This window comes from Grimontia marina (genome assembly GCF_900060185.1).
GTDB lineage: Bacteria > Pseudomonadota > Gammaproteobacteria > Enterobacterales > Vibrionaceae > Enterovibrio > Enterovibrio marinus.
The window spans coordinates 57672-115193 of the sequence record NZ_FIZY01000013.1 but is presented as its reverse complement, the minus strand read 5'-3'; the positions used below and the strand labels follow the sequence as shown (position 1 = coordinate 115193).

Sequence of the window (57522 nt, the reverse complement as noted above, 5' to 3'; positions counted from 1 at the left end):
GAACTGAGTGCCGTCGACTGAAAGTAAACTTAGGCCAAACCATTTGTCATCGCTATCTTCCTGCTGGGTCCAATGGGCTGCTGTCAGTTTAAAAAGCGCTTCCAAAGGTTGGGCGGTGAGGCGCTTTCTCGCTTGAGGGATAGCACTTGGTGCAACAGAATCCCCTAAGTGGTTGGAAAGCTTGAGGTCTAATTTATCTAAAACTTCCGTGATGGGTTTATCCCGATACAAGCCAATACCGACAATCAACCAAACGACAAGTTCGGCGGGTAACTTACGCCGTCTCATACTGGCTTTGTTGGTCGAATCAAGGGCTTGCTCTATCCATTCGAGCGGGAGTTCTTTTTGGAAGAGGGCCATTGATTCGGGTGCAGCAAACGTATCGACATCAATCAGCCAGTGAGCCAACATAAAAAATACCCTCAGCAATTAGTGTACTGAGGGTATTGTTAACCATCTGTAGGATCGTTCAACTGATCAATGCCTTAACTGATCGGTGTTAGCTCAAAGGCGGGTTGTTTCATCAGTATCCCATCACGCGATTACTTAATCTCAATACGTGGTGAGCGCATGACAACTTCATCGTTCAACTCAATGCCGATACCCGGCTCTTCCGAGACCTCAAAAAAGCCATTCACCGGCTGAGGGTCCTGAATACACAGTTCGCGGTTCCACGACTTAATCGCATATGTATGATGCTCGTGGATCAGGAAGTTAGGAATGGCGGTTTCCAGGTGCAAAGACGCTGCAGTCGCCACAGGGCCACCACAAACGTGCGCCTGAATGCGAACATCAAAGATGTCTGCGTAATCACAGACTTTCTTCGTTTCAGTAAAGCCGCCACACAGGCCGATATCTGGCTGCAGCACGTCAACACTTTGGTCTTCCAGATACGGGCGCACACCCCAACGGTTATACAAACGCTCACCACCGGCAATGGGCACGTTAACGCGGTCAGCCACCTTTTTATGCAGGGAATGGTTGAGGTAGTTCACCGGCTCTTCGTAATACATGCAGTCGAACTCTTCAGCGATCTCACCCAGCTGAATCGCCGTTGTTGCACCCGGCAAGCTGTGGCATTCAAAAATTATATCCACTTCGTCACCTACCGCTTCACGAATGGCTTTCATACGCGCGCGGTACAGCTTCATTTCTGCGCGGGAAATGATTTTGGTGCGCTCGTAGTAGGTGTTCCCATCTTTGTCGTACATGATGGGGTCAACCTTGACCGCATCATAACCTTCGGCAATCGCTTTAAGCGCCGCTTCTGCATACTCTTCCGGCTGAGACAGTGCTTTGAACTCTTTGTCCCAATCAAACTGAAGCTGAGAAGCATAGGTACGCAGCTTGTCATTTACCTTACCACCCAGCAGTTGGTAGACAGGGAGTCCAAGCGCCTTGCCTTTGATATCCCAAAGCGCCGTATCAATCGCACTCATCGCGGCGTAGACAACAGGACCACCACCTAATCCCCAGAAACTCTCTCGCAACATACGCGACCACAACATTTCTGTCTGGAATGGGTCATGACCAATTAAGAATGCCTCGGCCATTTCTTTAATCATGTTTGCGGCTGCGCTATGCCCCAAATCGTAAGCAAGACCTGCCTCACCGACACCACTGATCCCTTCATCAGTGTTGATACGCACAAATACCGGGTTCCAAGGTGGTCTTTCCGGGCAATGAATATCGAAAACTTCGACTGACGTGACTTTCATCCATGTACTCCAAATCGTCTTTTTATTTTGTCTTTATTCCATAAAGCTTGGGTCAAGGCGCCAAGCTTTCCGAAGAAGTGATGGCCAAGCAAGCTGTCCACCCGTCGCCCCAGAATGAACAACATTTGCCTGCGCAAAAATATTATCCTGAATAGGCTGAGGCACAGAAACGGCCTCTTTGCCTGCTGCCTGCAACATTAACTGAACTTCACAAGCACGCTGCATATCGTAAAAACGCATGAAGGCGTCGCCCACGGTTGGGCCTAATGTTAAACCACCATGGTTGACCAACAACATATGATTGGTGTTACCAAGATCTTCCTGCAATCGCTTTCGCTCATCTGCATTTACCGCAAGACCTTCGTAGCCATGATAAGAAAGCGAGGGCAGTGAGAACATCGAATACTGGCTAAGTGGAAGTAAACCCTCTTTTTGACTCGCGACTGCAATGGTTTCATTGGTGTGCAGGTGGATTACACAGTGCGCATCAGAACGTACTTCATGGATCGCACTGTGAATGGTGAAACCGGCAGGGTTAATCGTGAAAGGGGTGTCGTCGAGGATATTTCCATCCAAATCAACTTTTACCAGATTTGACGCGGTGACTTCGTCAAATGCCACACCAAAGGCATTCACCAGATAGGTATCGGTATCAGGAATGCGTAGAGAGAGGTGGGTATAGATAAGGTCATCCCAGCCCATATGGGCGACGAGACGATAGCAAGCCGCTAGGTCGACTCGACGTTGCCATTCAATCTCGCTGATTTTTCCTTTGAGGTTCAGTTTGGGTAGCGCTTCCACTATTTATTCCTTTTTTGCTTGTTCCCTGCCCTTTCAGCTTGTCTTATTTGTGCTCGACAGGCAAATAACTGGCGAATTTGTGCGGCCTTGGGAAGAAAATAATTAACACAGGCAATGTGCACAACTCGAAATTATCATTTACCGACGATCGACTGGACAAAAATCACTCAATCACTTTGTATTTAAAGCTTTTCGTACTAAAGCGTTCAATTCTTCTTCTACTCAGCATACTCAACAATGAGATCTGATGGGGATAAAAGTGTTGATTAACACACTTATCCACAGATTTTGTGGGTAACCCTCGCGAAGGCAAACCAGAAAAGTGTTCCAAAATGTCAAACCCTTTTTCTTATATTCAACAGTAAATCGACTGATCGCACATGAAAAGCACTTATGAGAGGTATATCACACTGTTAATTTACCTCATCCCAATGCTATTTAGCGCATTTGAGCCACCGAGCAAACACATCTGACTCCAACACTGTTTAAGTTTTGTCCAATCTAGGTTAGACCCGTTTTAGAAACGTAAAGACATACGCAAACACATAGACTTTTAGGGATGTGGTGATGGCGATTGAAATTTTTTAAATAGACAGAGAACCAAGCCTTTATTTGCAGCATACAAAGCCCACAGAACAAAAAATCAGCCAATCTTGATCGTACATTAAGCAGATGATTTAAATTCCTCAAAATGTGCGTTTTCGGTGGTTGACAGCCTACAGGGCGATAGCTAAGATTCGCCCCGCTTTGAGCGATTCCCCCTTAGTTCAGTCGGTAGAACGGCGGACTGTTAATCCGTATGTCGCTGGTTCAAGTCCAGCAGGGGGAGCCACTTTTCGTTAGCTTGTTTAAGAACAAGTTGACCGTCAGGATTGTCGCTTCGCGATATGTCGCTGACCTAGGCGGCCCCGTTGCAAGTCCAGCAGGGGGAGCCACTTTTCGTTAACTTGTTTAAGAACGAGTTAGCCGTCAGGATTGTCGCTTCGCGATATGTCGCTGACCTAGGCAGCCCCGTCGCAAGTCCAGCAGGGGGAGCCACTTTCGAAAACCCAGCCTAGTACTGGGTTTTTCTGTATTTGTGTTGTAGATATGACGCACACAAATTGTTACCACCTATTATATAGACGGTATGTTACCGCCCAGATCCGGACAAAGTTTGTCCAGTATGGCAATTTTAGTGAAAAACCCTTTCCCCAATCTGTTGTTATAGCGGCTTCAAAGGCCGATAATACAAAGATCTCTTTAGAATTTTCGAAGAATGGCATGACTGAGTATTTACTGCTTCTTGTCGGCACCGTCCTGGTGAACAACTTTGTGCTGGTTAAGTTCCTCGGCCTTTGCCCATTTATGGGCGTGTCCAAAAAGCTTGAAACCGCCATTGGGATGGGGCTTGCGACCACGTTCGTACTGACACTCGCATCAGTGAGTGCTTACCTGGTCGAGACTTACATTTTGGCTCCATTGGGCCTCGAGTACCTGCGAACACTGAGTTTTATATTAGTGATTGCGGTCGTCGTGCAATTCACTGAAATGGTCGTACATAAAACCAGTCCAACGCTTTACCGTTTGTTGGGTATCTTTCTACCGCTAATCACAACAAACTGCGCCGTGTTGGGTGTCGCATTGCTGAATATCAATGAACGCCACAACTTTATCGAATCTATCATTTATGGCTTTGGCGCGGCAGCTGGCTTCTCCCTCGTATTGATTTTGTTTGCGGCGATGCGTGAGCGTATTGCTGCGGCTGATGTTCCTCAGCCATTCCGTGGTGCGTCGATTGCTATGATCACAGCTGGACTGATGTCATTGGCATTTATGGGCTTTACAGGGTTGGTGAAACTGTAATGACTGGAATTTTGATTGCGATTATTGCTATCGCTGTCCTCGCAGCTGTATTCGGTATTTTGCTGGGCTTTGCTTCTGTGCGTTTTAAAGTCGAGGCGGATCCGATCGTCGATCAGATTGACTCCATCCTTCCGCAAACACAGTGCGGACAATGTGGTTACCCTGGTTGTCGACCTTATGCAGAAGCTATTGCCAATGGTGACGCCATTAATAAATGCCCTCCAGGTGGTCAGCCGACTATCGAGAAGCTTGCTGACCTGATGGGGGTGGAAGCCACAGAATCTGCGCACGATGAAGAAAAGAGCGTAAAAAAAGTCGCCTTCATTCACGAAGACGATTGTATTGGCTGTACCAAGTGTATTCAGGCTTGCCCGGTCGACGCCATCATTGGCAGTACCAAAGCCATGCACACCATTATCAAAGATGAATGTACTGGATGCGACCTTTGTGTCGCCCCCTGCCCCACTGACTGTATTGAAATGATCCCTGTCCAAACCACGCCTGAAACCTGGAAATGGCAACTTGACCAAATTCCGGTTGTTCAACTTTCTGTCGATGAAGATAAAGGGGTCAAACAAGCATGATCACCCTAATCGAAGAAATCAAACAGGGACATGTCTGGGATTTTCACGGTGGTATTCACCCACCAGAAAACAAACGCCAGTCGAGCGAAACTTCCATCTTGCCTGCCGATATCCCAAATGAAATTGTGTTGCCAACCAAACAGCACATTGGCACAGCAGGCCAACTGTTGGTCAATGTTGGCGATAAGGTACTGAAAGGGCAACCACTGACCAAGTCAGACGTTCTGCAATGCTGTCCAGTTCATGCACCAACTTCCGGTGAAGTGGTTGCTATTGAGCCTCGCACTATCGCCCATGCCTCTGGCCTGACCGATAACTGCATTGTGATCAAACCGGATTTCGAAGACGCCTGGGGCGAGAAAAACGCACTGGCTGATTTCCGCGAAGTCTCTGACGAGGCTTTGATCGATCATGTCCGCATGATGGGTATCGCGGGCATGGGTGGCGCAGGTTTCCCAGCAGCCCGCAAGCTGCAAACTGGCCATGCACGCACAGAAATTCTTATCATCAACGGTGCTGAATGTGAGCCTTATATCACCGCTGATGACCGTTTGATGCAAGAGCGCGCAGATGAAATTGTTCAAGGTATTGAGATCCTTCAGCATATCGTGAGCCCGAAGCTCACCGTCATGGCACTGGAAGACAACAAGCCAGAAGCGATTGACGCCCTGAAATTGGCGACACAGGGTAAACCTGACATTGTCGTTCAGGTAGTTCCGACCAAATACCCGTCTGGCGGTGAAAAGCAGCTCATCAAACTCATCACGGGTAAAGAAGTACCTGCAAAAGCCATCCCTGCCGCAATCGGCGTGATGATGCAAAACGTCGGTACAGTCTTCGCCATTAAACGCGCTGTCATTGATGGCGAGCCGCTGATTGAACGTGTCGTCACCCTGACAGGTACCACGTTGAAAGAACAACGCAACCGTTGGGCGCTGCTTGGCACGCCTGTCAGTTTCTTGCTCGATAAGCACGGCTATGAAGCAGACAAAAAAGTAGAGCGCGTGATCATTGGCGGTCCGATGATGGGTTACACCATTCCGCATCCGAACGTGCCCGTCACCAAAGTCACCAACTGCGTGTTAGTGCCTTCGCGTCGCGAAATTGCGCCGTCAGAGGGCGAGATGGCCTGCATCCGATGCAGCGCCTGTGCAGAAGCCTGTCCTGCTTCGCTGCTGCCACAACAACTTCAGTGGTACGCCAAAGATCAAGATTACGACAAGTGCGAAGAGTACAACCTATTCGATTGTATCGAATGTGGTGCCTGTGCCTTCGTCTGCCCAAGTGAAATCCCACTGGTGCAATACTACCGTCAGGCTAAATCTCAAATCCGCGCGCGCGATGCGGAGCAGCAAGCCGCCGAGCGCGCTAAAGAGCGTTTCGAAGCCAAAAAAGCGCGTATGGAACGTGACAAAAAAGCACGTGAAGAACGCCATAAGCAAGCCGCGGAAAACCGTCGTAAAGCGATGGAGAAGTCCGGTGATGGTGATGCGATTGCTGCTGCCATCGCACGCGTGAAAGCCAAATCAGAAAACGAATCTGCAGCTACGGCAATGAAACCAGCGGTGGCTGCAGCTATTGCCAAAGCAAAAGCCAAACAGGCAGAGGCCGCCGCACAAGGTCAGGCAGAGCCAGATAACAGTGAAATGGCGAAGCTGCGCGAAGAACGCAAGCGTCAGGCTCGTGAACGTAAAGCACAAAAGGCGTCGGAATCAGAAACTGAAAACGCAACAGACGACAAGAAAGACGCTGTTGCGGCAGCGATAGCCCGCGCTAAAGCACGTAATGCTGCTCAGCAAAGCGAGTCTGAATCCACTTCTGATAACAACGCCACAGGAGAAGATCCGAAGAAAGCCGCTGTTGCTGCTGCCATTGCCCGAGCCAAAGCTCGCAAAGAAGCGCAACAAGCTGATGCGGTTACCCCTGCTGCTGAATCTGAATCAGCAGAAAAAGCACCTGTTGAAGACGATCCAAAGAAAGCTGCTGTCGCTGCTGCCGTTGCCCGTGCCAAAGCACGCAAAGCCGCACAACAGGCAGAAGCTGAAACGCCTGCTGTTGATGCTAATCCGGCAGAAGAAGCTCCCGCTGAAGACGATCCAAAGAAAGCTGCTGTCGCTGCTGCCGTTGCCCGCCCCAAAGCACGCAAAGCCGCACAACAGGCGGAAGCTGAAACGCCTGCTGTTGAGGCTATTCCGGTAGAAGAAGCTCCTGCTGAAGACGATCCTAAGAAAGCCGCTGTCGCTGCTGCTATCGCCCGTGCCAAAGCGCGCAAAGCCGCACAACAGGCAGAAGCTGAAACGCCTGCTGTTGAGGCTGATCCGGTAGAAGAAGCTCCCGCTGAAGACGATCCGAAGAAAGCCGCTGTCGCTGCTGCCGTTGCCCGTGCAAAAGCACGCAAAGCCGCACAACAGGCAGAGGCGGAAACACTCGCAGATGAGCCAGCACCTTCGGAAGACACTCCCGTTGAAGAAGATCCCAAGAAAGCAGCGGTTGCTGCTGCCATTGCACGCGCTAAAGCGAGAAAGGCAGTGCAAATGAAGAATAAGAATGAGGAAGAGTAATCGTGGCCTTTTTTATCGCCAGTAGCCCGCATAGCCACAGTCGCAAGAGCACCAGCGACATCATGATGATAGTGATACTGTGTACTTTGCCCGGCATCGCTGCGCTTTGTTACTTTTTCGGTTGGGGTGTTTTACTGCAGGTAGCCATGGCAGCACTGACTGCGGTGGCTGCAGAGGCGGCTGTTGTGGCTCTGCGCGGCCGTCCTGTTAAACGCTATCTTAAAGACCACTCAGCACTGCTGACGGGTGTGCTTCTGGGTATCGCCATTCCACCGTTCGCACCATGGTGGATTGTGATTATCGGTATACTTTTCGCCATCGTCATTGCTAAACATCTCTATGGTGGGCTGGGCCAGAACCTGTTCAACCCTGCCATGGTCGCTTATGTCGTACTGCTGATTTCGTTCCCGGTTCAAATGACCACCTGGCTGCCACCAACTGAATTGTTGGTTCAGCCACTTGGCTTTACTGACAGCTTCGCCGCTATCTTTACTGGCCTCACCACTGATGGCTTTAGCGTGAACCAACTGCGTATTGCTGTAGATGGCTCAACCATGGCGACGCCGCTGGATACCATTAAGACCTCTTTGCTGGTCGGTGAAACCGTCTTTGAGGCGGTTGAGAAGTCAGTGTTTGGTAGCTTTGCAGGTATCGGTTGGGGCTGGGTGAATGTCGCCTTCCTTGTTGGCGGTCTTATTCTGCTGAAGAAGAAGATTATCCAGTGGCAAATCCCCGTTGCTATGCTGGCATCTCTTTTTGTGTTCAGCTTGGTAGGCTATGCAATCAGCCCAGATGGCGTGGCTTCGCCATTAATGCATCTTTTCTCGGGTGCCACCATGTTGGGTGCGTTCTTCATTGCCACAGACCCAGTTTCCGCTTCAACCACTACGCGAGGCCGACTGATCTTTGGTGCAATGATCGGCGCGTTGGTTTATCTGATCCGTACCTTTGGCGGCTTCCCAGATGGCGTAGCGTTTGCCGTGCTTATCGCAAACATGTGCGTACCGTTGATTGACTACTACACCAAACCAACCACTTACGGTTACAGGAAGGAAAGCAAATGATCCGCGCGATGCGAAATAATGGCGCAATCCTTGCGCTGGCGGCACTGCTTTCAACAGGCTTAGTCGCCGTCACCAATACACTGACGAAAGATACCATCGCAGAGCAGCAACGTATCCAGCTTTTACGGGTGCTAAATCAAGTAATCCCAGAGGACATGCATGACAATGCGTTGGCAAAAACCTGTACTTTGGTGACCAGCCCAAACCTTGGCACCAGTGAACCAATGCCAATCTACATTGCCACCAAAAACGGTGAGCCAACAGCCATGGCAGTCGAAGCCATTGCACCGGACGGTTATAACGGCGCCATCAAAGTCTTGGTGGGCGTCGATACCAACAACACTGTGCTCGGCGTTCGCGTGCTGAGCCACAACGAAACCCCGGGTCTTGGCGATAAAATCGACCTGAATGTCTCTGATTGGGTGCTGTCTTTCAGTGGTAAAAATATCGAAAGTGAAGACGATAAACGATGGGCGGTTTACAAAGATGGCGGTCAGTTTGACCAGTTCACCGGTGCCACCATCACACCACGTGCCGTCGTTAGCGCAGCGAAAAATGCTGCTTGGTATGCCATGCAGAACAAAGACACTATTGTCCGCCAACCTCTGAATTGTGGAGCTGCATCATGAGTCAGAATAAAGAGTTAATGACAAACGGAATGTGGGCCAACAACCCTGCGCTAGTGCAGCTTCTGGGTCTTTGTCCACTGCTTGCAGTTTCCGCGACAGTGACCAACGCATTAGGGCTTGGCATCGCAACGCTGCTGGTTCTGGTGGGCTCGAACCTGACTGTTTCACTGGTGCGCGAATATGTACCAAAAGAAGTGCGTATTCCTATCTTCGTGATGATCATTGCGTCACTGGTAACCTGTGTCCAGCTGCTGATGAACGCCTATGCATTCGGCCTTTATCAGTCACTGGGTATCTTTATTCCCCTGATCGTGACCAACTGCATCATTATCGGCCGCGCAGAGGCGTTCGCCTCCAAGAATACGCCATTACCTTCGGTGTTAGATGGCTTCTGGATGGGCATGGGCATGACTGCAGCGCTGGTCGTACTGGGTGCCATTCGCGAAGTACTGGGTAACGGTACTTTGTTTGACGGTGCTGACCGACTGCTTGGTGATTGGGCTGCAGGACTTCGTATAGAAGTGTTCCATTTTGATAGTCCATTCCTGTTGGCGATGCTACCGCCGGGCGCTTTCCTGGCTGTGGGTTTCCTCATCGCTATAAAGAACGTGATTGACGAAAAGCAAGCGAAGAAACAACCAAAAGAGAAAGCCGTGATCGAACGTGTTCGAATCACGTCCACTGATTAAAAGTTAAGCATTCAATGGATGAGCAATGAATAATGAAAAACGTGTTCAGATACTGGAGCGATTAAGAGCAGAAAACCCTCACCCGGAAACTGAACTAAACTGGAGCACACCGTTTGAGTTGCTAATTGCGGTATTGCTCTCGGCGCAGGCAACGGATGTAAGCGTGAACAAGGCGACGGATAAACTCTATCCGGTGGCTAATACGCCGCAGGCGTTGTTAGACCTTGGGGTTGATGGCGTAAAGGAATACATCAAAACCATTGGCCTGTTTAATTCCAAGGCAGAAAATGTCATCAAGACCTGTCGCATCATCGTTGAACAACACGGTGGTGAAGTGCCTGAAAACCGCGAAGCGCTGGAAGCTCTACCAGGCGTGGGTAGAAAGACTGCCAATGTCGTGCTCAACACCGCCTTTGGTTGGCCAACCATTGCGGTAGACACCCATATTTTTCGCGTATCAAACCGTACCAAGTTCGCAATGGGTAAAAACGTCGATCAGGTAGAAGAAAAGCTACTGAAAGTCGTCCCAAAGGAGTTCAAGGTCGATGTCCACCACTGGCTTATTCTGCACGGCCGCTACACCTGTGTGGCTCGGAAACCGCGTTGTGGCAGTTGTATCATTGAAGACCTCTGCGACTTCAAAGAAAAGATTTACCCAGATGAATAAAAAGAAGGCTGCCATTGGCAGCCTTCTTTATAAATATTTCTGATAGTTTTGGTTGTTACCGTGACCGCATTGCGGATCATGGATTCCAATATCTTTCTTCAAGTGGCAGTTCATTCCGTCGCTCTTAATCACGACTTTACGCTCCCTAAAACCACTTCCTAACCCAATTATTTTAAGCATTTTTTCTATAATCATATTTCTAGCCCTCCTTGCTGACGGTCGCATCATTTGTTCTCTGTTGTTATGGTTTAATGTCATTTTGTTAGTATTTTGTACTCAACACGAACGATGAAATCTGACAACAGATATAAGCTGAACTTATGGACAAGCAACTTCGCTATCTCAGTGCACTCCGTTACTTTGAAGCTGCCGCGAGACTAAAAAGCTACAGCGCAGCAGCAAAAGAGTTGAATGTGACCCAGGCAGCCGTCAGCCAACAATTAAGGGGGCTGGAAGATAACCTTGGCTGTAAGCTGTTTTTTAGAAATGGGCGGGAAATGCAGCTCACCGATAAAGGCCACCAGCTGCTTGCACCTATTACCGAAGGGTTTGAAAGGATTATCGTCGGTTTAAACCGTATTCAGACCGAACCTCTGGAAGGCGTGTTGACCGTTACCGTCCCACCCTCGTTCGCTTCATTGTGGTTAATGCCGAGACTATGGCGATTTACGTTGAAAAACCCCACCATAACGATTCACATACATAGCGATATCAAACGGGTGGCGATCCTACACAGCGATATTGATCTAGCCATTCGGCAGGGCAAAATCACAGAGAGTGACACAGCGGGGAGCATTCGTTGCGAACACCTATATCAAGAGGAGGTTTACCCACTTTGCTCCGCTGAGCTTGCCCGTTCTATACAGTTTGATTCCCCGGAAAAACTCAAGCGGTGTTGGTTGATACATGGCGTGAATTCTAAAGAGATAGTTTGGTCAAAGTGGTTTGAAAAAGCCGGTGTGAAGTTCGATAACAGCGCACTGCGATGGATGGAAGTACCTACATTCGATATGGCGCTCAATGCAGTGATTGCGGGTCACGGTGTATGTTTGGGAACGGAAAGCCTGTCGAAAGCACTTATCGATCAGGGTCTTCTGGTCAAACCCTTTGATATCGGGCTGACGCCCGGCATGCAGTTTAGTTTGTTGTATGACGGCGCATCTTCAAGGCTTCCGCGCATTGAAGCATTTCGAAACTGGCTGTTCCGTGAGTTGGAACAGTCACAATATCGCTGAAACCTTCAGAGGATCTGTTTACTTAAGGCTCTTGGGGTTACGAAAATTTTGTTGGTAAACTGGGCGCGACAATACAATTAAGGAGAATGTCATGAGCACTGGTCGTATTCTGCATACCATGATCCGCGTTGGCGATTTGGATCGTTCAATTGCCTTCTATACCGACGTGATGGGCATGCAGCTTTTGCGTAAAAGCGAAAATGAGCAGTACGAGTACACACTGGCTTTTGTTGGCTACGGTGATGAATCACAGGGCGCAGTGATTGAGCTGACCTATAACTGGGGCACGTCTGAGTATGAGCACGGCTCTGCTTTTGGCCACATTGCAATTGGTGTAGACGATATCTACGCGACTTGTGACAAACTGCGTGAAGCAGGTGCCAACATCACCCGTGAGCCAGGCCCAGTAAAAGGCGGCACCACTGAAATCGCCTTTGTAGAAGATCCAGATGGCTACAAAATCGAGCTGGTCCAAAACAAGAGCGCTTCTGCAGGCCTAGGTAACTAGCAAGCTTCCTCTTCACTGCACCTCTCATTGGGAGGTGTAGTCTTCCTCGCCCACATTTAAGCTTAAAAATAAACATACTTATCCATGCATTAAAAACCGAACCCATCATCTACCCAAACATTTGACAGTGGGAAAAGCGTATAAACAATAACCGCTTGATGTGATGGCAACGTTTTTAGTTGCGATATACCCAAGCAACCTGAATCCTGCTTCTTCAGGTTGTTTAGTTATAAATATTCGTGACTTAATTCAAAGGCCTCATCAAAAAAATTTGTAACCGGATACTGTCTGGTAGTCTTAACCGATTGTCTCATAAATAAGATGATGGACTATCATGGCTAAGCGCCGTTACACCCTTCAAATACATATCGCGGGCATCTTTTTTATTGTTGTATCCCTGCTTTCTGCACTACTCATTGTGTTGAGTTACCAAAACTCAAAAGAACTCAATCAACAATTGGCAGCAGAGCGCACTGCGCAAAATGCAGAACGTATAAAGCTTTCCTTTCAAAAGCTGACCTCACCCGTGGTTACCGCCATGGATGCGCTAGCCAACTCAGATTTCGGCCATAGCTTATATGCCTCTTATGACGATGGCTGGCTATCCAGTATCAATGCTATTCTTGAGCGCAACCCTGACGTGTTATCAGTCTATGTCGGCTATCCCAACGAAAGTTCAGCATTCATCCGATCGACCAAACTCGACTTTATGAAAGAACAATTTTCCACCCCAGAAAACAGTCATATCATGGTGGATATCAACAGCAAAGTCGGTCACCAGATCCGGACGCAATACGACGGAAATCTTAAAACTATCCGAATTGATACTGACCTTATCAGTTACAAGCCAACTCAACGCCCGTGGTACAAAGCCGCACCTGAAGATGGAAGCATTCATGTCACTGACCCATATTTTTACCTGTTTATCCAGCGTATGGGGATCACACTGACACGGAAATTTGCCAAGATTAACGGCGTTCTCGCGGTAGATATCACACTCGATTCGCTGAACAAGTTTCTCTACTCCCTGGTTGACACTGAAGAGACCCAACTCATGCTTTTGGACGACCACAAAAGCGTTTTCGCCCACACAGGATTTCTCCCTGATTCATCTTCAGGTATGAACCAGCGCATATATCTAGAAGCAATGTCTGCTTCGCCGTTTTACCACCTTTTTAAAACCAGCGATTGGGAGGAATCAAATACCACGATTCATCACAATGGAGAAAAGTGGGCACTAAACTTGGTCAGGATAAGTTTTGGCGGCGAACGAGGTTTGTGGCTGGCAAAAACTATTCCAGAACGATTGATGATTAAGAGCGCGCTTGAGGCGAGAAACAACCAAATTACTATTAGTATGTTCGGTCTCTTAATCGGTACCTTCATGGTACTTTGGGCATCTAAACGTATCGCTAATCCTCTGAAAGTTCTGGTTGACGAAACCCAGAAGATTCGCCGACTTGACTTCTCTAGTGTTTCCACCCCAACCTCAAAGATTGTGGAAGTCCGTGAGCTTTCTGAATCCGTTCACATGATGTCTGAAACCATTCAGAACTTCCTTCAAACCCTGCACCGTGTCTCCAACAGCTCTAACTTCGATTCGTTGATGGCAGACATCGCGCTTCATTGTCAGCAAACTTCAGGTGCAGATTACGTCATGCTCTGGACCCATTCTTCTGAAAGCCACGATAAACTGACATTGACAGCCCAGTATCCTTGCCAGACAGAAGCAAACCAGATTGACTTACTGAAGCTACTTGCTGACTCGCCAGATATGGAAAAAGCACTGCAGGGACAACACTTCTTAAGCTTTAAACCGTCTTCCTCAGATATTGAACGCGGACTACTGCCTGATTCGCTGAAACACGCATGGCTGGTTCCATTGTACAATCGCGATAAAGACTGTGTCGGTTATGTCTTGATGGGCTTCAATGGCTGCCCAGGAAACGATCAGGATGATAAGCTTCAATTCATCCGCCAATTCTTGGGCTTCGCTTCCCTAATCAAAGAGAACTGGGATCGTGTGGCTGCGCAAAAACAACTGTTCAAATCCTTTATTGAAATGATGGCATCGGCTATCGATACCAAATCGCCTTATACGGGCGGTCACTGTCAGCGTGTACCTGAGCTGACCTTTATGCTCGCCGAGGCAGCCAGCAAAGATAAGAAACGCTTCCCAGATTTCACATTGAACGAACAGTCACGCGAAGCACTCTACTTCGCGGCCTGGCTTCACGATTGTGGTAAGGTCACCACACCAGAGTTTGTCGTGGACAAAGCCACCAAGCTTGAGACCATGTACAACCGTATCCACGAAGTCCGTACTCGTTTCGAAGTACTAAAGCGCGATGCCGAAATCACATATTGGCAAAAACGTTTGGAAGGTCAAAGCTCAGAAATACTGGATGCTTGGTTAGCAGAAGAACATAAAACCCTCGACGAAGAGTTTGCTTTCATCGCCAAGTGCAACGTCGGCGGAGAGTTTATGGATAAGAGTAACATCGCCAAACTCGAGAAAATTGCTGAACGCACTTGGATGCGTACCATCGACGATATTCAAGGACTTTCATGGGAAGAGGAAGCAAGACGTTCTGCCCGCGGAAGCTTAATGCTGCCATGTAAAGAGTATGTCCTCTCGGATACTGTTGACCAAAAAATCCCATGGCTGCCGCAGCAGCTCGATACGTTCAAGGATTGGGAGTTCAAACTGCCGGTGCCACAGCTTCAGTACAATCGTGGTGAACTCTATAACCTCTCTATACAGCGTGGCACCTTGACCGAAGAGGAACGCTTTATCATCAACGATCACATTATCCAGACTATCAATATGCTTCGGAAACTGCCTTATCCTAAGCACCTTGAACGAGTTCCGGAAATAGCAGGCGGGCATCATGAGAAGCTGGATGGTAAAGGTTACCCTTACGGACTAGATGAAAGCTCGCTGTCAGTCGATGCACGTATCATGGCAGTGGCCGATATCTTTGAAGCCCTTACCGCGAGTGATCGTCCTTACAAGAAGGCCAAAACACTTAGCGAGGCTCTTAAAATCCTGGCCTTTATGGCTAAAGACAAACATATCGATGAGCAACTTTTCCGACTATTTATTGAAGAGAAAATCTATATCCACTATGCAGAGCAGTACCTCCCAATAGAGCAGCATGATGAGGTCAATGAAGAAGCCTTGATGGCTATCATCACTCCAAAGCCGGAAAAAGAAACTGAAACTGCATAAAAGAAAAAGCCCCGCTGCAATCAGCGGGGCTTTTTCTTAATAATGAGGTTTTAGGTATTCACTCTAGATAATTGTTCGACCCAGCGAGATCACTACACGACGGTTTTTGTTTCGGCCGATTGGACTTTCATTTTCGGCAATTGGGCGACGCTCACCATAAGCTTCTACCTGAATCCTGTCTTTAGGCAATCCCAATGACATAAAGTACTGCTCCAGTTTTTCAGCGCGGATTTCAGACATTCTCTGGTTAGCTGCTTTCGCCCCGCGGCCATCGGTATAGGTCGCCATCAACACTAAGTCGATATCCGGACTGTAACGGACAAACTCTGCAATTTGCGCGAGTCGCGACATAGAGGCTTTGTTCAGCTCATCACCGTTCTCATTGTAATGAAGTACGGTGAATGCAATGTCTTCAAAAGAATAAGGCAGTAGACGCGCCACACAGCTACTGAATTCGTTGTACGGTTGCTGAAAGGAGACTGAGGATAAAGCAATATCGACCCGCTTCCCCTTACTTTGCCACTCTTTAAAGCTAAAGGTCGGGTAACGGCCATTTTCTAGTTCAGACAACATACTCCAGGCTGTCTGCCCATCTACGTAGCCATTAAACTGCTTATAGAAACGCAAGCGATCGATATATTCCGCAGGCTCACCAGCAAACCAAACCGGAGGCATTGATACTAAGGAGACATTTTGCGTTTGTCCCATTGCCAGGCGCATCTCCAACTCAAAATCCAGATTGATTTTCTTGCTGGCGCGCGAAGTAAATGTCGCCATACCGTAGTTTGGGATCATATGCTCAATACGGCACTCGATCGGTGTATCTACCTTCACCTTCCAGACGGATTCCGTAGGCTTCGCTCCGTAATACTTGCTCGCAGACGCCGATAGCGGCGCAAAGCTTGCGGCAATGCATAATGTCAAAAGCGATGCTTTCTTCATACTGGGGCTGTTCCTGTGACTAAGTGGGACGGTATTGCTTACCTTATCGGAAGGCGAGCCCGTATCTTTAGCCTTATTTTAATCGCTCGCGTCAAAACTAGAAAATGAAAATCCAGTCAGCTTCTGACATAATGCACGCCTCATTTTCACAAGTTATCCGAAGCATGACCCAAGAAACCAACCTGAACACGCTAAAAGCAAGATTTCGTGGCTATTTTCCCGTTGTTATTGATGTTGAAACCGCTGGATTTAATTCCCAAACAGACGCTCTGCTGGAAATCTGCGCTGTCACATTGAAAATGGACGAAGACGGTTGGCTCTCTCCTGATAAAACCATTCACTTTCATGTTTCTCCGTTCGAAGGTGCAAACCTCGTCAAAGAGGCGCTGGAGTTCAACGGAATTAAGGATCCTTTCAGCCCGCTACGCGGCGCCGTTGAAGAAGAGCATGCGTTGAAAGAAATCTTCAAACTGATCCGCAAAGAGCAGAAAGCGGCAGGTTGTCAGCGCTCCATCATGGTCGCGCACAATGCAAACTTCGACCACAGCTTCGTGATGGCCGCTTCGGAGCGCAGCCACCTAAAACGCAATCCATTCCACCCATTTGCTACTTTTGACACTGCCGCACTAAGCGGATTGGCATTTGGACAAACCGTGCTGGCAAAAGCCTGTCAAACCGCAGCTATCCCTTTTGATAACCGTGAAGCGCACTCAGCACTTTACGATACAGAACGTACTGCCGAACTTTTCTGTGAGATCGTTAACAAATGGAAGAAATTAGGCGGCTGGCCAATTTTTTCAGCGGACGAAGAATCCGAACAAAGCGCAGACGAATAGCAGTTCAGTGAAACTCGAGAAAAATGGCGGAATAGCATAAATTTAAAGGTGTTTTGCCGTTTTTTTTACCAGTCAAATCAATCGTTTTAAACAAAAGTCTGAAATTATTCTCAACAACTGCTCTTTTAGCGCCTAGATCTCGCGCAAACTATTGATAACAAAACTACAACATTTGGTAAATTGCTACGTATACTGTCTTAGAACGATTCGACACCTGCGCTGAAAAGTTTTGAGCGGCTAATGTCGAAGACGACAAAAATAAAAAAGGCAGTGACAGAGAGGCAATTCCAAATGAAACGTGTAACGCAACGTACCCTACTTTCAACAGCCATTGCGCTGGCCACATTTCAGGCCCATGGCGCTGGCTTCCAAATCAGTGAACATTCCGCCAGCGGTTTAGGTCGCGCATTTGCCGGTGAAGCAGCAATCGCTGACAATGCCGCAGTCGCTGTCCGAAACCCTGCAGCAATGACTATGTTCGATGCCGCACAAGTGTCGGGTGGTCTTTCGTTTATCCAGCCGGATGTGGATGCCAAAGTTAGCGACGCTTCTTTAAACGGAACCACTCTAGGAGCCGACGAGCATAGTGACGTTGCTCCAGACGCTCTGGTTCCAAACTTTCACTACGTTCGTCCGCTGAATGATAAAATGGCGGTTGGTTTTTCAACTTTTTCCAACTTTGGTCTATCCACAGAATACCCAACAGATTCACCAGCTGGTGCAATCGGGGGGCAAACTGAATTATTGACAGTAGACTTCAATGCCAACCTTGCTTACGAAGTTAGCGATCAGTTGAGCCTTGGTGTTGGCCTCAACGCAGTATATGCAGATGCTGAGTTAAAACGTCAAAAAGGTATCCTTAGTAGCGGCTTTGTTTTAGGGGGGTCAGCAACTGATGAGATTTCATATTTGGCTGGCGACGGTTGGGGCTTTGGTTGGAATGCAGGTGCACTTTGGCAATTTAATGAAAACAACCGAGTAGGCGCTAGCTACCGCTCAAAAGTTGATATAACCCTTGAGGGTGATTACAGAGGGACTTCCGCAACAGGAACCGTAGCAGGTGAATTAGAGCTTAACCTTCCGGATATTTTCGAATTCTCTGGCTTCCACAAGCTTGGGGAACAATGGGCGGTTCACTACAGTGCAATGCGTATTGGCTGGAGTAGCTTCCAAGAACTCAGAGCAACAAGCTCTCAATGTCTCAGTTTGTCAGGGCAAGGAGTATGCCTCCAGAAAGACGAAAAATGGGAAAACACTTGGCGCTATTCCTTGGGAGCAACCTACTACCTAAATGATAAATGGGAACTAAGAGCGGGCTATGCAAAAGATGAAAGTCCAGTTCCAGATGCCCATAGAACGCTTAGCATTCCAGATACAGAGCGTGATTGGTACAGCTTAGGTGCAACTTATTATGCCACAGACAACCTAAGTATTGATGCTGGTTTCGCTTATTTGAGTGGCGACGACGTAAATGGTACGGAAAGCGAAAACCTACCTGGAGGTGCCGTCGCAAGCTATGACTTTACCGCTGGCGGTGATGCTTACATTTACGCTCTTAGCGCAAACTACACCTTCTAAGTAACTGTTTCACAAACGAGAAAAGCCGATTCTTTGCAATCGGCTTTTTTGTTTTTAGTCACAAAAGTGAAATTCACCGGTAACAGCCGTGAATTGATTTTCTTCAGTTTTCACGTCAAATTCAAACGCACGCTTAGAATCCAACCACTTTGTTTCTATTCATTAACGCGTTAATACAAGCACTTCAGAAAAACCCAGCCTGTTTTAGTGTATTTACTTAAAACTCAAGTTTTAAAAATAGGCATAAAATACCGAAAATTCAGGCACTCATGTCGTATTTAACACCTATTTAACATCAATGCATGTCATGACATATTAAGCATCGTAAAGATCCGACCAGTAATCATAACAAATTGCTATAGGTTGCAACGTTTTTCCAACTTATTGAAAATATTGGATTTTGGTTAATTATTGACCGATAACTCAATTTGGACGAGAGGCTGTATGTCAAAAAAACTATCAAGAAGCGCCCTAGCGGTCGCCATTGCTCTCACCGCCCCAAGTGCTTGGAGTGCGGGTTTTCAGGTATCAGAACATTCTGCCAGCGGATTAGGTAGGGCTTATGCCGGTGAGGCTGCTATTGCCGATAATGCATCGGTCATGGCACGCAACCCGGCTTCGATGTCACAGTTTGAAGTTGCACAAGCTTCGGGGGCTCTTCACATCGTAAACCCGGAAATAGACATTACCGAAACATCAACTGGCCAGAAGGCTTCAGACGTCGCTCCAATTCAATTCGTACCTGCAAGCTTTTACGTCAGCCCTATTGATGAAAAACTCGCATGGGGTGTTGGGCTGTACACTGTTTACGGGGTCGGAACAGATTACCCTGATGAATTTTTGGCCGGGGATCTGGCTGGTGACACAGCGTTAGTCTCTGTAAACCTAAACCCGGCGGTATCCTATAAACTCAATGATCAATTCAGCATCGGTGCTGGTCTTAATATTGTTTATGCTATTGCGGAGCTTAATCGTCATTTTGGTTTCCCTGCACCTACAAACGCTAGCGACAAGCTAATCAGTATGGAAGGCACCACTTGGGGCTTTGGTTGGAATGTTGGTGCGCTATACGAACTCAATAATAACAATCGATTTGGTATTGCTTACCGTTCAGAGATCGGCCTCGATTTTGAAGGCGACTTTAAGGATTACTCTGGAAACATCGTGCCAGGAGATGGTAAAGCTACAGGTGACTTGAGCGTGCCACTACCTGCCATACTTGAAGTATCCGGTTTTCATCAACTAAATGACACTTGGGCAGTGCATTATAGTGTCATGTGGTCCGAATGGAGCAGTTTCACTGAACTAAAAGCAACAGGTAGTGGTTGCTCTAAAACGAATGGCATCTGCTTCTACAAGAATGAGAAATATGATGACTCGTTGCGTTACTCCATTGGTACAACATACTCACTCAATGAAGATTGGACGATGCGAACTGGTTTCGCATTTGACGAGCAAGCAGGTAAGTCCACACTGAGTATCCCTGATACAGACCGTTACTGGTTTTCGGGCGGTGCCACATATCAATACTCACCGAAACTTTCTATAGATGCTGGCCTCACCTACATCCACAGTAAATCCTCTTCATTCAAAGAAACCAGCAGTGTTTCGGGAAGAGAGTTTACTTTCGATGGTAAGGGATCTGCTTATATCGCAGCCATCCAAGCTAACTATACGTTTTAATGTTGGTGAGGGAGATAAATTAATGAATATTACAATGCTAAACAAAACTAAACTCTCGGTAGCCCTCTCACTAGCTATTGGTTTGACTGGCTGTGGCGAATCAGAACTAAGTGGTTCACCGAACAGTATTTTTGAAGAAAAACATATCCAAGACAGCTTGAACGCCCCAACAAAAGTAAAATTCCATCTATCAGGAGACAGCGCCAATATTCCGGGTCCAAGCTTTGCCCTGATGGACACCAACGACGGTACCTTAAAAATCCCTACTGACTCCGCAAGCCTTTCCGATCCTCGCGCAGCTATGAATACTATGGACGGATGGTCGGTTTCAATGCCAATTGCGATGCAGTTTGAAGGGGCCGGACTTGGAGATAGGCAGATAACTGAAGGGGTAATTGTTGCCCAACTCACCGATAAGTTGACTGGTTCACCATCACTTAAGAAACTTCTTGTTAATGGCACTGACTATCAAGTAAGCAGTAGGGCGAGTGATGACCAACTGTTTATTCAGTTTGCTAACTCCCTCGAAGAAAAAAGCGAATACATCATTGCTTTGACTAATGACCTTAAAGATGTAAACGGTGATGCTGTTGGTATGTCCACTGCGTACGCAATGTTAGTAACAGAGACGGACAACATTACCACCAGCGATATCATCCCTACTGTGGCTGCTGTAACTAAAGGCGTTAACAGCATATTCAGGCTTTTGGGTCAATCCAGTGAGTCGATTATTTACAGCACATGGTTTACGACTCAATCCGTAGGTGATGTTGTATATGCTACTAAAGGAGCAGTTGCTAAAGGCTCTGATCCTGCTGGTGCAAACGGAAACTACAATCTCGTTTGGAAAGGGTCTGCAAATCCTAATAATGTTGACTTAAGCACCGCCTATACACTCTCTTTTTCCGACTCAGGTATTGATTATGCAACGGCTTTAGTAGCGGATAGCAATTTCTCAAACTACATTGACCCCAACAATGAGAGTGCAGCGTTACTTTTAGGCGCATATCAAAACGGTACTCCAAACACCGTGACTGTCAGTAAGGGCACCGTTAAATTACCTTATTTCCTTGAGAAAGATTCTACAAACTGGAATACGACACCATTTGAAGCTGGTATGCCAAGTTTAGCCATCGTCTCTAATGTACTTAACGGTGATGATCAGGATGATGCTGCTGCTGTCGCTCAACAACTTGTCGCTGCTGGTATTGACCTATCGAAGCTTGCTGATGACGTGGACGAACAGCTCAAGCTTGTCGGTTTGACGCTCACGAAAGCCGATGGTTCACAACTTGATGCAGAGCGCATTATCACCCGCTACAACCCAGTACCACAGGTTAAATCACTTGAAGATGTCCCATTCATTTTGTTCACTCCAACTGGAGCGACTGGCCCTATAGAGCTGGTGATTTACCAACATGGTATTACCTCTGCAAAAGAAAATGCATATGCATTTGCCAGCAACATTATCAACGGCTCGCCTAAAGATATCGCTATCATGGCAATTGATCAGCCACTTCACGGAGCAAGAAGCTTAGATGCAACACGTTCAGCAAATGCTGACGCCACGGCATTTTTAAATCTCACATATCTCCCTGTTGGACGTGACAATCTGCGCCAAAGTATGATTGATAACCTAGGCTTACGAGCGTCGTTGACGCGTATGCAGTTAGAAGGAGCACTAGCTGGAACACCGTTAGCACTGCTTGATAATACTGCCACCACACCACCATCATTGTTTGGACATTCATTAGGTGGGATTACAGGGTTTGGTACTGTGGTATCGGCAAACAATACGCTTGATGACGCAAACGGCGACGCCCTATTTAAGTTTTCTCGTATCGCAGCCGCAAACACTGGGGGACAAATAGCCAATTTACTGTTGGGCTCTAATACATTCGGACCTGATATTATTGAACAGGTCTCCACTGCCGCACCTGATATCGATGCGCAAACTGCAGTTAGCCAATTTGCTTATGCCGCGCAAACGGTTATCGATACAGTCGATCCATATAACATGATCGGAGAGCTAGATCTCAATGGCAGCAGCGTGTTAAACGCACTCCCTGTCTACATGCAGCAGGTAAAGAATGACGACACTGTGCCTAATAGCGTAGAAAATGCTCCCTTCGCCGGTACTGAACCTCTTGCCACCAAACAACAGTTGAATATTGTGAATGTTACATCGCCTGCTGCGTCAGGAACACGTAACTTCACCAAGTTCAATGACGTTGCGAAACACAGCACGGTCATTGAGTTCCAAAATGATGACCAGACTGATTTGCCTCACATGACAGAAATGCACAGCCAGTTGGCTCAATTCCTGAGTGGTACCTCTACCTACGGCGTTAGCGACCAGAACGTGCTTGAATAACGGCAATATATTCACCCCAAAAGGCCAGCATCCGCTGGCCTTTCTTCGCCGCACACCAATTCCTTTCAAATTCCCCTCGACAATGTAAAAAATATCAGCAAACTGTGATCTTCGTCTTTTTGGGATAGATTTTGCCCCGTTGGGTGTTTGTAGGGATAGGAAGTAATGAATCCAGTTGTTATTGCTGTTTGCGTGATGCTGCCGTTGGCACTTTTAAGAGTCAACGTGGTGGTTGCGCTAACATTTAGTGCCGTCTTGGGCGGTATGGTCAGTGGTCTAACACTGCCCGAAACCATTTCTGCGTTTGAAGGTGGCTTAGGTGGTGGTGCAACCATCGCGCTGAGTTATGCCATGTTGGGTACCTTTGCAGTAGCGATTAGCCGCTCAGGTATCACGGATCTTTTGGCGCAATCCGTTGTGAAGAAACTGAATGGTAAAGAAAGCCAAAATGCCTCTGCGGCGTTGAAGTACATGGTGCTTGTGGCTCTTGGCCTATTAGCAATCTCGTCTCAGAACGTGATTCCGGTACACATCGCATTTATCCCTATTGTGATTCCACCTTTGCTGCATGTGTTTGCCAAGCTCAACCTTGACCGCCGTTTGGTAGCTTGTGTCCTGACCTTTGGCTTGATCACCCCTTATATGGTGTTGCCTGTGGGTTTTGGCGGCATTTTCTTGAATAATATTCTGTTGAAGAATTTGCACGACAACGGCCTGGATGTCGTCGGCAGTCAGGTTCCTCAAGCCATGTTGCTACCAGCGGCTGGAATGTTGTTTGGTGTGTTGGTTGCGGCCTTTATCAGCTACCGCAAGCCTCGCCACTATTCGGAAGAAAAGATCCTAGCTGCAGAGCCGGAAAAAGCTGAGTTCAAACCGCAGAATATTGCGGTTGCTGTGATCGCTATTGCCGCCGCACTGGGTGTTCAGCTCACCACAGGCTCTATGATTGTCGGTGCACTGGCTGGCTTTATGGTATTTACCTTTGGCGGTGTCATTAAGTGGAAAGATACGCAAGATGTGTTTACCCGCGGCGTTCACATGATGGCGATGATTGGCTTTATCATGATTTCCGCAGCTGGCTTTGCGGCAGTGATGAAAGCAACAGGCGGTGTTGAAACATTGGTCGCTTCATTGGCTTCAGCTATCGGCGACAACAAACCGCTGGCTGCACTATTGATGCTGGTCGTGGGCCTTCTGGTGACTATGGGCATCGGTTCTTCGTTCTCAACGATTCCAATTATTGCAACCATTTACGTGCCACTGGCACTCGCATTTGGCTTCTCACCGATGGCGACCATTGCCTTGGTAGGTACTGCGGCGGCGTTGGGTGACGCTGGCTCTCCCGCTTCCGATTCAACCTTGGGCCCAACTTCAGGTCTGAACGCCGATGGTCAGCACGAGCACATCTGGGATACCGTGGTGCCAACCTTTATCCACTACAACCTGGCGCTGATTGCGTTTGGTTGGATTGCAGCGATGACGCTGTAACCAGAACGACAGATACAAAAAAGCCGCGATTTTGTCAGCGGCTTTTTTTTATGAGAAGGAAAACGCTTAGCTGTTTTCTTCTGCGTCGCGGCGTGTCGCTGCGTTTTTGATCAAAGGCTGAAGCTCACCCTTCTGGAACATTTCCAGGATGATGTCGCAACCGCCGATCAGCTCACCATCAATCCACAGCTGTGGGAAAGTTGGCCACTGCGCGTAGATTGGCAGCTCAGCACGGATATCCGGGTTTTGCAGGATATCGACGTATGCAAATTTCTCACCACACGCCATCAGCGCTTGGCTTGCCTGAGAAGAAAAGCCACAGCTAGGCAGCTTCGGCGAGCCTTTCATGTAAAGCAGGATTGCGTTCTCTTCAATCTGCTGTTTGATTTTATCAATAGTTTCCATTACTTCCTCGAACACCAAGTGTGATGATGACAACGATTCTAACTGTGTTAGCGATGGAAAAAAACGCCTAAAATCTTTAGGGTCAAAATCCGCCGCTTTTTTTAAAATTATTCTTTTAATAAAGTAACAACTTGCTAAACTGTCTCGCAGTCGGTCTATAAGTAGATCCGTCCACTTATGGGTACAACCTAGAGTGTACGATAAATCTACAGGAAGCAATAATGTCAGGGGGCGACCCCGCCTATCATGGAGAATCGAGTAATGGCATTTCAACTACCAGCTCTTCCTTACGAGAAAAACGCGCTTGAGCCACATATCTCTCAAGAAACTCTGGAATTCCACCACGGTAAACACCACAACACTTACGTTGTTAAGCTGAACGGCCTGATCGAAGGTACTGAGCTTGAGAACAAATCTCTGGAAGAGATCGTTAAGACTTCTACTGGCGGTGTTTTCAACAACGCAGCGCAAATCTGGAACCACACTTTCTACTGGCACTGCCTGAGCCCAAATGGTGGCAGCGAGCCTACTGGTGATGTTGCAGATGCAATCGCTAAATCTTTCGGTTCTTTCGAAGAGTTCAAAGCGAAGTTCACTGATTCAGCAATCAACAACTTCGGTTCTTCTTGGACTTGGCTGGTGAAGAAAGCTGATGGCTCTCTGGACATCGTGAACACGTCAAACGCAGCAACTCCACTGACTGAAGACGGTGTAACTCCTCTGCTGACTGTTGACCTTTGGGAACACGCTTACTACATCGATTACCGCAACCTGCGTCCAGACTACATGAATGCGTTCTGGGCTCTGGTTAACTGGGAATTCGTGGCACAGAATCTGGCTGCTTAATTCCAAGCGTAACGCTTAAGACTTGATAGATACCTCGCCTCGGTGGGGTATTTTTTTGCGGTTTACCAAAGTTCGGGCACAAAAAAGCCGCTGTAGTCAGCGGCTTTTGTTCAATCTGAAGGTAACGTTTAAACGTTTAGGCCACTTCAGAAAGGATGATGCGCAGTGTACGACGCAGAGGCTCTGCTGCCCCCCAAAGCAATTGATCACCTACGGTGAATGCATTGAGGAAGTCGTTACCCATTGCCATCTTGCGCAGACGGCCAACAGGAACAGACAGTGTACCGGTCACTTTGGTTGGAGAAAGCTCTTGCACAGTGATGTCACGCTCGTTCGGGATCACTTTCACCCAATCGTTGTGTGATGCAATGATGCTTTCAACTTCGTCCATTGGTACGTCTTTTTTCAGCTTCAACGTCAGAGCCTGGCTGTGACAGCGCATCGCACCGATACGCACACAAGTACCGTCGATAGGTACTGGGCTGTCTTGAATGCCAAGGATCTTGTTGGTCTCAACCGTACCTTTCCATTCTTCTTTGCTCTGACCGTTCTCACGTTTCACATCAATCCAAGGGATCAGTGAGCCTGCCAGCGGTGCACCGAACTCAGACGTTGGAAAATCACCAGAACGCATGGTTTCTGCAACCTTACGATCAATGTCCAGAATAGACGTGGCAGGGTTTGCTAGGTCCATGCTCACAGCGTCGTTGATGGTACCCATTTGGGAAATCAGCTCTCGCATGTTTTTCGCGCCTGCACCAGATGCAGCTTGATACGTTTGCGCTGTCATCCACTCAACCAGACCTTCTTGGTAAAGTCCACCCACTGCCATGAGCATCAGGCTTACGGTACAGTTACCACCCACATAAGCTTTAGTGCCTTTGTGAATGCCTTCTTGAATTTGTTTGAAGTTCACTGGATCCAGCGTGATGATCGCGTCATCTTTCATGCGTAACGTAGAGGCTGCATCAATCCAGAAACCTTTCCAGCCAGCAGCCAGCAGTTTTGGATATACCGCTTCGGTATAGCTGCCGCCCTGACAGGTGATCACGATATCCAGCGTTTTCAGGCTTTCAATATCAAATGCATCTTGCAGCATACCTGCATCTTTGCCGTAGTTCGGCGCAGGGATGCCTACTTGAGAGGTACTGTAGAATACCGGCTCGATGACATCGAAATCCCCTTCTTCTACCATGCGCTGCATCAGTACAGACCCAACCATACCGCGCCAGCCGACTAAACCTACTCTTTTCATTCCCACTCACACTCCATGTTATTAAAGCTTTGCCTCTATCTTGAAAATTAACGACTCAAATAACAAGCAAAAACTGCATCTTTTTGCCCATAAGCTGGGCACATATCAAGGCGTTTGTGCCACACATCATGACTTTGTCAGAAAAATAGAAATGAGGGGGTAATGAGAGCGTATTACCCAGATAAAACACAATCCCTTAAAAGCCCTATGATCGAATATGGATATATAAACCATAATTTTGCCACTTTATCAGATTTAAATATCACCAAATAATAAAAAATCAAAATTAAAACTAGGATTAAAACATTTATTCACATCTCAAATAAACAGTAGCACAACATAAAATCCATACTTTTTATAACATCATAAGCACAAAAATCACCATTTAAACCAGTAAAAATAGCCTATTCAGCTCAAAGCTCACATAAAACGAAATACTTGTTCACCTATTCCTAGCTGATTAGATAAAGTAGGCGCCGCCAACAGGAAGGCAGCATTGATCAGCCCAATATGGATATCGAGCAACAGTGACAGTTGACGGGCTAAATACAAAACAAAAGGTTTGAACTATGCAAAGACATCTGGTGCGACTTCCTTCTATATTCCAAGTATTCGCAGCGTTAGGTCTGTTCCTGTTAATGGCGTTTTCTTTTACCGCCCAACTGGACCTCCCTATCCAGCTTGCTCTTTACATCGGCTGGTTTGTTATCATCGCTCTCGGCATCAAGCTGGGACATAACTATAAAGAACTTGAACAAGCAGCCACACAAGGCATTTCAAATGGTTTGGGTGCAGTATTGATCCTGCTGGCAGTTGGTGCTTTGGTTGGTACATGGATAGCTGGCGGTATCGTACCTACTATCATTTATTACGGTTTAAAAGCGATTCACCCTTCTATCTTCCTCGCGGCCACCATGATTATCTGTTCACTAACCGCACTGGCAACAGGCACATCCTGGGGCGCAGCTGGCACGGCAGGTATTGCCATGATGGGTATTGGTCAGGGTCTTGGTGTTCCTGCGCCAGTCACCGCAGGCGCAGTACTTTCCGGCTGTTACTTTGGTGACAAACTCTCTCCGCTTTCTGATTCCGTGATTCTCGCTTCTTCAATGTCTGGCGTGGAAATCGTCGAACACATTAAGGGCATGCTCCCTATTGCCCTTATCAGCTACATCATCACTGGTATTCTCTTTACGGTATTGGGCCTGCACTATGCGGGCAATGTTGAATTGGCTCAGGTGAACAACGTGATTCGGGCGATGGAGCAGCAGTTTGTTATCACACCGTTGAGCTTTGTACCTGTAGCTATTGTGTTGTTGCTGCTGGCGATGCGCCTGCCCTCTTTCCCAGTGATTTCCCTTGGTTCGGTGCTTGGTATCATCTGGGCGATAATCGTCCAGAATATGGCCCCTCTGGCAGCAATAAACACCGCGTGGGCACCTTTTTCGATTGAATCCGGCGTTTCTTTCATCGATGCGATTCTCAACCGTGGAGGCATGGAATCCATGCTGGGTTCCGTTGCAGTTATCGTCTTCGGTCTTGGCTTTGGCGGTCTTCTCGATAAAGTGGGCGTGTTGGAAACCATCGCCAAACTGTTCGAGCGAAAGGTTGAATCTGCAGGAACCCTAGCGACTTCCACCATCGGTACCGCGTTCCTGGGTAACGTCTTTGGCTCTGCTATGTATGTGTCTCTGATCTTAACCCCTAAAATCTGTGCCAAGAACTATGACCGCCTGGGCTACCAGCGTAAAAACCTCTCCCGTAATGCCGAATTCGGTGGCACGCTAACCTCTGGCATGGTGCCTTGGAGTGACAACGGTATCTACATGGCGAGTATCTTGGGAGTAGCAACGCTCTCCTACGCACCTTTCATGTGGCTGAGCTTCGTTTGTATTATCGTCACTATTCTGACCTCATACATGGGTTGGTTCGTCGACCGTTGCCCACCAACAACTGAAGCGTCAGAAGTAGCACAAACTGTCACTCGCGACACGGTTGCGCAGAAAGCCTGATGGCATTGATTGAAAAAATATGCCGTGGGCAGCAGTTCAGATGCCAACCTGACGAATTTACTGGGTTTACCGACGCTGGGCGTATTAGGTCAAATCGGAGCAGGCTTTCACGCTGCTGAAGAATATTTGGTATCGGATTTTATTTAGCCACGCATCGAGCTTCTTAAACACTGATTCCCAAGCTAACATGCTGACAAGCCCTTAAGATCAAAACAAGGGGCCTTTAAATACCCCTTGTTTTACCTATCAATGGCCGGGGTCTCTTGACCCTAAGATTTATAGCCCCTGAGTGAGTCGAGATAATCTGGCAGGAAAAGTGAGATCTGAGGAATGTAGGTAATCAATATCAGGAAGAAAAGAAGCAGAGTCAGCCATGGTAATGCCGCCTTAATTGCCCATCCCATACTCTCCCCGGTAATACCCGCGGTCACAAACAAGTTCAAACCGACTGGTGGTGTCAACATCCCAATTTCCATGTTCACCACCATGATGATACCCAGGTGAATAGGATCGATACCCAACTGGGTCGCTATGGGGAACAGAATCGGTGCCATGATCAGCAAAATAGCAGATGGTTCCATAAAGTTGCCCGCGATCAGCAGCAGGATATTCACCACGATCAGAAAACCCCAAGCCGGTAAGCCCCATGCCACGATGGTTTCCGCAATAGTATGTGGGATACGTTCGGTCGTCAGTACATGGGCAAATAACATGGCATTGGCGATGATAAACAGCAGCATAATGCTGACTTTAGAAGCATCGCGCACCACGTGGTTCACTTCTTTGTCTGTGAACGATTTCACCATCACCACTTGCAATGCAGCGAAGTTACGCAGCAGCATTGAGAGAGTGCCTTCGCCTTCTTTGCGCCAAGGTGTGTTCTTCAGCGGACCAATATCACGATAACCCCAAACGCTCACCAGCCAGGCATACACAGCAGCAACCGACGCCGCTTCTGTCGGACTGGCGACACCACCGTAAATCGAACCGAGTACGATGATGATCAGCATCAAACCACCCAACGCGTGCAAACCAGAGCGGGTTAGCGCGCCAACACCGGGAAATGGCTGCGAAGGAAGCCCTTTGATGCGAGCGACGATATAAATCGCGATCATCAAAATACCGCCCATCATCAGGCCAGGAATGAAGCCCGCCATAAACATCCGAGACGCTGATACTTCAGTCGCTGCCGCATATACCAGCATGACGATGGACGGAGGGATCAGAATACCGAGTGTTCCAGCATTGGCGATAACCCCCGCCGCAAACGCCTTCGGGTAACCCGCTTTCACCATGCCCACAATAACAATAGAGCCAATGGCCGCCACCGTAGCCGGAGAGCTGCCAGACACCGCAGCAAATAGCATACAGGCCATGACAGATGCCATCGCCAAACCGCCTCTGATGTGGCCGACAGAATCAATCGCAAAGTTAATCAACCTGCGCGCCACACCACCTGTCGACAAAAAAGCAGATGAAAGAATGAAAAACGGGATTGCCAAAAGAGTGTAGTGTTCACTGGTTGCCTCAAAAAGTTTGAGCGCGATGGATGCCAGTGAATCATTGGAAAACATCAGAATAGTGGCAACGCTCGACAGACCCAACGCAATTGCAATAGGCATTCCCATGAACATGCAAAGGAACAAGAGTCCAAAAAGTACGGCAATGGTCATTTGTTTTGCTCCTCCCGGCTTTCCATTTCCTTCGTGACTTCTTCAGCGAGATGCATGCTCTCTTTGGCTTCGTCGACCAGCCCAAAGCCTGAACGTGTACCTTTCAGCACTTCGTAGCCAATGGTGAGTACACGCAACGTCAACAGACCAAATCCCAATATCAAACAGGACATGGCTTTCCATTTCTCAATCGGCAAGTCCTCCATTTCAATGCCAATCATTTTCATTTTGCTGAGATAAACCCAAGAGCCATAAATAAATAGGCCGCAATAGACAAGACAGAGCGCAAGCGCTAGCAAGGTCACCGCTTTCTGGGCATGAGGAGATAGATGTTTGATGGCTGCATCAACACCAATATGTGCGCCTTCTCGTAACCCCCAGGATGTTCCCATCAAAACCAGCCATGCAGAGAGATAAAGCGTCAGCTCCTGTGCCCAGAGCAAACCTTCGTTGAAAAAGAAGCGAAGAATCACCTCAAAAAACACCAGCAGTGTCATTGTCACCAGTAGAAGGCCAATTGCGCCTTCTTCGAAACGGTGTAACAACTTGACCATTTGTAACTCCAAAAATAAAAAGCCCGGAACATGTTCATGTCCGGGCTACAACATTTACTGGTTTGAAGCGACTGCAGCTTCAATGACTTCCTCGCCGATTTCACCTTGGAACTGATTCCATACTGGCTTCATCACTTCTACCCATTGCTGACGCTCAACATCAGTAAGGGTAATGATTTCGCTGCGACCTGAATCCAAAATGTTCTGGCGGTCTTTCATCGCCTTCTCATTGGCAATCGCATTACCGTAAGCCACCGCTTCATTCAATGCGTTTTTCAATACTTCGCGGTCTTCATCCGGCAGTGTCATCCAGAACTCAGTCGATGTGGTAATCATGTAATCCAGTACGCCGTGGTTAGATTCAGTAATATAAGGCTGAACCTCGAAAAACTTCTTGGAGTAGATGTTTGACCAGGTATTTTCCTGACCATCAATTGCACGGGTTTGAAGCAGCGTAAACACTTCAGAGAACGGTTTTTTGAGCGGTACAGCATCCACTGCTTCAAACTGCGCAGCCAGCACATCAGAACTCATGATGCGAAATTTCTTCCCGTCTGCATCACTTGGCACACGCAATGGGTCGTTAGCAGAAAGCTGCTTCAAACCGTTGTGCAAATAGCCAAGGCCAATCAAACCTTTACTGTTCACCGAATCAAGTAGCGCCTGACCCGCAGGGCTTTGCTGAAAACGGTCGACCGCTTTCATGTCCTTAAACAGGAATGGCAGATCATATACCTGCAGTTTTTTAGTGTATTTCGAGAACTTGGAGAGAGAAGGGGCAATAAACTGAACATCTCCAAGCAGCAACGCTTCCATTTCCTTACCATCGCCGAAAAGCTGAGAGTTTGGATAAACCTCAACCACATATTTGTCACCGATGCGCTCTTCAACCAGATCACGGAACTTCAGCGCCATTTGGCCTTTGGGCGTATTTTCAGCCACCACATGTGAAAACTTGATGGTATCCGGTGCTGCTTGAACGCCAGCGCTCATACCCGCGTAAAGCGCCAACACTGAAAACATCGTCGTTAGCTTTTTCATAGCTTTTCCTCTCATTCCTTGTGTCGTTATGTCCCAAACACAACATTGGGAACATTTGCCGTTTAAGGTCTAGTAGAGGAAAAAGAAAAGCATCAGGAGCCAAACAAATTATTAACAAAAATAAAACAAAAGTGGGATGTGCAGGGGAGCAAATGGGTCGAATTCTACCCATTTGCTGTTTGAAACGACTAAGGTGGTAGCCTTAAGGCAATGCGAGGAAATATTGCATAACCATTTAAGTGGAAGATAGCATGTCAAAGACCACCGCCAAACGTTCATATTCGTTTGGTAATATTAAAAGCTGTGCATTGAATTCAGCAATGAGCCCATATAGCGTTTCGCTATCCAAATTGGTTTTCGCCATCTAGCTTTGGGTTCTGCCCATCGGATGATGTGATTAATCTCCAGGCGCTTAGCATCTGGGTAACACTACCTCAGGCACTCACGACATGACAAAGTGCCACTGTCGCGACAACACAGCTCTGACCGCTGAGTTTCTAACACAATCAAGTCTGAACATTGCTGGCAAAGCTTGCTGCCGCGGTGAATGTGCTTGCAATAAAGCGTTGTCATCGCGCGAACTAGCCATAAAGGCTGGCGTTTAGGCGCGTACGTTGTCGGTTGAATTTTCATAGCCGCGCTATTTTGCTCAGCCGCATTTAAATTCCTTTGACAAAGATCAAGCTTTGGTGAAGAAGTCGCCGGCTTACATTTGTGCTTCAAACTTCAATTTCTGCCGATAACACTTTCGCGCAGGCGACATAAATATCATTTTCACGCAGCGGCTTACCAATATGTCCTTGCATACCGTTACTGATGCAACGCCAGATATCATCTTTCAATACATTCGCAGTCATCGCTACGATCGGGGTGTATTGATTGAAGTTATTCGTTGAACGGATTTGTCGTGTTGCTTCAAGGCCATCCATCATCGGCATCTGAATGTCCATAAATATGATGTCATAACCCTGAATTCTGGCTTTATCGACGGCAGCAACGCCATCTGTGGCCTTATCAACCGTGAAACCGAATTTAGCCAACATCTTTTCTGCAATCATCAGATTAATTGCATTGTCCTCAACCAGCAGGCAATGTTTGCCCCTAAACGCCCCGTTATGTTGTTTAAGGATCTCCTTACCCTTAGCATCACAGCCATTTTTCTCAATTTGCAGAGGGAGGAAGACTTCAAACTCGGTACCACGTCCCAGCTTACTGTCAACACCAATGGTACCGCTCATCAGATCAATCAGCTGCTTGGTGATAGCAAGTCCTAACCCTGAACCGCCAAATTTGCGCGTTGTAGAAGCATCTGCTTGCTGGAATTCATCGAAAATCACCTGGTGCTTTTCGGGAGGGATCCCAACACCCGTATCCTTAACCCGAATGCATACCCCTGTGTATCCTCCAATTTCCTGCTGCATAGATATACTCAGGCTAACCACGCCGTTTTCAGTGAATTTCAATGCATTGGAAACCAAGTTCAACATCACTTGCTCAATACGGTGCGCATCGCCTAGAAAACGTCGGGGGCAAGCATCCTGATAACTGAACTCAAACGCGAGCTGGGGCTTGTCATTGATAGTGGGAAGCATCAAATCACGAACGTATCGACCCAGCTTTTCCAGATCAAAAGGCGCTTCTTCAAGTTTAAGATGATTCGACTCTATCTTGCTGAAGTCGAGAATATTGTTGATGAGCGACATCAAGCCACGGGATGAGTGAGCAATCACTGACAAGTATTCAGCCTGTTTGCCAGACATAGGCTCATCCTGCATCAGGGAAGCGGCACCTAGAATGCCATTCATTGGTGTGCGGATTTCATGGCTGATATTGGCAAGAAATAGCTGCTTTGCTCGCGCGGCTCCAATTGCACGCTCCCTTGTCTCAACAAGGTTCGAACTGAGTTGATTGAACTCAGATACCAGCATACCAAGCTCGTCTTTCTCAGGGTAATCAATCGGCGAAAATGGGGCATCGCCCTTCTGTTGGATAAGTGCATTCCGCACCTTCGCCATGGGGCGCACAATTTGGAAATGAATCGAGACATAAGTAATACACATCAACACAACAGCAACGAGTGCCATTGCGAAGAAAAGGTCATTCTTAAGCTTGGTCGCTTCAACCAGCAACAGGCGCTCTGGTAGAGCTCCCACCAAGGTCCAGTTGGTGTCAGGTAAGGTACGACCAAACACTAAGGTCGTTTCATCCAAAATAGGATCAGTTTCCAGCTTATGGATGAACAGACGCTCCGTACTCTTGAACACCGACAGGTTAGGCATCAGATCAGACGCTACAGAAACTGCGTAGCCCAAATCAATTTCAGGTGATGACGCCACCATCGCTTTTGCCAATTCCATGACATTCTGGTCGTTCTGTCGAAGTAATCGCTCACCTTGTGTTGCCTGACTGATTACTAGCGCTAGCTCTGCAAAATCAGGCTCAGAAGCAGCAATTTCTTTCACACCAGGCAAAGGCGTTAGGGAAGGGTCATCGGAATACTTGGCTTCGGGGAAAGACATCATCGCGCCGCCCCGATCAAACATTAACATGTAGCCGCCGAGCTTCTCTCCACTGCGTGTCAAAAACGCCTGGAGTCGCTCCAGTTTGACATCAATAGTCACCGCACCGACAAACTGTTTTTCCCTGAACATAGGCACGGTGCAGGTAACCATAGGCTCATTGGTGTAAGGGTCAATATATGCGCGGGACCAATAAACCTTATCTCTGGCATATCTTGCTGGTGCGTACCATTCAGACAATTGATAAGGTGTCGCATCAACTTTGTTGTAATCATTGATACGATGATAAGAACCATCGTCATTGATAGCGATGAAGACCGAAGACTTCACGGCGTCAGCTTTGTAGAGGTAAGGTTCAGGCCAGAATCCACCACTGGCAACCATATCGCGGATATTAGGGTTTCGGAACATGCTCGCCAGTTGCTTCTCAATCTCGGCGTCCGTATCTTCAAGTGAGAGCGAATTAGCAAGAGAAAGAGCGATAGTGCCCACACTGTTGGAAAGCTGTCCAAGGCTCTGCGCGACAGTTTCAACCTGCGCTTCAACACGCTGGTTGGTGCTGTCCCGTACCATGCTGTTTCCGGTAGTATCAAGTACATAAACGATGGTCACCACAACCACCGCAAGCATCATTCCCAAAATCCCCTGAGCTTTGAAGCTCATTGTTTTGTACCAAGGAACGTCCTTTGTAAACACAATGATTCCTTAAGATGCCGTGACTTGGTGAGTTTTTTCTATCTCTTTCAAAACAGCCTGAATACTAACACTCAGAAGTCTTTCAAACTGCTTCACTTCATTCTCATCAATCGACACACCATTTCTCAACTGAGAATCTGCAGAGGTGCAAAACTGCTGTAATGCAGACGCACCAATGTTACCGGATACACCTTTAAGGTTGTGGATCAGCGTGCGTGCGCGCGCCCACTCCCCCACCTCTACATGTTTCCTCAGTGTTTTTCCATCATTTTGATGCTCAGCCACAAACATAGTCAGCACAGATTCTATCGCGTCTTCGTCATCCTCGAGTTGTTCTTTCAGTATTGACGGTTCGAAAAGAGGCTCATCCGGCTCAGTAAACCTGAACGCCCCACCCCCTTCGTTGAGCTTTTTATCTGCCTTTAACTTATTTGTCTTCGGCTCTATCGCCAAAGCTTCATCATCATTTTCTTTTCTGAAACTGAGAGCGAGCAAGCCAACGAGAAAACCAAAGCTAATAAACATAGCTGTCATTGTGTTATCGAGAAGCAGCAGCGTCCGCGTTGTCCAATAGCTCTGCAGTTGGGTAATTGAGCGCACAAACTTATGGTTGATGACCGCATCAACACTTCTAAGCTGACGGTTTAGCCGCTCCAAGCCGGAATAAAGCGCAAACAGTTCACTACGCGTCATACCATTGGGCATTTTGGAAAACTCAGACTCCAGTTTCGTTACATAGCTGTTAAATCGCGCTATTCGACTGCGGTGAGGTGAATCATTAAGACCATGTAATTCAAACAATAGATAGCTACTGACCTCTTGCAGCAAGCTCTTCAGTTCAGGATCTCTCGTACTATCATGTAGTTTCTTCAGTTGTTTGGTTACAGATGAGATGGAATAAATTGAGGCAAGGAGATTATCAACATCTTCAACAAAGGTATCAGCCTCCAACAAAGTGCGTTGAATGTCGTCCCAGCGGTCTTCAACAGTATGTGACTTGGTGCGGAGCAAAAGGTAACGGAAATGCTGGACTTCTTTTTCCAACTGAACCAGTTGGGTTTTCTGGTTGATCATCGAAGCCGATACGGTTTGCCTTAACTGTTGAGCCGCATTATTCAGTTTTACGACATGTCCCGCATGGTCTCTCGTGTGGTTCATATCTGAATAAGAAATCAGCGCGTAAGTCACTGAAATGCCGAATCCAGCCCATAAAAAAAGAAACAGCAATTTTTGGCCGACGCAAGAATTGCCTGAAAACATTGAGAGTTTTTTTAATCGAAGCATTTCGGACAGTGATGTCACAATCAATCCTTTGTGTAGCAATTCTGTTCCCAAACAGGAACGGAGATACGTTGTTTTAAATATTTTTGGTTGTTTCTTATAAGTTAGGCAATTTGTCTTTTTTTGCAAACAATGGCTTACAAACATGTATGACCAAGAAGACGCCATAGAGTAACGTTTGTCATCCCATGGCGTAACTCTAAATTTATTCGTCGACGTTCAAGCGCCGAGTCAGTTGTTCACGAAGGTTAGGAGGCGTGCCTTTGATTGTCAGCGTGTCAGTATTCTGATCATAGAAAATGCGCTCTCCTAGCAGCATGCTATCAAAGTTAATCGATAGGCCACCGCCACCGCCAACAAACTTTGTCAGCTTACGCATGGAAGTGCGATCTGCTGGGAAACTTTCTTCCAATTCATAGCCTTGTTCAGAAGCAAACTGGTAGAAGTCCACACCTTGATCGTTTTGGGGTAATTCGCCCGCCAGTTCTTTTACAACCACTTCATCGCCCGATTGCAACTGACCGTTGCAGTAGTCGTAAACCTGCTTACGGTATTGCTGCTTCTCTTCTTTATCCAGGCGAGAATCGGCACAGTAATCTTCCACAGCCTGCATCAGCACCAGATTTTGCTGTTTGGAATCCATGCCCACTTCTGCTTGCATAAAATCAAGGAAGAAGTCTGCGACTTTGCGGCCTACGCGACCTTTAACATAGGTCAGGTATCGGTTGGATTCCGCGTCGCTCTCCCATGTAGAGAGGTCAATACGCGCAGCGATGTCCATCTTGGCAACATCAAGATAATCCGTGCTACTGATTTCAAGGTCATCCGTGACTTTCATGCTCGATTTGGATTCTAACAATCCAATGAAGAGATATTCTGTTGCCAGCGAGCGGTACTCAGCGATGACCAGAACACCTTCATCAGCAAAAGGATACTTCGACAACTCGGTCTTAAGACGCTCGGCAGAGTGCGAAGAGAACGTCAAAAACTCCATTTCTTGCTTGCGGCTGGCCTTCAACCACCCACAAAACTCACTATCTTCAGCAAACTGGCCAAAACCTTTACCCGCTTTCGCGTTATATATACGATGGATTTCACTGATAAGATTTTCCGTCGAAGGTGAGTGGTTTAATGGTTGATCTCTCAGTTGAACAACCAGTGTGTCTTCACCCTCTTTTTTGATTTGATGAAGAATAACGTTTGAAAGCGTGAGGCTCATAATTGAAAACATTTTTCGTCGGACTAGAGTGTGAGGTATTATACGCGGCTTCTCCTGATACAAGACAAGAGTTTCTATGCCTGTTACTTCTAAATATCAAGATAAAAACGTTGAACAGATCCTGAGCGATGTGGTCAATGTTCTTGAAAAGCACAAGGTATCTACTGACCTGTCGTTGATGGTTGTTGGTAATATTGCAACAAACATCATTAACAACAATTTGCCAGCAGCTCAGCGTAAAGTTATCGCTGAAAAATTTGCTCAAGCTCTGCTGTCTTCTATCGATACAGAGTAATAAGCCGCGTCAAAAAACGACACGCAAAAGAATAAAGAGAAGAATAGACCTTATATGGTAGACAGTGGAAACACCTACAGGGATAAAGTATCCCAGCTCGTGAGCTGGGGGCACTGGTTCAGCTTTTTCAACATTATCGCAGCCATGTTGCTGGGCACTCGCTATATCGCTCAGTCTGGTTGGCCAGAAACATTGCTAGGTCAGACCTATCAATTGCTGACATGGATTGGTCACTTCGGTTTTCTGGTTTTCGCTGTCTATATTCTGGTTATCTTCCCAGCAAGCTTCATTATCCCTTCACAACGGTTAATGAGGCTATTTGCTGTTCTGGTTGCCACTGCAGGCATGACTGTCCTGCTGTTGGATATCTACGCCTACGAGACCATGCATCTCCACCTCAATCCTTTGGTTTGGGAATTGCTGCTCAGTGGCGAAAAGACGGACATGAATGCCCACTGGCAATACCTGTTTGTTGTCGTACCCGCTATCTTCTTGCTAGAGCTCATTATTTCGGAATGGGTCTGGCGTAAACTCCGTAAACTTTCACGTAAACGAGTCGGTGTGCCCATTGCCACCGTGTTCGCGTTCTGCTTTATCGGTAGCCATCTGATCCACATTTGGGCAGATGCTTTCCTTTACAGCCCGGTTACCGCACAGCGCTCTAACTTCCCAGTTTCTTATCCCATGACGGCAAAAACCTTCATGGAAAAATACGGTCTGCTTGATCGCCAGGAATACCAGCGTAGGAAAGATGCCATTGGCGATCAGGAAAGTGACGTCATCCGCTACCCTCTGGAAAAACTGTCTTTTGCTTCAGACGCACAGAGCTTTAATCCGAACCTATTGGTAGTGATGGTCGAAAGCTTACGCGCGGACATGCTTGACCCTGTGGTAATGCCAAACCTTAATCACTTTGCTAACAGCAACCTCAAGTTCTCGCACCATTACAGTTCGAGCAACGACGCTATGGCAGGGGTTTTCGGCCTCTTCTACGGCCTACCAGGAAGCTACGCACAAAGTGCACGCACCGAGGGTTTGAGTCCGCTAATTATCGATACATTAGCAAAGCGTAACTACCGCTTTGGCCTGTTTAGCGCTGACAACTTTGAAAATCCAATTTATTACCAGAGCATTTTTGGTAAGCATTTAGAGCAAGCCTCAAATGTCCAAGCCTCAGAAGCCTGGGTCGCAGACCATATTTCCACTGACAATCTCGATAATTGGATCAAAGAAGGTGATGTGAAGAAGCCATGGTTTGCTTACCTTGAGCTGAAAAGCGTCACAGAGTTTGAACAAGGCGGGGATTACGAACGTCCATTCCAGCCCTCACTCGACAATGACATGGCAAGTGTTGGCGAACAGACGTCGTTAGTGCTTAAAAACAGCTATAACAACGCGGCGTACTATGTGGACACTCTGCTAGGTGAAATGCTTGACACACTGGAAGAAAATGGTCAACTCGACAACACGGTGGTTATCATTACTTCTAACCACGGTACTGAATTCAACGAAACTGGATCTAACAGTTGGGGTGCAAACACTAACTACAGCAAATACCAACTTCAGGTTCCACTCGTCATGCATTGGCCAAATCAAGAAGCGCGTGACGTCGACGTTTATAGTTCGCACCTTGATATTGTTCCGACACTGATGGAATCCATGTTGGCGGTAGACAGTCCATCGACCAATTACACCAGCGGCCGTAACTTGTTCGAGCTTTCAGAAAAGCCAAGAAAGTGGGTGATAGCAGGTGATAGCCGTGACATCGTTGTGGTTCAGCCAGACAAAACTACTGTGGTGGATAAATTTGGCAACTACCGCGTGTATGACAGCAATTACAAACTGCAACCTGAAGGAAAGCCCCAACTATCTGTGCTGATGCAAGTGATGCACGAGTTGAAGCGCTTTTATCACCCGGAAGAAAATTAATTGAAGTAGTCACCGTCAAGGTGGCTTCTTTTTATCCAAATGATTGAAATTCGCGGATTTAACAAAGAAAGACGATTGACAGTCTCATACTGTGTTCGTACCATGAACCAATTGTCGGTCTGTAGCGCAGCTTGGTAGCGCACTGTCATGGGGTGTCAGGGGTCGGAGGTTCAAATCCTCTCAGACCGACCATCTATTTAAGCCCACAGCTTTTTAGCTGTGGGCTTTTTCGTTTCTGCTTTCTTGGTTAGTATTCATTTCCTCATTTAAATTATTTGGATAGCGAAATGGACGTCTCTATCGAGTTTGGCGCCTTACTGATTGTGCTTGGCTTTGTCGCAGGCATTATCAATACCCTTGCAGGTGGCGGCTCAAACCTCACCATACCGGCACTAATTGTGTTGGGTATGCCTGCTGAAGTAGCGAACGCTACCAACCGTGTTGGTGTATTTATGCAGAGCGTCTCCGGCGTAGCTGGGTTTCGCCACCACAAGCGTCTGGATAGCCAAGACTTACTGCCTATCCTTATTCCGACTCTGATCGGCGGCGCAGTTGGAGCAGGAGCTGCGGCCTGGCTTCCTTCTTCCATCATCAAACCTCTTCTACTCGGCACCATGCTATTAATGGCTTTTATCATGCTGGTAAAGCCCCAGGCAGTCATGCCCGAAGAGGGTGAGCTCTCTAGAAAGGTCAAAGACACGCCTGCATCCTGGATTGGACTTGGCATTGCAGGTTTTTATGGCGGATTTGTACAGGCAGGTGTGGGGTTTGTATTGATAGCTGCGCTCTGCGGCACCTTACGATACGATCTCGTACGCGGCAATGCCCTAAAATTGGTCTGTACCCTCGCTTTTACTTCTGTGTCTCTCGCCATTTTCATTTGGCACGATTTGATTCTTTGGTTGCCCGGTTTACTGTTGGCGTTCGGCTCTATGTTTGGCGCGTGGCTAGCCGTGAAGTTCGCCATCAAAGCAGATCCTAAGCTCCTTAAGTGGTTCCTGTTTTTGATGACACTCGCGGGCGTTATCTTTGCGTATACAAGCTAACAAGATGCATAGATTTTTACCGATATATCAATAGAATAACCTTAAAAAGGACAAACTCATTACCTAGATCACACGCCAGTGAACTCCGCTGTGAAGTCTGTCGAATATGAAGGGAAATTAGACATTGCTAAAAAGAATTGCTGTCATACTGTTCATTTAAAGATTAGAACTAAAATCACATTTTTCGTCAGTAGTCAGTAAAGGGAGTCGTGGGCATGATCGCTTTGGATTACGCATTCTGCCTGAAAACAGGCGAAGCGATTTGTCCGCAAGAAAACCTGAATGCATTCTGTTTGGCTTTGGGTCAAACGTTCAGCACTCTTGCTGGAGATAGCCACTGCCAAATATTACTCAAGTCTGAGCGTAGCTCAGACTGGAAGCAACTTGCTGATATTCAGCCTGATAATCTAAATGTCGCCTTGCCTACCGTTGAGCTAAATGAATCAAATCAAGCTTTGCTTTTGAATCTTCTCGCCGCTGACGATCATAAGCTTCGGAATAACCTGTACCATCTGTTGCTCCCACTAAATATGCGTGGTGAGTTATTAGGTTGTCTGGTGATTTCAACAAGCCAAGAAATTAGCGTCGATGCCCATGCGAAAAGTATGCTGGCATTACTGCTTTCTGGCGCACTGGACAGCCACCTACAACACCAGTTATTAGCTTGTGAACAAGCCAAGCACAAAAATACCGAAAAGAAACTGGTGCAAGAAGTCTGCTCACAAAAGGGGCTCTTAGAACAACTCCATATTCTACACAAAATCTCGTTGAGACTCTGGCATGCACACTCCATGGACAACATGCTTCATACAGCCGTCTATGAATGTATTCATGCACTCGATTTTGACCGCATGGCGATATTCCTGCTTAACAGCCACACCGGCTTGATGCGGGGCACGTATGGAACAGATATCGAAGGCAAAGTCACCAACGAGCAATGGTACTGTACAGCGATTCATGAGCATCACCACGCCAAGACAACGCTGGACAAGAAGCGCCACATCACTATTAACGAGGACTCTGAGCTTTATCATGACAGCAAGGAAGTTGGCACTGGGTGGAATGCCACTATCTCGCTTTGGGATGGTGATGAACCGATTGGTTGGATAGCCTGTGACAACCTAATCACTGGGACTCCGTTAAAAAGCTACCACAGTGAGCTGTTGAAGCTATTAGGTGTCACCATGTCGCAACATCTTATTCAACGTCGCGCTCAGGACGACCTCAAAGCCTTGAACCTCTCATTAGAACACCGCGTCGCAGAAAGAACTTCTCAGCTAGAGGATGCCAATAAGCGCTTAAACCAGATTTCCCGTGAAGACAGCCTGACCCATGTGCCGAACCGCCGAATGTTGGATGAAAGGCTGGAAGAAGAATGGCGTCGTGCTCTGAGATACCAAACACCACTAACGATACTGATTGTCGATATCGATCATTTCAAACAGTACAACGACAAATACGGCCATGCTTTGGGCGATCAATGCCTGACCCAAGTTGCTGAAGCGCTTAGTCAGGTTGAGAGGCGCGCAGGCGCCCTGTTGGCACGATTCGGCGGAGAAGAGTTTGTTTTCCTACTACCGGGCAGTAACCGAGAGAATGCGATATCTGTGGCTAACCGCGCGCTAGAAGCCGTTCGCAAACTAGAAATCCCTCACGGTGATTCGCCAGTTGCGCCGTTCGTAACCATCAGTGCGGGCGGTAAAACCACCATTCCAGAAAAACCAAACAATCAACAACAACTGTTTATTGATGCAGATGTCGCGCTCTACGAGGCGAAGAGCGCGGGAAAGAATCAGGCTTTCGTTTTATAGCGGCGCTTCTTATTAGGCGCTCTTCCCTTACCTTTCTTAAAACGGTTAGGTTGTGCTGGCAGCGAGCGCAAGCTGTCAGGCACAAGACCTTGTCTGACGGTTTGCATCAACACATTCAGCTCTGATTCCAATGCTGTCATAAAGGGCTGGTAAGCGCCTTTCTTCTCTGCCATATCATGCAACTGACGCTCCCATTGCGCCGTCATATCCGGATAAGCTGCTTTCTCTGGCAACGCATCAATCAAACCTTTGCCAGAAGCAGTAGAACGGATCTGCTTTCCTTCCCGGGACAGAAGACTTCGCTTGAACAACAAATCTAAAATTCCAGCCCGGGTTGCTTCTGTGCCTAGCCCGTCTGTATCGCGCAGAATTTTCTTTAACGAAGAATCTTTCACGAATCGGGCAATCCCTGTCATTGCCTGCAGCAACGTCGCTTCTGTGAAATAGCGCGGAGGCTCTGTCATGCAATCTTTGATGTTGCCACGGGCGCAAGTCAACACAGTGCCTTTATCCAGTGGAGGTACCAGACTTTCGATATCTTCATTTTGCGCTGATTTATCTCGGGACATCAGCGCTCGCCACCCCGGAGACATCAACTTTTTCCCTTTTGCGATGAAAAGACCACCCGCTATTTCAAAATCCAGTTTGGCTTCTGCATACTCCGCTGCAGGGTAGAACTGCATCAGATACTGACGGGCGATCAACTCATACACATCACGTTCACGTCCACTCAATGCACTACTGCTTTTCGAAGTAGGAATAATCGCGTGGTGAGCTTCGACTTTGCTGTCGTTCCAAGCTTTCGATTTGAGGGAGAGGTTGGCATTGCTGACCGCAGTCGATAAAGCCTCAGACGTGTTTGCTATTGCTGAGGAGACACTTTTCGCCTCACTGAAATGACCTTTTGGTAAGTAGCGGCAATCTGAACGTGGATAAGTGATCACCTTGTGCTTTTCATACAACGCCTGACAACAGGCCAGCACATCAGCGGCGCTCATATTAAAACGCTTGGCCGCATCAATCTGCAATGCAGACAGGCTGTAAGGTAACGGCGGCGTTTGCTTGGTGGATTTACGCTCTGATTTGGTCACTGTCGCTGGCTGACTTTCAATACGACGCGCAACGTTTTCGACAAGGTTTCTCGCTAATACCCGCCCTTCTTCATCCTGCCAGGGTTGGCAGGCTTCACTCGGCTGCCAACGTGCAAGAATATCACTACCTTGGTACGGAATAACCGCATCCAATTGATAGAAAGGCTTTGGGATAAAGGCTTCGATTTCCCTGTCTCGACGAACCACTAGCCCCAACACTGGCGTTTGCACGCGACCGACGGAAAGCACACCCTGATATCCCGCCTGCTTTCCAAGCAAGGTATAAGCGCGGGACATGTTCATGCCGTAGAGCCAATCCGCTCTTGAGCGCGCCAGTGCTGACACTGAAAGCGGCACAAAGTCCATGTTGCTACGTAGGGATGACAACGCCTTTTTAACCGCCGAGGTGTTCAGGTCATTGATCAGTAGACGCTTGATTCGTTTTTTCTTGGCTTCAGAAAGCTTGGCGTGACTGAACACTTCATCCACCAGCAACTGACCTTCACGATCCGGGTCGCCTGCATGCACGATATCATCAAACTGCTTGAGCAGTTTTTTCACCACGCCTAATTGTTTAGCGGCAGATTTGCGCGGTTTTAAGATCCATTGCTGCGGAAGAATAGGAAGATCGTCGAGTCGCCAGGTTTTATATTTTTCGTCATAAGCTTCTGGCTCTGCCTGCTCCAGCAAATGGCCGATACACCATGTCACCGTGTCACCGTTTCCAGCAACAACATAGCCTTCATGATTTTTGTGGGGCTTGGGAAGTGCTGCGACAATCGCGCGGCCTAGGCTGGGTTTTTCGGCGATAAAAAGTCTGGTCATATCGTTGGAGGTCTCGGACGATGAACCCACAATTTATCGAAATTCAGACAAGTTAACAAGAATTAACTGGATATACATCCAGTTAATTCTTCAATAGTGCGAAGGCCGATTTTACAAGTACGTCACGTACTTTGCGGTATCACGCTTTGGTGCGCTAGCGGGTGTGCAATCCGGTGTACCCACGTAAAGGAACCCCACGATCTCGTCGTCACCTGACACGTTAAACGCTTCTCGAACAACAGGGTGATAGGCCCATTTCCCGGTGCGCCAAAAACCCTGAAAACCCTGTGCAACCGCTGCCATCTGCATTGCCTGTGCCGCACAGCCTGCAGAGATGTACTGCTCAATCACAGGCACTTTATCATGTTGCTTGGTGCGGGCAATCACAGTGATGACCATGGGGGCGCGATAAGGTGACTTGGTCGCTTTCTCCACTACCGCGTCCTCTTCATTGTCGGCTTCTGCCGCACTTTTCAAAATGGCAGATAGCTTATCCAGCCCATCTCTGGTCGCAACGACAAACTCCCAAGGCGTCAACGCGCCATGATCCGGTGCCCTGAGGCCTGCTGCCAACATGTTATCTAATGCTTCGCCAGTTGGGGCTGGAGCCAGTAAACGAGGAATTGAGCGGCGCTGGGTAAGAAGAGTTATCGCGTCCATATATCGTCCTGATAAGAATTAAACATTACTTCCCCAAAATAACACAAAACCCGAGAGGCGAATCCACTCGGGTTTTGTGGTTTTTCAGACTATTGGCTTAAAGCGATATTGCTAACTTAACGCCTTGTCGAATCGCGCGTTTAGCATCAAGCTCGCCGGCATGTTCTGCACCGCCAATCACATGGGCTTTGATGCCTTGCGCTTCGAGTGTAGAAACCAGACCATTCACTGATTCCTGTCCGGCACAAACGATCACATGATCTGCCGGCAGAATGTGGTGTTGGCCTTCAAGAGTGATATGCAAACCTGCGTCATCGATCTTCTCGTACGCCACACCGCCAAGTAATTCCACGCCTCGTTTTTCCAGCGTTTTCTTATGGATCCAACCTGTGGTTTTACCTGGCCCTTTGCCGACGCGACCAGCCTTACGTTGCAGTAACCATACCTGACGCTGCGCGACATAGTGAGGTTGTGGGTGTAAGCCGCCTTCATACGAAATGGTTTTATCGATACCCCAATCTTTCAACCAGTCATCCAGCGTGTGGTTTTCTGGCTCAGTAATCATGGTGGCGACATCAATGCCGATACCACCAGCACCAATAACAGCCACTCGGCCGCCAAGCTCGGGCTGCTCACGGATAAAGGTCTGATAGTCGACCGCTTTCGGATGGTCGATACCCGGAATGGATGGAATGCGAGGTTTCACACCCGTTGCCACCACCACTTCATCAAATTCTTTCAGGGCATCCGCATCAACTTCGGTGTTCAAACGGACTTCAATGCCGGATTGCTCAACCTTCCGGGTGAAGTAACGGATAGATTCTTTGAATTCTTCCTTACCGGGAATTTGCATAGCAAGATTGAACTGGCCACCGAGGGTGTCTCGCTTCTCAAACAAAACGACATAAAAACCGCGCTCTGCGGCTGTGGTCGCGAAAGACATACCCGCCATTCCGCCACCTATCACGGCAACGCGACGTTTATTGGAAGCAGGTGTGACTACCAGTTCTGTTTCATAACACGCCTGTGGGTTAACAAGGCAGCTTGCGCGTTTACCTTTGAACACATGGTCAAGACACGCTTGGTTACAGGCGATACAGGTATTGATGTCATCTGAGCGATCTTGCTCAGCCTTTGCCACAAACTCTGCATCTGCCAAAAATGGGCGCGCCATAGAAACCATATCAGCCTGACCCGACGCCAGAATATTTTCAGCGACTTCCGGCGTATTAATACGGTTACAGGTCACCAAGGGGACGTTTACCTCACCTTTTAGACGCTCGGTAACCCACGCGAATGCTGCGCGCGGAACCTGAGTGGCGATGGTCGGAATACGGGCTTCATGCCAGCCAATACCAGTATTAATGATCGTCACACCGGCTTGTTCCAGTGCTTTCGCAAGCTCGACAACTTCATCATGCGTGCTGCCCTGCTCCACCAGATCCAACATCGACAGTCGGAAAATGATGATGAAATCTTGACCCGCACGTTCACGCACTGATTTAACAATTTCCACCGCCAAACGAGTGCGGTTTTCGTAGCTACCGCCCCAGCGGTCATAACGGGTATTAGAACGCGCACAGATAAACTGGTTAATCAGATAACCTTCTGACCCCATGATTTCCACGCCGTCGTATCCCGCTTCCCGGGCCAACTCCGCACTCTTCCCAAAATCTTTGATGGTATTCAGGATTTGGCGCTCACTCATTGCTGACGGCGCAAATTTGGAAATGGGCGAACGCATATCAGAAGCGCTCAGCGCAAAAGGATGCAATGCATAACGGCCTGCGTGCAAAAGCTGAAGGGCAATTTTACCGCCGTTTTCGTGCACTGCATCGGTAATAGTGCGGTGTGCCCGCGCAGCACGGCCGCTACTAAACTGGGCACTCAGTGGATGAAGGCGACCACGGAAGTTCGGAGAAAAGCCACCGGTTACAATCAGGCCAACACCACCCTTTGCCCTTTCGGCGTAGAAAGCAGCGAGCTTCTTAAACCCGTCATTCGATTCTTCCAGTCCAGTATGCATAGACCCCATCAGTACGCGGTTTTTCAACTGCGTAAAGCCAAGATCCAACGGCGCGAGTAGGTGTGGGTAAGGCGAATTCATGATGCGCTTCCATGGTTATTATTAGTTCTGGTCAGACCAAGATAAGCCACTCAAACGAAAGTTTCAAACGTTTGTTTACATTTTTACAACATTAATCACCTCTATTCTAATCGGACAGGATTCGTTACGATTACCGGTAATAAAAGAAGCTGGATAACCAAATGAAAACGCTTTTTAAATTTATCGGCACCGTACTGAAGTGGTTTTGGAAAGCCCTCAGTTTTACCCGTCAGTTGATCCTGAATATTCTGTTTATCGCCGTGTTGGTGGGGATCTATTTTCTGTTTACGATGGAGCATGCCGCACCGACTAAACCGTTTGAGCAACCAGAGCGGGCGCTTCTGGTTGATATTTCTGGGCCAATCGTTGAAAAGCAGCGCCGCGTCGACCCTTATGATTTCGCGACACGTAATCTTTTCGGTCAGCAAATGCAGTTTGAAAACGTGCTTTACGATATCGTCGAGCAAATCCGAGCTGGCGCAAAAGACGACAAAATCAACGGCATGGTTCTCAGTCTGTCCGACATGTCGGAAACCAGCCTGACCAAGCTTCGCTACATCGCTAAAGCAATTAATGAATTCAAAGCCACTGGCAAACCTATTGTTGCTATTGGTGGGCACTACAACCAGAGCCAATATTACCTCGCCAGCTATGCCGATGAGATTTTCATGGCACCGGACGGCGCATTGCTGTTGCGTGGCTACGGAACCTATAACCTTTACTTCAAGGACCTGCTGGAAAACCTCGATATCACAACACACGTTTTCCGCGTTGGGACTTACAAATCATTTGTTGAACCGTACACCCGTACGGGCATGTCTGAAGAAGCGCGCGAAGCAAACTCTGTTTGGCTGAATCAGCTTTGGGGCGCTTTTGTCAATGACATTGCCACCAACCGTAACATTGAGGTTTCAACACTCTCACCAGATGCAGATACCCTGATTGCTAACCTCAAGGCAGCAAACGGTGATTTCGCGAAATTAGCCTACAACATGGGCTTGGTCGATGAACTGATGACCCGCCAACAAATCCGTACCCGTCTGGCAGAAGTATTTGGTAGCGATGGGGAAGACCGCTTCAACTATGTGAGCTTCTATGATTACGCGCCGCTGAACTTTGAATTGCCTAAGGCTGACCAAATTGCCGTGGTCGTTGCAAGCGGTGCCATCGTGGATGGATTTGAATCAGAAGGTACTATCGGTGGTGATACCACAGCTGGGCTTCTTCGTGATGCGCGCCTGAATGATGCGATTAAAGCGGTGGTTTTGCGTGTAGACAGCCCTGGCGGCAGCGCCTTTGCCTCTGAAGTGATCCGCAACGAAGTGGATGCGCTGAAACAAGCGGGCAAGCCTGTCGTTGTATCGATGTCTAGCGTGGCAGCATCCGGTGGTTACTGGATTTCCTCAAGTGCTGACCGCATTCTGGCGCAGCCAACTACCATCACAGGCTCTATCGGTATCTTCGGTATTCTGACCACCTTCGAAGATGTGCTGGCGAAATACGGTGTTTATAACGACGGTATCGGCACCACACCATTTGCGGGTGTAGGGGTCACACGAGCGTTGCCAGAAGAAATCAGCAACATCATGCAGCTTGGGACTGAAAATGGTTACCAGCGCTTTATCGGCCTGGTCGCCAGCCAACGTAACCTTTCTCTGGAAGACGTTGATCAAGTAGCTCAAGGCCGTGTATGGACGGGTTACGATGCGATGAAACGTGGCTTGGTTGACCAAATGGGCGACTTTGATGATGCGATTGTGGCAGCGGCCGAACTGGCTCAAGTGACGGATTACTCACTGAACTGGATGGAAGAACCTTTGACGCCAGCACAGCAATTCATCTATGAGTTCATGAACCAAGCAGTGGTAAAGCTGGGATTGAACGAAACCGTCAAACTGCCTGATGTAGTTCAACAGTTTGCCAACCACGCCGTAACTGAAATAAACAACCTGAATAACTTCAATGATCCAAACGGACAATACGCACTCTGTCCGAATTGTAGTTATTACGAAAACTGAGACCTCTCAACAACCCCCGGCGAAATCCGGGGTTTTTTTCGTGCATCCACTCCGTATAATGCGCGCACTACCTCGGCTACATTTAAGTTGTGAAGATGGAAAGAAAACACATTTATATCGCCTACACTGGCGGCACAATCGGCATGCTGAAATCAGAGCAGGGCTACATTCCTGTGTCTGGCTTCATGCAACAACAACTCCAACAAATGCCGGAATTCCATCGCCCTGAGATGCCTGAATTCACTATTCACGAATACAGCCCGCTGATCGACTCCGCCGACATGACCCCTGCAGAGTGGCAACGCATTGCTGACGATATTCGTGACAACTACGATAAGTACGATGGCTTCGTGATTCTCCATGGTACAGACACCATGGCATACACCGCCTCTGCGCTCTCCTTTATGCTGGAGAACCTGGATAAACCCGTCATCGTGACAGGATCACAAATCCCGTTGGCAGAACTGCGCTCTGACGGTCAAGCGAATCTGCTGAACGCACTGCATATCGCTGCGAATTACCCCATCAATGAAGTCACCTTGTTCTTCAACAACCAGCTTCTTCGCGGTAACCGAAGCACCAAATCCCATGCGGATGGCTTCAACGCCTTTACGTCGCCAAACCTGCCGCCTCTGTTGGAAGCGGGTATTAACATCCAGCTCCACGGTGCAGAAATCGATAAGAAGCCGGAAGGTACTTTCAAAGTTCACACGATTACCGAACAGCCTGTTGCCATTATCATGATGTATCCGGGGATTTCGCCGGAAGTTATCCGCAATGCGCTGAAGCAACCAGTGAATGCGATGATCCTGCTGACCTTTGGTGTGGGCAACGCACCTCAGAATCAAGAACTACTGAGCCTGCTTCGCGAAGCGACTGATCGCGGCGTTGTAGTGTTGAACCTGACTCAATGTCTGGCTGGTAAAGTGAACATGGGCGGTTATGCGACGGGCTGTGCGCTAGCAGAAGCAGGTGTTCTTAGCGGCTATGACATGACACCGGAAGCGGCATTGGCAAAGCTTCACTTCCTGCTGAACCAGGACCTACCTATGGATGCAATTCGCACCCAACTCCAGCAAGATTTGCGTGGCGAGCTTTCACACTGACATCCAGCAAGCAAAAAGGCCAGCATGATTGCTGGCCTTCTCAATAGTATTTTTTTAATCATTCGTCATTCAGCTTAGTCTGAACAATCGTTTCCTGGTCCGGAGCAAACTCCCGCTTGAGTTGTGCTTTGGATTTCATCGTAATATCACCACCAGCAGCAACTGTCATATGTTGCGGCTCAGTGTTATGACGCGATTGATAAAGCATAACTAGCTGCATGGCATTGTCGCGTTGATCCGCATTGAGCGGCGTACCTTCTGGCCATTTTCCGGTTTCTACCGCATAAAGCAAACGCTCATAAGCTTCCGGCGTAATGGTGGACAATAACTGCTCAATATCCATGATTTTTCCTTTTTCGTTTGCAACCAAAAGGCAGCACTGCACGTTTAGATAAGGTGAAAGTCAGCTGTTTTGGGGATCAAATCACCCAAGTAACTTACAAGTAAAGACTATTTGCCCAAAAGACAAACAAAACCTAATTCTAGTCATTGCCCATGCTGGAATTCAGTTTTTCATGGCACTTTAGTGCCAGTTTCTAATTTACTGCGTTCGTAATACTACTGATTTTAATCTGAATACGCACCTCGTGACTTGAGGGATTGCAGACCTTTTGCCATTCTACGTGACGACGCTCGGCCAGTAGAAACTGGTTTCACTAAAACAAATTGAACAAATAACCATACACCATGTCGTGAGATCTGTCCCGCCCGTTTAATACACTTGTACAACGATCATGTGCAGTGGTCTTTAGAATCATACTTTTCGAGCAAGGTACGCCTTATGGCATCCATTTCAGGCGATAACACAAACAATAACCTCGTTGGTACCACCGACGACGATGAAATATACGGTTTACTGGGAAACGACACGCTGGTGGTTATGAAGGTAACGACACCGCGTATGGCGATTCTTCTGAATCAGAAATTACGATCCTATCTCCAGATACTGATGATTCTTACACGCTACAAGAAGATACATTTGTCAGTGTCACCTTGTCACAGTTTAATTTTCCGTCTGGCGAAGAGAAAGGCCTTGGTTATGCCATTCTGAGCGCTTCAGGCGAGGTCCTGAGCCGCGACATTATCATTGATTACGTTAACCTCGCGGAACGAGGTTCTGCTATTGACATCAACGTCCCAGGTGGTGCCAAACTCGTGCTCTTTACTATGCCTTCTAGCGAGTTGGCTGGTTTCGAATGGCGTCCTCTCGATCTCAATGACGTTGACACCAACATCTCGTCAGCTGATGTCACCATCACCGTTGAAGAGATTAGCAGTGACACCAGTACACATGGTAACGACAACCTTTATGGATACGAAGGTGACGACCGCCTATACGGAGAAGGGGGTGATGACTCCCTCATTAGCGCAGATGGTAATGACATCCTCTCAGGCGGAGACGGAAAAGATAGCCTTTGGGGAGGTAATGACGAGGACCATCTTCATGGCGGAGCAGGTGATGACATTCTCCAAGGCCAAAACGGTACCGACAAACTGGAAGGTGGCGCGGGTGACGACAGACTTGGGAATGACTCGATAGCTGCTGGTGGCGATGATGACTTGGTCTTTGGTCAAGATGGCGATGATTACATCCGTGGCGGAAGCGGCAAAGATGAAATCTATGGTGCAATAGAGTAGGAAATGATGACCTTCGTGGTAACGCAGGTAACGACACCATTTATGGTGAGGCTGACGACGATTTTCTGAGAGGTAATGGCGGTAAAGATTTCCTTGATGGTGGCGATGGCAACGATACTATTTACGGTAACTTAGGTAGCAACACACTACTCGGCGGTGAAGGTAACGACTACATTGTGGCTGGCTGGAATAGTTTCGGCAATCTGCTTGATGGTCAATCTGGTGAAGATATCCTAAAAGGTGGAACAAATTCAGACACTCTGATTTTCGATAATGACGACTTTCAGGGTCAAACCTTCACTCTTCCGAGCGGCAGGGTAATAAATAAACAGATTTATGATGCTTCTACCGGTTTTGATGTTCTGAAAATCTCTGATACATCGCATGCCGACTTTACCGGTGCAGCCTATCAGACCATGCCAGGGGTTACTGGTAACATCGTTGCAGGTATAGAAGCAGCTATCGGTGGCAATGGTCATCAAACGGTCACTATTAACATTCATGCAATTGATGCGCAATCAGACACAGTAGAGAGACGATTGGCAAGGATTTATTGCTTGGCTCGGGAAAGGCGACGACACCTTGAACCTAACTGGAGTTCAATGGCAGCTCGACGCCACCGGCACATCAAATGCTGACATCACACCGGCAATGATTGAGAAAATGGGACTACCCTCTACCCAAGCGGCTGATTTGCAAGCCTATGTCTTCACTGACATCTACAGCGATGACCAAGCCACCGTTTGGACAGATGCTGAAAATTTTACTTATCTCGACACTGATATTGTCTGAGCCAGTCGGTCTCCAATAACAGACCAGCTAATGCGCTGGTCTTATTTATCTCTGTGGACTCACGCAAAACTCGCCAAATGAACATAAACTGTTAGATGCCGTTTATGTTATAAGTCATTTGCGTATCAATAGAGACAGAAAGAACCAAACATACGATGAAGAAAGGCTTACTGAATAATCCGATGAAGCTAGCAATCGGCGCTATTCCCACACTTTTCATTGCGGGCTGCTTTGAGAGCAACCGCAGCACCGCGCAGCTTTGTGAAAATTACCCTCAGATCTGCCAAAAGCTCAATGTTACCGATGGCCAGTGTCGTCATGAACGCACAGATCTGATCTGGAAGCGTTATGACGTCGTCAAAAAAGACTCTGATCTGAACAAATTTGATGAACTACTGCTAACTAAGAAATATGCCAAGTGTATGGAGCTAGCTGCGCAGATTGAAACCACCACGCTAAAGGGAAAGAAAACGCTTCGTACTGAAGCCCTTTTCCATGCTTACGACACAATCGAAAAGCTGGAGCAGAAACTAAAGTCGTCTTACCAACCATCCATCATTTACTACCGATGGACACAGGGAGACAACGAAGCATTGGAGCAATTCCTTAAACTAGAAGAAACCGAGTACCTGAATACACCGGAATTACAACTCGGCCTTGCCACCTACTATGTTGACAAAGATAAAGAACACACCATCAAACTGCTGGTAAAATCACTCACCTTGTACGATGGCCGAGCGGGAGAGACCAAGGATAAGGCGATTCCTGAAGTGATTAAATCACTGGCAACAGCCAACCACTCGATCGGAAAGCTTGACGATGCTTATCTTTGGGCCTTAGTCGGTGGAGAGCTAGGACTTCCGATCGCAAAGAAAGCACAGCTTAAGCTGTTGTATCCAATGACAGATTCTCGCCGTGAGACAATTGCAGACATCGCGAAAGACATTGCGTTAGAAATTGAGGACGGGGATTTCGATAAAGGGCTGCTGATACAACTCGCGGCACTGGCTGAGCCGAAATGAACTTCAAATACCAGTAAAAAAGTACAGCTGTTTTTGCGTTCAAACATAGAAAGCACTCAGTTGCGATTGTTATCATCCTGCTCTAAAAATGTCATCGAGACAGAGTTCACGCAATAGCGCTGTCCTGTCTCTGTCGGACCATCATCGAACACATGACCAAGATGGCTGTCGCATTGGGTGCAACGTGTTTCAGTTCTAACCATTCCGTGGCTTTGATCTTCTAGATAGTGAATTGCACCTTCTACAGCCAAATCAAAACTCGGCCAACCGCAGCCAGAATCAAATTTCGCACTCGAATCAAACAAAACGGCATTACAGCATACGCAGTGATATGTACCTTTTCTATGATTGTGTAATAAAGCACCAGTATATGGCGCTTCGGTTTGGCCTAACCGACAGACCTTATAAGCCTCTTCGGACAGCGTTGCTTTCCATTTCTTATCTGATGTCATGACTTCCTCTTTTACGGGAAATTTTGATTTCCGGTAAGCCGAAAATGTGCAAAAGAGTTTTTACCTGCTAATCCAATCTGGTTCCACCTTCTAACAAAAGCTTCGCCCGCCAGGTCACAGCATTCGGGGCTTGGACACTTTTATACCGCTAACAAAAGCTTACGTTCAGTAACGACAAACTCGTTTTTGATTCTCAGTTTTCGCACTTACCGAACGCCATATTGTCACCATACTTGGTTTAGTGACGCAGATATGCGCCTTAAAGAGTATGGTAGGTGGCATTGGACGAATTTCAAGCTAAGGTGTTTTATGAAATTATTTAAAATATTTTGTAGCACACTCAAATATTGTTTGGGCGATGTAAAAATAATCCGTACTAATTTTTGACTTTAAGCAATTTAGATAGGTTTTTTGCTTGCATGGGTGGTACCGATTCTGTAATTTTACTACCAATTTCCTTTCACTAGATATTAAGTTGTGGAGCAACATAATGACTATCAAAGTAGGTATTAACGGTTTTGGCCGTATCGGCCGTTTCGTTTTCCGTGCATCTGTTGAGCGTAACGACATCGAAGTTGTAGCAATCAACGACCTGATCGACGTTGATTACATGGCATACATGCTGAAGTACGATTCAACTCATGGTCGCTTCAACGGTACTGTTGAAGTTGTAGACGGTAATCTGGTTGTTAACGGTAAGACTGTGCGTGTTACTGCTGAGCGTAACCCAACTGAACTTCAGTGGGACGCAGTAGGCGTTGACGTTGTTGCTGAAGCAACTGGTATCTTCCTGACTGACGAAACTGCACGTCAGCACATCACAGCTGGTGCGAAGAAGGTTGTTCTGACTGGTCCATCTAAAGACGCAACTCCAATGTTCGTTATGGGTGTTAACCACGAGACTTACGCAGGTCAAGACATCGTTTCTAACGCTTCTTGTACGACTAACTGTCTTGCACCAATCGCGAAAGTACTGAACGACAAGTGGGGCATCGAGTCTGGCCTGATGACTACTGTTCACGCGACTACTGCAACTCAGAAAACTGTTGACGGTCCTTCTGCGAAAGACTGGCGTGGTGGTCGTGGTGCTTCTCAGAACATCATCCCATCATCAACGGGTGCAGCTAAAGCAGTTGGCGTAGTTCTTCCAGAACTGAACGGCAAACTGACTGGTATGGCTTTCCGCGTACCAACTGCAAACGTTTCTGTCGTTGACCTGACTGTTAACCTGAAAGAAGCGGCTTCTTACGCAGAAATCTGTGCGGCAATGAAAGCTGCTTCAGAAGGCGAGATGGCTGGCATTCTGGGTTACACTGAAGACGAAGTTGTTTCTCAAGACTTCATCGGTGAAGTTCAAACTTCAGTATTCGACGCGAAAGCGGGCGTTGCTCTGACTGACAAATTCGTTAAAGTTGTATCTTGGTACGACAACGAAATCGGTTACTCAAACAAAGTTCTGGACCTGATTGCTCACATCTCTAAGTAATCATTCCGGATTGCCGTTAAGGCATGAGTGACAAAAGGCGGCTGATGGCCGCCTTTTTTTTACCCGAATTTTTGTAGTTAATTTTCAAAAGGCACCTTCATGGACGTAAAACAGCTCCCTACCCTTGCTGTTCTCTCTGACTATGTCACTGTCTGCGAACTGGACGGTTTAAAAGTCGTTCGTGTTATTCATCCGAAAGCCACTGCTGCTATTTCCTTGTTTGGCGGCCAAGTGCTGAGCTTCATGCCAACCGGTAAAAAAGAAACTATCTGGATGAGCGAGAAAGCAGACTTTACCGGTAACAAAGCTATTCGCGGTGGCGTACCTGTATGCTGGCCTTGGTTTGGCAAAGCTGCGGAGCCTTCACATGGTTTTGCGCGCACCAGCGAGTGGACACTCAACGAGCATCGTGAAAATGATAAAGGTGTGATTGTTAGCCTGACGCTGTCAGACACCCCAGAAACCCGATCGATTTGGCCTCATGCATTCCATGCGGAGCTTCTTATTGAAATCAGTGACACACTCAAGGTTAGCCTGATATCGACCAATGCTGGCGAGAGTGAAATGCAAGTCGGTGGTGCACTACATACCTACTTCAACATTGGCGACATTCATCAAACCACGGTTACCGAACTCGGCAACGAGTACATTGAAGTGGGCGAGCGCAAGCCAAGCACAGGTAAAGCCACGTTCGAAGGTGAAGTCGACCGCATCTATACTCAGGCAGCTGAGACCGTGATTATCGAAGATGCAGCTAATCAGCGCCATATTGCAGTAGTGAATCAGGGTAACAATGGCGTAGTGATCTGGAACCCATGGCAAGCACTTGCCGAAGGCATGGCTGACATGGCAAACGACGGTTTTTTGACCATGGTTTGCGCAGAATCTGCGGTTTACGACAGAAGTGTGACGCTTCAATCTGGCGAAAGCCACACCCTATCTACTGAAGTGATTTGTAAATAAACCGCTAAACAACAGTGGTTTTACTCAAGCCGGCACCTTAGGGTTCCGGCTTTTTTATTTTCTGGCACGCGCAATGCAAGTTCGTTATCACGAGATGAGGTATTCACCGGACAAGTGCCAAAGTGAGCGTTTTGGGAAGTCCTAACTGTGATGGACGTTTGAAACCCAGCAAAAAGCGTCTCACTGGTGAGAATCCGCTATTGGGAGAAGATCGGTAGAACAATTCCCTGTGTATATACGGTTAAGTAGCGATATTCACACAACCCAATCCTGACAAGCTGAATACAAAGCCTTATCACAAAAGGGAAAAATATTGAAAAAACAAGTAATTCAACCAAGCAAATTG

47 protein-coding genes, 2 tRNA genes and 1 pseudogene are annotated in these 57522 nt (G+C 47.6%); 32 read left to right on the top strand and 18 right to left on the bottom strand.

The window, feature by feature from the left end:
• The 3 genes from GMA8713_RS09205 to GMA8713_RS09195 all read right to left on the bottom strand — a co-directional run.
• Positions 1-411 (bottom strand): transposase domain-containing protein (locus tag GMA8713_RS09205; RefSeq protein ID WP_198159441.1); only part of this gene is annotated, 411 nt, incomplete at its 3' end.
• A 131-nt stretch (positions 412-542) separates the two neighbouring features.
• The gene (locus GMA8713_RS09200; protein ID WP_062708312.1) at positions 543-1718 is read right to left on the bottom strand and encodes a mandelate racemase/muconate lactonizing enzyme family protein; all 1176 of its coding nucleotides are present in this window, start codon (positions 1716-1718) and stop codon (positions 543-545) included.
• 33 nt (positions 1719-1751) lie between these two features.
• Entirely contained in the window at positions 1752-2519 is a 768-nt protein-coding gene (locus GMA8713_RS09195; protein ID WP_062708308.1) for a class II aldolase/adducin family protein, read from the bottom strand.
• A 756-nt stretch (positions 2520-3275) separates the two neighbouring features.
• Here GMA8713_RS09195 and GMA8713_RS09190 point away from each other — a divergent pair.
• The 8 genes from GMA8713_RS09190 (at position 3276) to nth (ending at position 10558) form a co-directional block, all read left to right on the top strand.
• Positions 3276-3351: transfer RNA gene (locus tag GMA8713_RS09190), tRNA-Asn, on the top strand.
• 431 nt (positions 3352-3782) lie between these two features.
• The gene (rsxA, locus tag GMA8713_RS09185; protein WP_002541126.1) at positions 3783-4364 is read left to right on the top strand and encodes an electron transport complex subunit RsxA; all 582 of its coding nucleotides are present in this window, start codon (positions 3783-3785) and stop codon (positions 4362-4364) included.
• On the top strand, positions 4364-4948 hold the full coding sequence (rsxB, locus tag GMA8713_RS09180) for an electron transport complex subunit RsxB (RefSeq protein ID WP_046302845.1): 585 nt from the start codon (positions 4364-4366) through the stop codon (positions 4946-4948). Before rsxA ends, rsxB begins: the two co-directional genes overlap by 1 nt.
• Positions 4945-7509 carry an electron transport complex subunit RsxC gene (rsxC, locus tag GMA8713_RS09175; protein WP_062708305.1) on the top strand — a complete coding sequence of 855 codons (2565 nt, stop codon included), beginning with the start codon at positions 4945-4947 and terminating at the stop codon, positions 7507-7509. Before rsxB ends, rsxC begins: the two co-directional genes overlap by 4 nt.
• A gap of 2 nt (positions 7510-7511) precedes the next feature.
• Entirely contained in the window at positions 7512-8573 is a 1062-nt protein-coding gene (rsxD, locus tag GMA8713_RS09170; protein ID WP_062708302.1) for an electron transport complex subunit RsxD, read from the top strand.
• Complete coding sequence (gene rsxG, locus GMA8713_RS09165; RefSeq protein ID WP_062708300.1) at positions 8570-9202, top strand: electron transport complex subunit RsxG; 633 nt, start codon at positions 8570-8572, stop codon at positions 9200-9202. The genes rsxD and rsxG overlap by 4 nt, the downstream gene beginning before the upstream one ends.
• Positions 9199-9891, top strand: coding sequence for an electron transport complex subunit E (locus GMA8713_RS09160; protein WP_062708296.1), 693 nt, complete (start codon positions 9199-9201; stop codon positions 9889-9891). Before rsxG ends, GMA8713_RS09160 begins: the two co-directional genes overlap by 4 nt.
• 25 nt (positions 9892-9916) lie before the next feature.
• Positions 9917-10558, top strand: coding sequence for an endonuclease III (gene nth / locus GMA8713_RS09155; protein WP_062708289.1), 642 nt, complete (start codon positions 9917-9919; stop codon positions 10556-10558).
• Between the two features lie 27 nt (positions 10559-10585).
• On the opposite strand, the gene GMA8713_RS27290 is transcribed toward nth, so the two are convergent.
• Complete coding sequence (locus tag GMA8713_RS27290; protein WP_157515549.1) at positions 10586-10753, bottom strand: hypothetical protein; 168 nt, start codon at positions 10751-10753, stop codon at positions 10586-10588.
• A gap of 125 nt (positions 10754-10878) precedes the next feature.
• On the opposite strand from GMA8713_RS27290, the gene GMA8713_RS09150 reads away from it, so the two are divergent.
• From GMA8713_RS09150 to GMA8713_RS09140, 3 genes are all read left to right on the top strand, one after another.
• Complete coding sequence (locus GMA8713_RS09150; RefSeq protein WP_062708285.1) at positions 10879-11793, top strand: LysR substrate-binding domain-containing protein; 915 nt, start codon at positions 10879-10881, stop codon at positions 11791-11793.
• A 91-nt stretch (positions 11794-11884) separates the two neighbouring features.
• Positions 11885-12301 carry a lactoylglutathione lyase gene (gloA, locus tag GMA8713_RS09145; RefSeq protein WP_062708282.1) on the top strand — a complete coding sequence of 139 codons (417 nt, stop codon included), beginning with the start codon at positions 11885-11887 and terminating at the stop codon, positions 12299-12301.
• Positions 12302-12635: 334 nt separating this feature from the next.
• Positions 12636-15533 (top strand): HD domain-containing phosphohydrolase, encoded by a 2898-nt coding sequence (locus tag GMA8713_RS09140; protein ID WP_062708279.1) that lies wholly within the window; start codon positions 12636-12638, stop codon positions 15531-15533.
• Positions 15534-15596: 63 nt separating this feature from the next.
• Here the strand turns inward: GMA8713_RS09140 and motY are convergent, their stop codons facing one another.
• A complete protein-coding gene (gene motY, locus GMA8713_RS09135; RefSeq protein ID WP_062708276.1) occupies positions 15597-16475 on the bottom strand; it encodes a flagellar protein MotY in 879 nt (292 codons plus the stop codon).
• Between the two features lie 164 nt (positions 16476-16639).
• Here motY and rnt point away from each other — a divergent pair, with 164 nt between their 5' ends.
• The 5 genes from rnt to GMA8713_RS09110 all read left to right on the top strand — a co-directional run bounded on the left by rnt (position 16640) and on the right by GMA8713_RS09110 (position 24434).
• The gene (gene rnt, locus GMA8713_RS09130; protein WP_062708346.1) at positions 16640-17311 is read left to right on the top strand and encodes a ribonuclease T; all 672 of its coding nucleotides are present in this window, start codon (positions 16640-16642) and stop codon (positions 17309-17311) included.
• A gap of 291 nt (positions 17312-17602) precedes the next feature.
• On the top strand, positions 17603-18889 hold the full coding sequence (locus GMA8713_RS09125) for an outer membrane protein transport protein (RefSeq protein WP_062708274.1): 1287 nt from the start codon (positions 17603-17605) through the stop codon (positions 18887-18889).
• Between the two features lie 444 nt (positions 18890-19333).
• Positions 19334-20572 (top strand): outer membrane protein transport protein, encoded by a 1239-nt coding sequence (locus tag GMA8713_RS09120; protein WP_062708271.1) that lies wholly within the window; start codon positions 19334-19336, stop codon positions 20570-20572.
• 22 nt (positions 20573-20594) lie between these two features.
• Positions 20595-22946: a VolA/Pla-1 family phospholipase gene (locus tag GMA8713_RS09115; protein WP_062708268.1), complete on the top strand. Its 2352-nt coding sequence runs from the start codon at positions 20595-20597 to the stop codon at positions 22944-22946.
• Between the two features lie 165 nt (positions 22947-23111).
• Positions 23112-24434 (top strand): Na+/H+ antiporter family protein, encoded by a 1323-nt coding sequence (locus GMA8713_RS09110; protein WP_062708265.1) that lies wholly within the window; start codon positions 23112-23114, stop codon positions 24432-24434.
• A gap of 66 nt (positions 24435-24500) precedes the next feature.
• Here GMA8713_RS09110 and GMA8713_RS09105 read toward each other — a convergent pair whose 3' ends face one another.
• Positions 24501-24839 (bottom strand): Grx4 family monothiol glutaredoxin, encoded by a 339-nt coding sequence (locus GMA8713_RS09105; protein WP_046302831.1) that lies wholly within the window; start codon positions 24837-24839, stop codon positions 24501-24503.
• A 261-nt stretch (positions 24840-25100) separates the two neighbouring features.
• Between GMA8713_RS09105 and sodB the strand changes: the two genes are divergently transcribed.
• The gene (gene sodB / locus GMA8713_RS09100; RefSeq protein WP_062708262.1) at positions 25101-25685 is read left to right on the top strand and encodes a superoxide dismutase [Fe]; all 585 of its coding nucleotides are present in this window, start codon (positions 25101-25103) and stop codon (positions 25683-25685) included.
• Positions 25686-25821: 136 nt separating this feature from the next.
• On the opposite strand, the gene asd is transcribed toward sodB, so the two are convergent.
• The gene (gene asd, locus GMA8713_RS09095; RefSeq protein ID WP_062708258.1) at positions 25822-26940 is read right to left on the bottom strand and encodes an aspartate-semialdehyde dehydrogenase; all 1119 of its coding nucleotides are present in this window, start codon (positions 26938-26940) and stop codon (positions 25822-25824) included.
• Positions 26941-27509: 569 nt separating this feature from the next.
• Between asd and nhaC the strand changes: the two genes are divergently transcribed.
• Positions 27510-28952, top strand: coding sequence for a Na+/H+ antiporter NhaC (gene nhaC / locus GMA8713_RS09090; RefSeq protein ID WP_062708255.1), 1443 nt, complete (start codon positions 27510-27512; stop codon positions 28950-28952).
• Between the two features lie 269 nt (positions 28953-29221).
• On the opposite strand, the gene GMA8713_RS09085 is transcribed toward nhaC, so the two are convergent.
• The 6 genes from GMA8713_RS09085 to yejK form a co-directional block, all read right to left on the bottom strand.
• Positions 29222-30625 (bottom strand): TRAP transporter large permease, encoded by a 1404-nt coding sequence (locus tag GMA8713_RS09085; protein WP_062708252.1) that lies wholly within the window; start codon positions 30623-30625, stop codon positions 29222-29224.
• The gene (locus GMA8713_RS09080; RefSeq protein ID WP_062708248.1) at positions 30622-31179 is read right to left on the bottom strand and encodes a TRAP transporter small permease; all 558 of its coding nucleotides are present in this window, start codon (positions 31177-31179) and stop codon (positions 30622-30624) included. Before GMA8713_RS09080 ends, GMA8713_RS09085 begins: the two co-directional genes overlap by 4 nt.
• A gap of 54 nt (positions 31180-31233) precedes the next feature.
• Entirely contained in the window at positions 31234-32220 is a 987-nt protein-coding gene (locus GMA8713_RS09075) for a TRAP transporter substrate-binding protein (protein ID WP_062708245.1), read from the bottom strand.
• A 719-nt stretch (positions 32221-32939) separates the two neighbouring features.
• Positions 32940-35435 carry a hybrid sensor histidine kinase/response regulator gene (locus tag GMA8713_RS09070; protein ID WP_232314403.1) on the bottom strand — a complete coding sequence of 832 codons (2496 nt, stop codon included), beginning with the start codon at positions 35433-35435 and terminating at the stop codon, positions 32940-32942.
• A gap of 9 nt (positions 35436-35444) precedes the next feature.
• Complete coding sequence (locus GMA8713_RS09065; RefSeq protein ID WP_232314402.1) at positions 35445-36884, bottom strand: Hpt domain-containing protein; 1440 nt, start codon at positions 36882-36884, stop codon at positions 35445-35447.
• A 37-nt stretch (positions 36885-36921) separates the two neighbouring features.
• Positions 36922-37935 carry a nucleoid-associated protein YejK gene (yejK, locus tag GMA8713_RS09060; protein WP_062708242.1) on the bottom strand — a complete coding sequence of 338 codons (1014 nt, stop codon included), beginning with the start codon at positions 37933-37935 and terminating at the stop codon, positions 36922-36924.
• 76 nt (positions 37936-38011) lie between these two features.
• Here yejK and GMA8713_RS09055 point away from each other — a divergent pair, with 76 nt between their 5' ends.
• The 5 genes from GMA8713_RS09055 (at position 38012) to GMA8713_RS09035 (ending at position 43016) form a co-directional block, all read left to right on the top strand.
• Positions 38012-38230, top strand: coding sequence for a DUF1414 domain-containing protein (locus tag GMA8713_RS09055; RefSeq protein ID WP_062660799.1), 219 nt, complete (start codon positions 38012-38014; stop codon positions 38228-38230).
• A gap of 54 nt (positions 38231-38284) precedes the next feature.
• Positions 38285-40159, top strand: a complete 1875-nt coding sequence (locus GMA8713_RS09050; protein ID WP_062708239.1) for a DUF3413 domain-containing protein — start codon at positions 38285-38287, stop codon at positions 40157-40159.
• 115 nt (positions 40160-40274) lie between these two features.
• A tRNA-Pro gene (locus GMA8713_RS09045) sits at positions 40275-40351 on the top strand.
• 95 nt (positions 40352-40446) lie between these two features.
• Positions 40447-41205, top strand: a complete 759-nt coding sequence (locus GMA8713_RS09040) for a sulfite exporter TauE/SafE family protein (protein WP_062708235.1) — start codon at positions 40447-40449, stop codon at positions 41203-41205.
• Between the two features lie 215 nt (positions 41206-41420).
• Positions 41421-43016, top strand: coding sequence for a GGDEF domain-containing protein (locus GMA8713_RS09035; protein WP_062708232.1), 1596 nt, complete (start codon positions 41421-41423; stop codon positions 43014-43016).
• On the opposite strand, the gene GMA8713_RS09030 is transcribed toward GMA8713_RS09035, so the two are convergent.
• The 3 genes from GMA8713_RS09030 to GMA8713_RS09020 all read right to left on the bottom strand — a co-directional run bounded on the left by GMA8713_RS09030 (position 42998) and on the right by GMA8713_RS09020 (position 47699).
• On the bottom strand, positions 42998-44932 hold the full coding sequence (locus GMA8713_RS09030; protein ID WP_062708227.1) for a DNA topoisomerase III: 1935 nt from the start codon (positions 44930-44932) through the stop codon (positions 42998-43000). The genes GMA8713_RS09035 and GMA8713_RS09030 overlap by 19 nt on opposite strands.
• A 111-nt stretch (positions 44933-45043) precedes the next feature.
• Positions 45044-45592: an NAD(P)H nitroreductase gene (locus GMA8713_RS09025; RefSeq protein WP_062708225.1), complete on the bottom strand. Its 549-nt coding sequence runs from the start codon at positions 45590-45592 to the stop codon at positions 45044-45046.
• Between the two features lie 97 nt (positions 45593-45689).
• On the bottom strand, positions 45690-47699 hold the full coding sequence (locus GMA8713_RS09020) for an NADPH-dependent 2,4-dienoyl-CoA reductase (protein ID WP_062708222.1): 2010 nt from the start codon (positions 47697-47699) through the stop codon (positions 45690-45692).
• A gap of 161 nt (positions 47700-47860) precedes the next feature.
• Here GMA8713_RS09020 and sppA point away from each other — a divergent pair, with 161 nt between their 5' ends.
• Both sppA and ansA read left to right on the top strand, forming a co-directional pair.
• On the top strand, positions 47861-49717 hold the full coding sequence (gene sppA / locus GMA8713_RS09015; RefSeq protein WP_062708220.1) for a signal peptide peptidase SppA: 1857 nt from the start codon (positions 47861-47863) through the stop codon (positions 49715-49717).
• Between the two features lie 95 nt (positions 49718-49812).
• A complete protein-coding gene (ansA, locus tag GMA8713_RS09010; protein ID WP_062708217.1) occupies positions 49813-50823 on the top strand; it encodes an asparaginase in 1011 nt (336 codons plus the stop codon).
• Between the two features lie 58 nt (positions 50824-50881).
• Here ansA and GMA8713_RS09005 read toward each other — a convergent pair whose 3' ends face one another.
• Positions 50882-51166, bottom strand: a complete 285-nt coding sequence (locus GMA8713_RS09005; RefSeq protein ID WP_062708214.1) for a YeaC family protein — start codon at positions 51164-51166, stop codon at positions 50882-50884.
• A gap of 650 nt (positions 51167-51816) precedes the next feature.
• Here GMA8713_RS09005 and GMA8713_RS28060 point away from each other — a divergent pair.
• From GMA8713_RS28060 to GMA8713_RS08995, 5 genes and pseudogenes are all read left to right on the top strand, one after another.
• A complete protein-coding gene (locus GMA8713_RS28060; protein WP_232314401.1) occupies positions 51817-52461 on the top strand; it encodes a calcium-binding protein in 645 nt (214 codons plus the stop codon).
• A 38-nt stretch (positions 52462-52499) separates the two neighbouring features.
• A pseudogene (locus GMA8713_RS28055) lies at positions 52500-52607 on the top strand (hypothetical protein); the annotation flags it as partial.
• Positions 52608-52637: 30 nt separating this feature from the next.
• Entirely contained in the window at positions 52638-53099 is a 462-nt protein-coding gene (locus GMA8713_RS28050) for a hypothetical protein (protein WP_232314400.1), read from the top strand.
• Between the two features lie 25 nt (positions 53100-53124).
• Positions 53125-53253 carry a hypothetical protein gene (locus GMA8713_RS28420; RefSeq protein ID WP_269747443.1) on the top strand — a complete coding sequence of 43 codons (129 nt, stop codon included), beginning with the start codon at positions 53125-53127 and terminating at the stop codon, positions 53251-53253.
• A 155-nt stretch (positions 53254-53408) separates the two neighbouring features.
• On the top strand, positions 53409-54275 hold the full coding sequence (locus GMA8713_RS08995; RefSeq protein WP_062708211.1) for a DUF2989 domain-containing protein: 867 nt from the start codon (positions 53409-53411) through the stop codon (positions 54273-54275).
• A gap of 56 nt (positions 54276-54331) precedes the next feature.
• Here GMA8713_RS08995 and msrB read toward each other — a convergent pair whose 3' ends face one another.
• Entirely contained in the window at positions 54332-54727 is a 396-nt protein-coding gene (msrB, locus tag GMA8713_RS08990; protein ID WP_062708209.1) for a peptide-methionine (R)-S-oxide reductase MsrB, read from the bottom strand.
• A 490-nt stretch (positions 54728-55217) separates the two neighbouring features.
• Between msrB and gap the strand changes: the two genes are divergently transcribed.
• The gene (gene gap, locus GMA8713_RS08985) at positions 55218-56213 is read left to right on the top strand and encodes a type I glyceraldehyde-3-phosphate dehydrogenase (protein WP_062708205.1); all 996 of its coding nucleotides are present in this window, start codon (positions 55218-55220) and stop codon (positions 56211-56213) included.
• A 99-nt stretch (positions 56214-56312) separates the two neighbouring features.
• The gene (locus tag GMA8713_RS08980) at positions 56313-57176 is read left to right on the top strand and encodes a D-hexose-6-phosphate mutarotase (protein WP_062708201.1); all 864 of its coding nucleotides are present in this window, start codon (positions 56313-56315) and stop codon (positions 57174-57176) included.
• Positions 57177-57522: the final 346 nt, after the last annotated feature.

Coding starts and splice junctions, on each gene's coding strand:
- GMA8713_RS09200 (WP_062708312.1), bottom strand. CDS start 1,718: ATGAAAGTCACGTCAGTCGAAGTTTTCGATATTCATTGCCCGGAAAGA.
- rsxA (WP_002541126.1), top strand. CDS start 3,783: ATGACTGAGTATTTACTGCTTCTTGTCGGCACCGTCCTGGTGAACAAC.
- rsxB (WP_046302845.1), top strand. CDS start 4,364: ATGACTGGAATTTTGATTGCGATTATTGCTATCGCTGTCCTCGCAGCT.
- rsxC (WP_062708305.1), top strand. CDS start 4,945: ATGATCACCCTAATCGAAGAAATCAAACAGGGACATGTCTGGGATTTT.
- rsxG (WP_062708300.1), top strand. CDS start 8,570: ATGATCCGCGCGATGCGAAATAATGGCGCAATCCTTGCGCTGGCGGCA.
- GMA8713_RS09160 (WP_062708296.1), top strand. CDS start 9,199: ATGAGTCAGAATAAAGAGTTAATGACAAACGGAATGTGGGCCAACAAC.
- nth (WP_062708289.1), top strand. CDS start 9,917: ATGAATAATGAAAAACGTGTTCAGATACTGGAGCGATTAAGAGCAGAA.
- GMA8713_RS27290 (WP_157515549.1), bottom strand. CDS start 10,753: ATGATTATAGAAAAAATGCTTAAAATAATTGGGTTAGGAAGTGGTTTT.
- GMA8713_RS09150 (WP_062708285.1), top strand. CDS start 10,879: ATGGACAAGCAACTTCGCTATCTCAGTGCACTCCGTTACTTTGAAGCT.
- gloA (WP_062708282.1), top strand. CDS start 11,885: ATGAGCACTGGTCGTATTCTGCATACCATGATCCGCGTTGGCGATTTG.
- GMA8713_RS09140 (WP_062708279.1), top strand. CDS start 12,636: ATGGCTAAGCGCCGTTACACCCTTCAAATACATATCGCGGGCATCTTT.
- motY (WP_062708276.1), bottom strand. CDS start 16,475: ATGAAGAAAGCATCGCTTTTGACATTATGCATTGCCGCAAGCTTTGCG.
- rnt (WP_062708346.1), top strand. CDS start 16,640: ATGACCCAAGAAACCAACCTGAACACGCTAAAAGCAAGATTTCGTGGC.
- GMA8713_RS09125 (WP_062708274.1), top strand. CDS start 17,603: ATGAAACGTGTAACGCAACGTACCCTACTTTCAACAGCCATTGCGCTG.
- GMA8713_RS09120 (WP_062708271.1), top strand. CDS start 19,334: ATGTCAAAAAAACTATCAAGAAGCGCCCTAGCGGTCGCCATTGCTCTC.
- GMA8713_RS09115 (WP_062708268.1), top strand. CDS start 20,595: ATGAATATTACAATGCTAAACAAAACTAAACTCTCGGTAGCCCTCTCA.
- GMA8713_RS09110 (WP_062708265.1), top strand. CDS start 23,112: ATGAATCCAGTTGTTATTGCTGTTTGCGTGATGCTGCCGTTGGCACTT.
- GMA8713_RS09105 (WP_046302831.1), bottom strand. CDS start 24,839: ATGGAAACTATTGATAAAATCAAACAGCAGATTGAAGAGAACGCAATC.
- sodB (WP_062708262.1), top strand. CDS start 25,101: ATGGCATTTCAACTACCAGCTCTTCCTTACGAGAAAAACGCGCTTGAG.
- asd (WP_062708258.1), bottom strand. CDS start 26,940: ATGAAAAGAGTAGGTTTAGTCGGCTGGCGCGGTATGGTTGGGTCTGTA.
- nhaC (WP_062708255.1), top strand. CDS start 27,510: ATGCAAAGACATCTGGTGCGACTTCCTTCTATATTCCAAGTATTCGCA.
- GMA8713_RS09085 (WP_062708252.1), bottom strand. CDS start 30,625: ATGACCATTGCCGTACTTTTTGGACTCTTGTTCCTTTGCATGTTCATG.
- GMA8713_RS09080 (WP_062708248.1), bottom strand. CDS start 31,179: ATGGTCAAGTTGTTACACCGTTTCGAAGAAGGCGCAATTGGCCTTCTA.
- GMA8713_RS09075 (WP_062708245.1), bottom strand. CDS start 32,220: ATGAAAAAGCTAACGACGATGTTTTCAGTGTTGGCGCTTTACGCGGGT.
- GMA8713_RS09065 (WP_232314402.1), bottom strand. CDS start 36,884: ATGGCGTCTTCTTGGTCATACATGTTTGTAAGCCATTGTTTGCAAAAA.
- yejK (WP_062708242.1), bottom strand. CDS start 37,935: ATGAGCCTCACGCTTTCAAACGTTATTCTTCATCAAATCAAAAAAGAG.
- GMA8713_RS09055 (WP_062660799.1), top strand. CDS start 38,012: ATGCCTGTTACTTCTAAATATCAAGATAAAAACGTTGAACAGATCCTG.
- GMA8713_RS09050 (WP_062708239.1), top strand. CDS start 38,285: ATGGTAGACAGTGGAAACACCTACAGGGATAAAGTATCCCAGCTCGTG.
- GMA8713_RS09040 (WP_062708235.1), top strand. CDS start 40,447: ATGGACGTCTCTATCGAGTTTGGCGCCTTACTGATTGTGCTTGGCTTT.
- GMA8713_RS09035 (WP_062708232.1), top strand. CDS start 41,421: ATGATCGCTTTGGATTACGCATTCTGCCTGAAAACAGGCGAAGCGATT.
- GMA8713_RS09030 (WP_062708227.1), bottom strand. CDS start 44,932: ATGACCAGACTTTTTATCGCCGAAAAACCCAGCCTAGGCCGCGCGATT.
- GMA8713_RS09025 (WP_062708225.1), bottom strand. CDS start 45,592: ATGGACGCGATAACTCTTCTTACCCAGCGCCGCTCAATTCCTCGTTTA.
- GMA8713_RS09020 (WP_062708222.1), bottom strand. CDS start 47,699: ATGAATTCGCCTTACCCACACCTACTCGCGCCGTTGGATCTTGGCTTT.
- sppA (WP_062708220.1), top strand. CDS start 47,861: ATGAAAACGCTTTTTAAATTTATCGGCACCGTACTGAAGTGGTTTTGG.
- ansA (WP_062708217.1), top strand. CDS start 49,813: ATGGAAAGAAAACACATTTATATCGCCTACACTGGCGGCACAATCGGC.
- GMA8713_RS09005 (WP_062708214.1), bottom strand. CDS start 51,166: ATGGATATTGAGCAGTTATTGTCCACCATTACGCCGGAAGCTTATGAG.
- GMA8713_RS28420 (WP_269747443.1), top strand. CDS start 53,125: ATGGGACTACCCTCTACCCAAGCGGCTGATTTGCAAGCCTATGTCTTC.
- GMA8713_RS08995 (WP_062708211.1), top strand. CDS start 53,409: ATGAAGAAAGGCTTACTGAATAATCCGATGAAGCTAGCAATCGGCGCT.
- msrB (WP_062708209.1), bottom strand. CDS start 54,727: ATGACATCAGATAAGAAATGGAAAGCAACGCTGTCCGAAGAGGCTTAT.
- gap (WP_062708205.1), top strand. CDS start 55,218: ATGACTATCAAAGTAGGTATTAACGGTTTTGGCCGTATCGGCCGTTTC.
- GMA8713_RS08980 (WP_062708201.1), top strand. CDS start 56,313: ATGGACGTAAAACAGCTCCCTACCCTTGCTGTTCTCTCTGACTATGTC.